62 protein-coding genes and 1 pseudogene (1 of these 63 only partly in view) are annotated in these 57671 nt (G+C 37.8%); 39 read left to right on the top strand and 24 right to left on the bottom strand.

Going from position 1 to position 57671, the window contains the following annotated elements; genetic code table 11:
- Positions 1-317, bottom strand: the 5' end (the start) of a protein-coding gene (gene pabC / locus NGC85_RS05600; RefSeq protein ID WP_254805554.1) for an aminodeoxychorismate lyase. 496 nt of this gene lie to the left of the window's left edge; 317 of the gene's 813 nt are visible here — the first part of the coding sequence; its start codon is at positions 315-317; its stop codon lies beyond the left edge, outside the window.
- 428 nt (positions 318-745) lie between these two features.
- Here pabC and NGC85_RS05595 point away from each other — a divergent pair, with 428 nt between their 5' ends.
- The 6 genes from NGC85_RS05595 (at position 746) to NGC85_RS05570 (ending at position 6233) form a co-directional block, all read left to right on the top strand.
- Complete coding sequence (locus NGC85_RS05595; RefSeq protein ID WP_254805132.1) at positions 746-1753, top strand: sulfate ABC transporter substrate-binding protein; 1008 nt, start codon at positions 746-748, stop codon at positions 1751-1753.
- A 31-nt stretch (positions 1754-1784) separates the two neighbouring features.
- The gene (locus NGC85_RS05590) at positions 1785-2387 is read left to right on the top strand and encodes an alpha/beta hydrolase (RefSeq protein WP_254805131.1); all 603 of its coding nucleotides are present in this window, start codon (positions 1785-1787) and stop codon (positions 2385-2387) included.
- A gap of 72 nt (positions 2388-2459) precedes the next feature.
- A complete protein-coding gene (cysT, locus tag NGC85_RS05585; RefSeq protein ID WP_005062598.1) occupies positions 2460-3293 on the top strand; it encodes a sulfate ABC transporter permease subunit CysT in 834 nt (277 codons plus the stop codon).
- Complete coding sequence (gene cysW, locus NGC85_RS05580; RefSeq protein WP_254805130.1) at positions 3290-4174, top strand: sulfate ABC transporter permease subunit CysW; 885 nt, start codon at positions 3290-3292, stop codon at positions 4172-4174. The genes cysT and cysW overlap by 4 nt, the downstream gene beginning before the upstream one ends.
- An 11-nt stretch (positions 4175-4185) precedes the next feature.
- Complete coding sequence (locus NGC85_RS05575; protein WP_254805129.1) at positions 4186-5256, top strand: sulfate/molybdate ABC transporter ATP-binding protein; 1071 nt, start codon at positions 4186-4188, stop codon at positions 5254-5256.
- Positions 5257-5309: 53 nt separating this feature from the next.
- Positions 5310-6233 (top strand): CysB family HTH-type transcriptional regulator, encoded by a 924-nt coding sequence (locus tag NGC85_RS05570; RefSeq protein WP_005062602.1) that lies wholly within the window; start codon positions 5310-5312, stop codon positions 6231-6233.
- A gap of 83 nt (positions 6234-6316) precedes the next feature.
- Here the strand turns inward: NGC85_RS05570 and carO are convergent, their stop codons facing one another.
- Positions 6317-7072 (bottom strand): ornithine uptake porin CarO type 5, encoded by a 756-nt coding sequence (gene carO / locus NGC85_RS05565; RefSeq protein WP_254805128.1) that lies wholly within the window; start codon positions 7070-7072, stop codon positions 6317-6319.
- 292 nt (positions 7073-7364) lie between these two features.
- Between carO and dapD the strand changes: the two genes are divergently transcribed.
- The 8 genes from dapD to NGC85_RS05525 all read left to right on the top strand — a co-directional run bounded on the left by dapD (position 7365) and on the right by NGC85_RS05525 (position 12534).
- Positions 7365-8186, top strand: a complete 822-nt coding sequence (gene dapD, locus NGC85_RS05560) for a 2,3,4,5-tetrahydropyridine-2,6-dicarboxylate N-succinyltransferase (RefSeq protein ID WP_254805127.1) — start codon at positions 7365-7367, stop codon at positions 8184-8186.
- 117 nt (positions 8187-8303) lie between these two features.
- Entirely contained in the window at positions 8304-9014 is a 711-nt protein-coding gene (queE, locus tag NGC85_RS05555; protein ID WP_254805126.1) for a 7-carboxy-7-deazaguanine synthase QueE, read from the top strand.
- A 73-nt stretch (positions 9015-9087) separates the two neighbouring features.
- Entirely contained in the window at positions 9088-9756 is a 669-nt protein-coding gene (queC, locus tag NGC85_RS05550; RefSeq protein ID WP_212749955.1) for a 7-cyano-7-deazaguanine synthase QueC, read from the top strand.
- Positions 9757-9787: 31 nt separating this feature from the next.
- Positions 9788-10204, top strand: coding sequence for a hypothetical protein (locus NGC85_RS05545; protein ID WP_254805125.1), 417 nt, complete (start codon positions 9788-9790; stop codon positions 10202-10204).
- A gap of 94 nt (positions 10205-10298) precedes the next feature.
- Positions 10299-10982: a diphthine--ammonia ligase gene (locus NGC85_RS05540; protein WP_254805124.1), complete on the top strand. Its 684-nt coding sequence runs from the start codon at positions 10299-10301 to the stop codon at positions 10980-10982.
- Positions 10983-11005: 23 nt separating this feature from the next.
- The gene (locus NGC85_RS05535) at positions 11006-11467 is read left to right on the top strand and encodes a peroxiredoxin (RefSeq protein ID WP_254805123.1); all 462 of its coding nucleotides are present in this window, start codon (positions 11006-11008) and stop codon (positions 11465-11467) included.
- A 116-nt stretch (positions 11468-11583) separates the two neighbouring features.
- A complete protein-coding gene (locus NGC85_RS05530) occupies positions 11584-12159 on the top strand; it encodes a CAP domain-containing protein (protein WP_254805122.1) in 576 nt (191 codons plus the stop codon).
- Between the two features lie 12 nt (positions 12160-12171).
- On the top strand, positions 12172-12534 hold the full coding sequence (locus NGC85_RS05525; protein ID WP_254805121.1) for a glyoxalase superfamily protein: 363 nt from the start codon (positions 12172-12174) through the stop codon (positions 12532-12534).
- On the opposite strand, the gene NGC85_RS05520 is transcribed toward NGC85_RS05525, so the two are convergent.
- From NGC85_RS05520 to gstA, 3 genes are read right to left on the bottom strand one after another with little or no spacing between them, the layout of a single operon-like run.
- Positions 12535-12915, bottom strand: a complete 381-nt coding sequence (locus NGC85_RS05520) for a nuclear transport factor 2 family protein (RefSeq protein ID WP_254805120.1) — start codon at positions 12913-12915, stop codon at positions 12535-12537.
- 1 nt (position 12916) lies between these two features.
- Positions 12917-13129 (bottom strand): 4-oxalocrotonate tautomerase family protein, encoded by a 213-nt coding sequence (locus NGC85_RS05515; protein WP_254805119.1) that lies wholly within the window; start codon positions 13127-13129, stop codon positions 12917-12919.
- Positions 13130-13167: 38 nt separating this feature from the next.
- Positions 13168-13770, bottom strand: coding sequence for a glutathione transferase GstA (gene gstA, locus NGC85_RS05510; RefSeq protein ID WP_254805118.1), 603 nt, complete (start codon positions 13768-13770; stop codon positions 13168-13170).
- A gap of 98 nt (positions 13771-13868) precedes the next feature.
- Here gstA and NGC85_RS05505 point away from each other — a divergent pair, with 98 nt between their 5' ends.
- Positions 13869-14780, top strand: coding sequence for a LysR family transcriptional regulator (locus NGC85_RS05505; RefSeq protein WP_254805117.1), 912 nt, complete (start codon positions 13869-13871; stop codon positions 14778-14780).
- On the opposite strand, the gene NGC85_RS05500 is transcribed toward NGC85_RS05505, so the two are convergent.
- Positions 14777-15352: a nicotinate-nicotinamide nucleotide adenylyltransferase gene (locus NGC85_RS05500; protein WP_254805116.1), complete on the bottom strand. Its 576-nt coding sequence runs from the start codon at positions 15350-15352 to the stop codon at positions 14777-14779. The genes NGC85_RS05505 and NGC85_RS05500 overlap by 4 nt on opposite strands.
- A 110-nt stretch (positions 15353-15462) precedes the next feature.
- Between NGC85_RS05500 and NGC85_RS05495 the strand changes: the two genes are divergently transcribed.
- Together NGC85_RS05495 and NGC85_RS05490 are read left to right on the top strand one after the other, a co-directional pair.
- Entirely contained in the window at positions 15463-16263 is an 801-nt protein-coding gene (locus NGC85_RS05495) for an enoyl-CoA hydratase-related protein (protein ID WP_254805115.1), read from the top strand.
- Between the two features lie 101 nt (positions 16264-16364).
- Positions 16365-17126: a nitroreductase family protein gene (locus NGC85_RS05490; protein WP_243484381.1), complete on the top strand. Its 762-nt coding sequence runs from the start codon at positions 16365-16367 to the stop codon at positions 17124-17126.
- Between the two features lies 1 nt (position 17127).
- On the opposite strand, the gene NGC85_RS05485 is transcribed toward NGC85_RS05490, so the two are convergent.
- A complete protein-coding gene (locus tag NGC85_RS05485) occupies positions 17128-17442 on the bottom strand; it encodes an NGG1p interacting factor NIF3 (RefSeq protein ID WP_254805114.1) in 315 nt (104 codons plus the stop codon).
- 60 nt (positions 17443-17502) lie between these two features.
- The gene (locus NGC85_RS05480; protein ID WP_254805113.1) at positions 17503-17634 is read right to left on the bottom strand and encodes a KGW motif small protein; all 132 of its coding nucleotides are present in this window, start codon (positions 17632-17634) and stop codon (positions 17503-17505) included.
- Between the two features lie 161 nt (positions 17635-17795).
- Between NGC85_RS05480 and NGC85_RS05475 the strand changes: the two genes are divergently transcribed.
- On the top strand, positions 17796-18389 hold the full coding sequence (locus tag NGC85_RS05475; protein ID WP_254805112.1) for a hypothetical protein: 594 nt from the start codon (positions 17796-17798) through the stop codon (positions 18387-18389).
- A gap of 5 nt (positions 18390-18394) precedes the next feature.
- On the opposite strand, the gene NGC85_RS05470 is transcribed toward NGC85_RS05475, so the two are convergent.
- The 4 genes from NGC85_RS05470 to purL form a co-directional block, all read right to left on the bottom strand.
- The gene (locus NGC85_RS05470; protein ID WP_254805111.1) at positions 18395-18802 is read right to left on the bottom strand and encodes an NUDIX domain-containing protein; all 408 of its coding nucleotides are present in this window, start codon (positions 18800-18802) and stop codon (positions 18395-18397) included.
- Positions 18803-18863: 61 nt separating this feature from the next.
- Complete coding sequence (locus NGC85_RS05465) at positions 18864-20078, bottom strand: multidrug effflux MFS transporter (RefSeq protein WP_254805110.1); 1215 nt, start codon at positions 20076-20078, stop codon at positions 18864-18866.
- 199 nt (positions 20079-20277) lie between these two features.
- The gene (locus NGC85_RS05460; protein WP_254805109.1) at positions 20278-20751 is read right to left on the bottom strand and encodes a hypothetical protein; all 474 of its coding nucleotides are present in this window, start codon (positions 20749-20751) and stop codon (positions 20278-20280) included.
- 181 nt (positions 20752-20932) lie between these two features.
- Positions 20933-24763, bottom strand: a complete 3831-nt coding sequence (gene purL / locus NGC85_RS05455; RefSeq protein ID WP_254805108.1) for a phosphoribosylformylglycinamidine synthase — start codon at positions 24761-24763, stop codon at positions 20933-20935.
- Positions 24764-25384: 621 nt separating this feature from the next.
- Between purL and NGC85_RS05450 the strand changes: the two genes are divergently transcribed.
- From NGC85_RS05450 to pal, 11 genes are all read left to right on the top strand, one after another.
- Positions 25385-26725 (top strand): deoxyguanosinetriphosphate triphosphohydrolase, encoded by a 1341-nt coding sequence (locus NGC85_RS05450; RefSeq protein WP_005054968.1) that lies wholly within the window; start codon positions 25385-25387, stop codon positions 26723-26725.
- Positions 26725-27387 (top strand): hypothetical protein, encoded by a 663-nt coding sequence (locus NGC85_RS05445; protein ID WP_254805107.1) that lies wholly within the window; start codon positions 26725-26727, stop codon positions 27385-27387. The genes NGC85_RS05450 and NGC85_RS05445 overlap by 1 nt, the downstream gene beginning before the upstream one ends.
- A gap of 12 nt (positions 27388-27399) precedes the next feature.
- Entirely contained in the window at positions 27400-28002 is a 603-nt protein-coding gene (gene ruvA, locus NGC85_RS05440) for a Holliday junction branch migration protein RuvA (protein WP_254805106.1), read from the top strand.
- 18 nt (positions 28003-28020) lie between these two features.
- Positions 28021-29019, top strand: coding sequence for a Holliday junction branch migration DNA helicase RuvB (gene ruvB, locus NGC85_RS05435; RefSeq protein ID WP_005062635.1), 999 nt, complete (start codon positions 28021-28023; stop codon positions 29017-29019).
- A gap of 13 nt (positions 29020-29032) precedes the next feature.
- Complete coding sequence (locus tag NGC85_RS05430) at positions 29033-29695, top strand: hypothetical protein (RefSeq protein ID WP_254805105.1); 663 nt, start codon at positions 29033-29035, stop codon at positions 29693-29695.
- A gap of 91 nt (positions 29696-29786) precedes the next feature.
- Positions 29787-30194 carry a tol-pal system-associated acyl-CoA thioesterase gene (gene ybgC, locus NGC85_RS05425; RefSeq protein ID WP_004661168.1) on the top strand — a complete coding sequence of 136 codons (408 nt, stop codon included), beginning with the start codon at positions 29787-29789 and terminating at the stop codon, positions 30192-30194.
- A 24-nt stretch (positions 30195-30218) separates the two neighbouring features.
- Entirely contained in the window at positions 30219-30917 is a 699-nt protein-coding gene (gene tolQ, locus NGC85_RS05420) for a protein TolQ (RefSeq protein ID WP_254805104.1), read from the top strand.
- Positions 30917-31369: a protein TolR gene (tolR, locus tag NGC85_RS05415; protein WP_254805103.1), complete on the top strand. Its 453-nt coding sequence runs from the start codon at positions 30917-30919 to the stop codon at positions 31367-31369. Before tolQ ends, tolR begins: the two co-directional genes overlap by 1 nt.
- A gap of 3 nt (positions 31370-31372) precedes the next feature.
- The gene (gene tolA, locus NGC85_RS05410) at positions 31373-32758 is read left to right on the top strand and encodes a cell envelope integrity protein TolA (protein ID WP_254805102.1); all 1386 of its coding nucleotides are present in this window, start codon (positions 31373-31375) and stop codon (positions 32756-32758) included.
- Positions 32759-32857: 99 nt separating this feature from the next.
- Positions 32858-34141 (top strand): Tol-Pal system beta propeller repeat protein TolB, encoded by a 1284-nt coding sequence (gene tolB, locus NGC85_RS05405; RefSeq protein ID WP_254805101.1) that lies wholly within the window; start codon positions 32858-32860, stop codon positions 34139-34141.
- Between the two features lie 21 nt (positions 34142-34162).
- Positions 34163-34729: a peptidoglycan-associated lipoprotein Pal gene (gene pal / locus NGC85_RS05400; protein ID WP_254805100.1), complete on the top strand. Its 567-nt coding sequence runs from the start codon at positions 34163-34165 to the stop codon at positions 34727-34729.
- A 44-nt stretch (positions 34730-34773) separates the two neighbouring features.
- On the opposite strand, the gene NGC85_RS05395 is transcribed toward pal, so the two are convergent.
- Positions 34774-34965 (bottom strand): NF038105 family protein, encoded by a 192-nt coding sequence (locus tag NGC85_RS05395; RefSeq protein WP_254805099.1) that lies wholly within the window; start codon positions 34963-34965, stop codon positions 34774-34776.
- Positions 34966-35142: 177 nt separating this feature from the next.
- On the opposite strand from NGC85_RS05395, the gene NGC85_RS05390 reads away from it, so the two are divergent.
- The 6 genes and pseudogenes from NGC85_RS05390 to NGC85_RS05365 all read left to right on the top strand — a co-directional run bounded on the left by NGC85_RS05390 (position 35143) and on the right by NGC85_RS05365 (position 39775).
- Complete coding sequence (locus tag NGC85_RS05390) at positions 35143-36114, top strand: class 1 fructose-bisphosphatase (RefSeq protein ID WP_254805098.1); 972 nt, start codon at positions 35143-35145, stop codon at positions 36112-36114.
- Positions 36115-36169: 55 nt separating this feature from the next.
- A complete protein-coding gene (locus tag NGC85_RS05385) occupies positions 36170-36946 on the top strand; it encodes an RNA methyltransferase (RefSeq protein WP_005062649.1) in 777 nt (258 codons plus the stop codon).
- Positions 36947-37106: 160 nt separating this feature from the next.
- Positions 37107-37718, top strand: coding sequence for an RNA polymerase sigma factor (locus tag NGC85_RS05380; RefSeq protein WP_005062651.1), 612 nt, complete (start codon positions 37107-37109; stop codon positions 37716-37718).
- Positions 37711-38034: a hypothetical protein gene (locus NGC85_RS05375; RefSeq protein ID WP_005054996.1), complete on the top strand. Its 324-nt coding sequence runs from the start codon at positions 37711-37713 to the stop codon at positions 38032-38034. The genes NGC85_RS05380 and NGC85_RS05375 overlap by 8 nt, the downstream gene beginning before the upstream one ends.
- Positions 38024-38413, top strand: coding sequence for a DUF3106 domain-containing protein (locus tag NGC85_RS05370; protein WP_254805097.1), 390 nt, complete (start codon positions 38024-38026; stop codon positions 38411-38413). The genes NGC85_RS05375 and NGC85_RS05370 overlap by 11 nt, the downstream gene beginning before the upstream one ends.
- A gap of 178 nt (positions 38414-38591) precedes the next feature.
- Positions 38592-39775 (top strand): annotated as a pseudogene (locus tag NGC85_RS05365) (IS3 family transposase).
- 36 nt (positions 39776-39811) lie between these two features.
- Here NGC85_RS05365 and NGC85_RS05360 read toward each other — a convergent pair.
- The 4 genes from NGC85_RS05360 to cxpE all read right to left on the bottom strand — a co-directional run bounded on the left by NGC85_RS05360 (position 39812) and on the right by cxpE (position 46205).
- Positions 39812-42310 (bottom strand): CSLREA domain-containing protein, encoded by a 2499-nt coding sequence (locus NGC85_RS05360; protein WP_254805096.1) that lies wholly within the window; start codon positions 42308-42310, stop codon positions 39812-39814.
- A gap of 15 nt (positions 42311-42325) precedes the next feature.
- On the bottom strand, positions 42326-44179 hold the full coding sequence (gene rbtA / locus NGC85_RS05355) for a rhombotarget A (protein ID WP_254805095.1): 1854 nt from the start codon (positions 44177-44179) through the stop codon (positions 42326-42328).
- 113 nt (positions 44180-44292) lie between these two features.
- Positions 44293-44991, bottom strand: a complete 699-nt coding sequence (locus NGC85_RS05350; RefSeq protein WP_254805094.1) for a DnaA/Hda family protein — start codon at positions 44989-44991, stop codon at positions 44293-44295.
- A 20-nt stretch (positions 44992-45011) separates the two neighbouring features.
- Positions 45012-46205, bottom strand: a complete 1194-nt coding sequence (gene cxpE / locus NGC85_RS05345; RefSeq protein ID WP_254805093.1) for a chloramphenicol efflux transporter CxpE — start codon at positions 46203-46205, stop codon at positions 45012-45014.
- Between the two features lie 133 nt (positions 46206-46338).
- Here cxpE and purM point away from each other — a divergent pair, with 133 nt between their 5' ends.
- Together purM and purN are read left to right on the top strand one after the other, a co-directional pair.
- The gene (gene purM / locus NGC85_RS05340; protein ID WP_254805092.1) at positions 46339-47409 is read left to right on the top strand and encodes a phosphoribosylformylglycinamidine cyclo-ligase; all 1071 of its coding nucleotides are present in this window, start codon (positions 46339-46341) and stop codon (positions 47407-47409) included.
- A complete protein-coding gene (gene purN, locus NGC85_RS05335) occupies positions 47406-48047 on the top strand; it encodes a phosphoribosylglycinamide formyltransferase (protein WP_254805553.1) in 642 nt (213 codons plus the stop codon). Before purM ends, purN begins: the two co-directional genes overlap by 4 nt.
- A gap of 37 nt (positions 48048-48084) precedes the next feature.
- Here the strand turns inward: purN and NGC85_RS05330 are convergent, their stop codons facing one another.
- Complete coding sequence (locus NGC85_RS05330; protein WP_254805091.1) at positions 48085-48876, bottom strand: alpha/beta fold hydrolase; 792 nt, start codon at positions 48874-48876, stop codon at positions 48085-48087.
- A 167-nt stretch (positions 48877-49043) separates the two neighbouring features.
- Positions 49044-50066 (bottom strand): signal peptide peptidase SppA, encoded by a 1023-nt coding sequence (gene sppA / locus NGC85_RS05325; protein WP_169109587.1) that lies wholly within the window; start codon positions 50064-50066, stop codon positions 49044-49046.
- A 135-nt stretch (positions 50067-50201) separates the two neighbouring features.
- Between sppA and NGC85_RS05320 the strand changes: the two genes are divergently transcribed.
- On the top strand, positions 50202-51134 hold the full coding sequence (locus NGC85_RS05320) for a lysophospholipid acyltransferase family protein (protein WP_254805090.1): 933 nt from the start codon (positions 50202-50204) through the stop codon (positions 51132-51134).
- 20 nt (positions 51135-51154) lie between these two features.
- Here NGC85_RS05320 and NGC85_RS05315 read toward each other — a convergent pair whose 3' ends face one another.
- From NGC85_RS05315 to NGC85_RS05305, 3 genes are all read right to left on the bottom strand, one after another.
- The gene (locus tag NGC85_RS05315; protein WP_254805089.1) at positions 51155-53581 is read right to left on the bottom strand and encodes a DNA internalization-related competence protein ComEC/Rec2; all 2427 of its coding nucleotides are present in this window, start codon (positions 53579-53581) and stop codon (positions 51155-51157) included.
- 83 nt (positions 53582-53664) lie between these two features.
- Positions 53665-54351, bottom strand: a complete 687-nt coding sequence (gene lolD / locus NGC85_RS05310; RefSeq protein ID WP_254805088.1) for a lipoprotein-releasing ABC transporter ATP-binding protein LolD — start codon at positions 54349-54351, stop codon at positions 53665-53667.
- Positions 54344-55579 carry a lipoprotein-releasing ABC transporter permease subunit gene (locus NGC85_RS05305; RefSeq protein ID WP_005062758.1) on the bottom strand — a complete coding sequence of 412 codons (1236 nt, stop codon included), beginning with the start codon at positions 55577-55579 and terminating at the stop codon, positions 54344-54346. The genes lolD and NGC85_RS05305 overlap by 8 nt, the downstream gene beginning before the upstream one ends.
- Before the next feature lie 25 nt (positions 55580-55604).
- Between NGC85_RS05305 and NGC85_RS05300 the strand changes: the two genes are divergently transcribed.
- The gene (locus NGC85_RS05300; RefSeq protein ID WP_254805087.1) at positions 55605-56192 is read left to right on the top strand and encodes a PilZ domain-containing protein; all 588 of its coding nucleotides are present in this window, start codon (positions 55605-55607) and stop codon (positions 56190-56192) included.
- A gap of 12 nt (positions 56193-56204) precedes the next feature.
- Here the strand turns inward: NGC85_RS05300 and NGC85_RS05295 are convergent, their stop codons facing one another.
- Together NGC85_RS05295 and NGC85_RS05290 are read right to left on the bottom strand one after the other, a co-directional pair.
- Positions 56205-57098, bottom strand: a complete 894-nt coding sequence (locus NGC85_RS05295; protein ID WP_254805086.1) for a DMT family transporter — start codon at positions 57096-57098, stop codon at positions 56205-56207.
- A 7-nt stretch (positions 57099-57105) separates the two neighbouring features.
- Positions 57106-57576 carry a YaiI/YqxD family protein gene (locus tag NGC85_RS05290; RefSeq protein ID WP_005055028.1) on the bottom strand — a complete coding sequence of 157 codons (471 nt, stop codon included), beginning with the start codon at positions 57574-57576 and terminating at the stop codon, positions 57106-57108.
- Positions 57577-57671: the final 95 nt, after the last annotated feature.

Here is a 57671-nt window from a genome sequence, read left to right as displayed (position 1 = left end):
CACACGTAAATATCAGCCGCATGTAAAGGAAGACTATAACCTCGATCCCCTTCACCACGACTGATAACGACTTTAAATGTACCATTCAAAGTTGGATTTTGCTGTTTAAGTTGTTCGACTGATTCATCAATTAGAGAAAGATCGGCATCGAGACTCAGGCTTTGGCAAGCTACTTTTAAACGTGCGAAGTGCAGCTGTTTTAGTTCAAACACACCTTGAAAAATCCGTGCAGTGGTAAAACAACCATCACCATAGTGAAAGGCACGATCTAATAATGGGATCGAATCAATCAATTGTCCGTTTTTATAACACTGCATGATCAAGAATTCAGTCTGAAATACCCCCATCATCATACCTTGAAAGCTAAGTTTCGGAAATTCGAGGTAACAGATCAGCGACCAGAATATTTACCATAGTCGTGATTGGTTTTTTAATCTTGCCGCTAAACAACTATCCCACGAATAAAACAAATTTAGATTTCATCCAAAATCAAGCGAACTAAAAATAAACTCATTTTTATACTCCACATTTACAACCGTTATGCCACAACATCTTGTTTTCATAGATATAAGCAAAGTTATTATCAAAAAATATGCATAAGTTATCTGTTTTTTATATTTCTTTTTAATTCATATCAAATTCGATTTTAATTATTTTTTTTGCAAAAAAACTATCGTTATGCTGCGTACATATTCCAAACAATGATTGAAGATCTGCTGATAACAGATCAATTAAAGGGGTTTTCATGCGTTTATCTCAAGTTAAAGTCGGCGTTATTGCTGCACTACTTTCCGTTTCATCTTTCGCGGCACAAGAATTTTTAAATGTCTCTTATGACCCGACTCGTGAACTTTATACAGATTTTAATAAGCAGTTCGGTGCATTTTGGAAACAACGCACTGGTCAAGACATTGACTTTAAACAATCACATGGTGGTTCAGGTAAACAAGCTCGTGCAGTTATTGATGGCTTAAATGCTGATGTGGTGACCCTTGCACTTGCAGCTGATATTGATGAAATTGCTGAAAATGCAAAATTACTTCCAGCCGATTGGCAAAAGAAGCTACCAAACAACTCAACGCCTTATACCTCAACAATTGTTTTCCTTGTACGTAAAGGTAATCCTAAACAAATCAAAGACTGGGGCGATCTAGTAAAACCAGGTGTAGAAATTATTACACCAAATCCAAAAACATCTGGTGGCGCACGTTGGAACTACTTAGGTGCTTGGGCTTGGGCAAAACATCAAAAAGGTGGCAACGACGCTAAAGCTCAAGAATTTGTTCGCCAAATTTACAAGCAAACCAAAGTTCTTGATTCAGGTGCCCGTGGTGCAACCACAACTTTTGCTGAACGCGGTATAGGTGACGTATTACTTGCTTGGGAAAATGAAGCATTTCTTGCAATACGTGAACAACCAGGCAAGTTTGAAATTATCACACCTTCTCTTTCCATTTTGGCTGAACCACCTGTTGCAGTCGTAGAAAAAAATGCTGAGAAGAAAGGCAACTTACAAATCGCACGTGGATATTTGAACTATTTATATTCTCCTGCGGGTCAAGAAATTGCTGCTCGTAACTTCTATCGTCCTCGAAATGCGGCTGTTTTAAAAAAATACAGCACAACGTTTAAACCACTCAAACTTGTGACGATTGATAAAGAGTTTGGCGGTTGGACTAAAGTACAAAAAACCCACTTTGATAATTGCGGTGTGTTTGACCAAATCGTCAAGATCAACAGCACTACGAAATAATTTACTTACAAAGTAGATAGGGAGAGCGGACATGATTCATACCGTAATTGTTCCAGGTGTAGGTGGTAGCGAAGAGCAACACTGGCAGTCTTGGTTACAACAGCAACTTGTGTCTAGCTCTCGCGTTCAACAGAAACATTGGGATCGTCCTGTGCTCAGTGAATGGATTGTCCAATTTATTAAAACTGTTGTTTCTGCTCCAGCACCTATTCAAATCGTGGCGCATAGTTTTGGCTGCTTAACCAGTATTGCTGCGCTTGCTGAGCACCCAGAACTCAGGACAAAAGTTAAAAATCTAGTATTGGTTGCACCCGCCAACCCTGCACGTTTTGGTGAAGCAGGCTTCGCACGTCATAGCTTGGCTGACTATAAACAGTATTTTCAGCAGATCAAAATTGAAGTACCAACTACTTTATTAATTAGTGAAAATGACCCTTGGTTAGGTTATGTCGATGCTTTGCAATTGGCTCAAGCATGGAAACTAACACCCATTAATTTAGGTGCTGTCGGTCATATCAATGTCGCATCTGGATTTGGTCCTTTCCCTGAGATTCTGAACTACTTGCTGCCTGAAAAAAAGATGCAACCTATCTCTCGAATGAGTCAGGCAAATTTTAATTTGAAATTTGCCTAATCACCGTCCTTTTTTTAGTTTTCGCGTTATTTATTTGCTTGCTTTAGCAAACTTTCTCTTTGAGGAAATATCATGTCGCAGCGTTCCCGAGTGCTGCCTGGGTTTGGTCTTTCATTAGGTTTTACCCTCGCTTACGTGTCTTTGATTGTGCTTATTCCTTTATCTGCTGTGTTTATCAAATCTTTAGGGATTGGTTGGGATGGCTTGTGGGAAATCTTAACGTCAGAGCGAATTTTAAAGTCTCTACAACTTAGCTTTAGTGCTGCATTAATAGCGGCATTGGTAAATGTTATTTTTGGTTTATTACTCGCTTGGTGCTTAGTTCGCTATAGTTTCCCAGGTAAACGTATTGTCGATGCTTTAGTAGATTTACCTTTTGCTCTTCCTACTGCTGTTGCAGGCATTGCATTAACCTCGTTATATGCACCAACAGGCTGGATTGGACAATATCTTTCTCCACTTGGGATTGAGGTAGCTTACACCCCGATTGGGATTACTTTAGCTCTGATTTTTATTGGTATACCTTTCGTGGTTCGTACCGTACAACCCGTACTAAGTGACATTGAAACTGAATTGGAAGAAGCCGCTTCTGCGCTTGGTGCAAATCGTTACCAGACGATTACCAAAATCATTTTACCAATTTTATTTCCAGCTCTACTGACCGGCTTTGCTTTGGCTTTTGCTCGTGGTGTCGGCGAATACGGTTCAGTGATCTTTATTGCAGGTAACCAGCCTTACAAAACAGAAATCGCTCCGCTTATGATTATTTCTCGTTTAGAAGAATATGACTATGCAGGTGCGACCACGATTGCTGTGGTTATGCTTGTTCTCTCTTTTGCCATTCTATTTTTAATTAACTTAGTACAAGCATGGGCAAGTCGTCGTACAGGGAGAACTGCACAATGAGCTTAAATACCAGTAGCAATAGTTTAGCGCTTAAATTACAAGCTAGAGATGCAACCCGCGAACCGAATTGGGTCCGTTACACTTTTATTAGTGTTGCACTTATCTTCTTTCTGAGTTGTTTAATTTTACCTTTGATTTTGGTTTTTGTTGAAGCTTTTAAACAAGGTCTGAATGTTTATATCAATGCACTGACTGATTCAGATACTTTATCCGCTGTAAAGCTAACCTTACTCACTGCCGCAATAGCCGTACCAATTAACGTTGTATTTGGTGTTGCGGCGGCATGGGCTGTTGCAAAGTTCCAATTCCGTGGCAAAGCCATTTTGACCACGATTATCGACATGCCATTCTCAGTTTCGCCTGTAATTGCAGGTTTGATGATTGTATTAATTTTTGGCTCTCAAGGTTGGATTGGTGGTTGGTTAATGGATCATGATATTAAAATTCTATATGCCGTACCTGCCATTGTTTTAGCTACTATTTTTATTACAGTACCATTTGTTGCACGTGAACTTATACCTTTAATGGAAGCTCAGGGAACCGAAGAGGAAGAAGCAGCGATTGTACTTGGTGCTTCGGGCTGGCAAACCTTCTGGAAAGTGACTCTTCCAAATATTAAATGGGGTTTGATCTATGGTGTGATTCTGTGTAATGCGCGTGCTATGGGAGAGTTTGGTGCAGTCTCTGTCGTTTCAGGACATATCCGCGGTGAAACCAACACATTACCGCTTCATGTCGAGATTCTCTATAACGAATATACCTTTAGTGCTGCATTTGCTGTGTCTTCATTACTGGCATTTTTAGCGATCATTACTTTGATTTTGAAAACTTGGCTTGAAGTCCGCCAAGACCAAGCAAATGAACATAAAACAAATCCCTAAGGAATGAACACATGAGTATTCAAGTTAAAAATATTGAAAAACACTTTGGTGCATTCCATGCACTCAAAAATATCTCTTTAGATTTTCCTGAAGGTGAATTGGTTGCTCTGCTTGGTCCTTCTGGTTGCGGAAAAACAACGTTGTTACGCATTATTGCGGGCTTAGAATCTGCGGATGGTGGTCAGGTTCTACTCGAAGGTGAAGATGCAACTGACATCCATGTACGTGAACGTCAAGTTGGGTTTGTATTTCAACACTACGCTTTGTTTCGTCACATGACTGTTTTTGACAATATCGCCTTTGGTTTACGTGTTCGCCCACGTGCAACACGTCCATCCGAAGCTGAAATCAAAAAACGGGTCACTCGTTTACTAGATTTGGTACAACTTGGTTTCTTAGCAGACCGCTACCCTGCTCAGCTTTCAGGAGGTCAGCGTCAACGTATTGCATTGGCTCGTGCACTCGCAGTTGAACCACGCGTTTTGTTACTTGATGAACCATTTGGTGCACTTGATGCTAAAGTTCGTAAAGAATTACGCCGCTGGCTACGTACCTTACATGATGAGCTGCATATTACTTCAATCTTTGTCACCCATGACCAAGAAGAAGCGCTAGAAGTTGCAGATCAGATCATTGTGATGAACAAAGGTGATGTCGAACAAATCGGCTCACCGCGTGAAGTGTATGAAAAACCTGCTACTCCGTTTGTTTTTGATTTCCTTGGTCAAGCAAATCGTTTTGAAGGTGAGCATACTGGCGGTATTATCCGAATCGGCGATGATCGTATCCAATTACCAACAAGTTTAGATGCACCACAAGGTAAAGTGATTGCATTTGCACGACCAAATGAATTACATATTCATCCCCAACCTCAACCGAATACGATTGAGGCAACCTTCTTACGTGAAGTGTGGATCGCTGGTCGGGTCGTGGCTGAATTACAAGATCGTAGTGGACGTACTATTGAAATTTTATTAAATGTAGAAGAAGCAAATTTACATCAATTCAAACCAAATCAAACAGTTTGGATTAGTGCTGCTCAACTTCATTTATTTGCAGATCAACCGACGCAAGTTGCTTAAAATAATACTGATGGGGTAAGAATATGCCCCATCCTCTTATGAGGAAAAACTTTATGAACTTTCAACAACTCAGAATTATTCGAGAAACTGTTCGTCAAAACTTTAATTTAACTGAAGCTTCTGCGGCACTATATACCTCCCAGTCAGGTGTGAGTAAACACATTAAAGACTTAGAAGATGAATTAGGCGTACAACTGTTTGTGCGTAAAGGCAAGCGCTTATTAGGATTGACTGAACCAGGGCAATCACTACTCAGCATTGTTGAGCGGATGTTGGTCGATGCTGATAATATTAAACGTCTAGCCGATGATTTTAATAAAGTTGATGAAGGTACATTAACGATTGCAACCACACATACGCAAGCTCGTTATGTGTTGCCACCAATCGTAAATCAATTTAAAAAATTATTTCCAAAAGTGCATTTAGTTTTACAACAGGCTAGTCCTGTTGAAATTGCTGAAATGTTACTTCAAGGCGAGGCTGATATCGGTATTGCAACGGAATCTTTAACGACTGAAGAAAACTTGGCTAGCGTGCCTTATTATGAATGGCATCACAGTATTATTACACCGAAAGACCATCCCTTAACCAAATTAGATACCTTAAGCTTAGAGGTTTTAGCTGAATATCCACTGATCACTTATCACGGTGGTTTCACAGGACGTTCAAAAATCGACAAAGCATTCGATGATGCACATTTACATGCAGATATCGTGATGTCAGCGCTTGATGCCGATGTTATTAAAACCTATGTTGAACTGAATATGGGTGTTGGTATTGTCAATGATGTCGCATATGACAATGACAAAGACTATCGCCTAGAACAACTTAAAACAGAGATTTTTGGTGTAAATACAACTTGGATTGCAGTTCGAAAAGGACATTTACTTCGTGGTTATGGCTACGAATTTATCTCTTTATGCTCACCCCAAACAAATATTAAAGAACTTAAAAAAGTTGCCTATCCTGAAGAATAAAAAAATGGCTCAATTAGAGCCATTTTTTATCATTATGCGAACATAAAAAAACGAGCTTTAAAGCTCGTTTTTTTATTCGTGGTTTAGAAGCTAAAGCTTACACCCACTTTAGCAACTGGCATCCACTCATATCGACTTTTGTTCTCAATATTACGTTGCTCTTTATCAACTGCGCTTTCTAATGTATTACCATTGCTACCAATGATTTGATCATCACCAGAAGTTTTCAAGCTCACAGTTGGATTACCTGTGTAATAGGCACCGACTTCACCAAATAAACCGATGTTTTTATATACAGGCGTGTTTAGACCAAAACCTACGTAAGGTGCAAAATTATTATCATAATTCATAGTACCATCAATTTTTGCACTTTGATTAGCCGTAGTTGTGAATCGTTCACCATTTACTTTAACCAAACTGTTGCCACCAACATTTTTAGTTAAGTTATATTCATTGTCTAAGTAACCAACACCAGCTGCTACATACAATGAACGTGCAAATGCATTCTCATTAGCGCCCCATGGATAAATTTCTGCATTCAAATATGCAGTTTTGTTATCCATGTCCATATCATACTTGGTACCATCGATTTTTAGATCATCCGACCAAGAAATATCACCACCATTATAACCAAGGCTTAATGCTACATATGGGTTCACACGATAAGAAATCGCACCACCATAACCTGTTGTACCTACTTCAGCACGAACTGACACTGGGTCTAAGTAAGATGGGAATGCATAAACTGATTCTTTAACAACTTGCTCATCTGCTGCAAAAGCAGTACCTGCAATTGCTGTTAATGCACCAGCTGCCAACATAACGCGCAAAGCTTTCATGGAAGTCTCCTCAAAAAATACTCTTATTAAAAATTTAATATTGTTTCTGTGATTGCATAATAAAAGATTGATCGCCAACTTTTTATACAGAAAATGATTACTTTTTGTTATTTTTTGATACAAATTTAAAGTAATTGTATATTTTGAAATTATAGATAAAAAACAATAATCTCCGATTTTGTTACATTTTTATTGCTTATAAATAAAATAAAATATTGTAACGACTTTTTTCAAAGCTTATTGAAGCAATTTAGTGTAAAATCTTCAAAATTTTTTTGGAAGAAGGAAGATCATGTCTCAGCTTTCTACAATCATTGAGCAAGCATTCGAAGAGCGTGCAAACTATAGCGCAACGGACTGCCCAACAGAAATCCGTCAAGCTGTAGAAGAAGCATTAACCGCTTTAGATAACGGTACACTTCGTGTTGCTGAAAAAATCGATGGTGAATGGGTTGTTCATCAATGGTTAAAAAAAGCAGTTTTACTTTCATTTAAACTGAATGACAACAAGCCAATCGAAGCTTGTGATCTACAGTTCTATGACAAGGTCGCAACGAAATATTCAGGTTGGACTGAGGATCAGTTTAAAGCTGCTGGTGTTCGTGTTGTACCACCTGCTGTTGCTCGCCGTGGTAGTTTCCAAGCGAAAAATGTGATCTTGATGCCTTCTTATGTCAACATTGGTGCTTATGTTGATGAAGGTACAATGGTTGATACATGGGCAACTGTAGGTTCATGTGCACAAATCGGTAAAAACGTTCACTTGTCAGGTGGTGTAGGCATCGGTGGTGTATTAGAGCCATTACAAGCTAATCCGACAATTATTGAAGATAACTGCTTCATTGGCGCACGTTCTGAAATCGTTGAAGGTGTGATCGTAGAAGAAGGTTCTGTGATTTCAATGGGCGTTTTCATTGGTCAATCAACCAAAATCTTTGATCGTGAAACTGGTGAAGTACATTACGGACGTGTTCCAGCAGGTTCTGTGGTTGTTGCTGGTAGCCTTCCATCAAAATGTGGTACTTACAGTCTTTATGCTGCAATCATCGTGAAAAAAGTGGATGCGAAAACTCGCGCTAAAACCAGCTTGAACGATTTATTACGCGCAGACTAATTTGTAATACTTATTGCGGAACTACCCGTTCCTCGTCTCTACGATCAGTCATGGTCGTAGAGATTTTGTTTTTATGTAACATGCTACTTGTATAGCACCTGTTTGTGGTAACTGTTTATGGCTTCCTTACGTTCCTCTGCAATTCCTGTCTCAGATCCTGCGGCGGGTTTACGCATTACAGAGATCTTTTATTCTTTGCAAGGCGAAGCGAATACTTTTGGCTTACCAACGGTTTTTATTCGTTTAACAGGCTGTCCATTACGTTGCAGTTATTGCGATACCACTTATTCGTTTGAAGGTGGCGAACGTCAGTCACTTGAACAGATTATTGAAACTGCTAACCAACATAAAACACCTTATATTTGTGTTACTGGCGGCGAACCGCTTGCTCAACCCAATTGCTTGATCTTGTTACAGCGTTTGTGTGATCTTGGTTTTGAAGTTTCTCTAGAAACAAGCGGCGCATTAGATGTATCTAAAGTTGATCCGCGTGTTTCTAAAGTTCTTGATTTAAAAACGCCAACTTCTAATGAAGATCATCGTAATTTATTTACCAATATCGACTATTTAACTCAACACGATCAGATTAAATTTGTGATTTGTAATCGTGCTGACTATGAATGGTCAAAACTGCAACTTGAACAATTGCAGTTGCAAGACAAAGTAAGTACCGTTTGGTTTTCTCCTGCTTTTGCTGTTGAAAAAGGTGCAGTCACCCTACCAGCATTGGCACGTGACTTAGCCCAGTGGATTTTAGAAGACCATCTCCCTGTTCGATTCCAATTACAGTTACATAAGTTGTTATGGAATGACGAATCTGGTCGTTAAAAAGTTCTCAAAGCAATTTTAACCAATCACTGCTTTCATCAAATTTATTTTAGGTTGAATAATGGAAAATAATATGCGTTCTCGTGCCATCGTATTATTGTCTGGCGGCTTAGACTCAACAACGTGTCTTGCTTGGGCACAGGCAAATTATGAATGTATCGCTTTAAGTTTTATGTATGGTCAACGTTCGACCACAGAACTTGATGCTGCTAGAGCATTAGCACAACGTGCGGGTGTTGAACATCGTGTCATTAACATTGATTTAGGTAATTTAGGCGGTTCTGCGCTTACAGATCATAACATTGATGTTCCAGAACAATTACAAGAAGGCATTCCTGTAACTTATGTTCCAGCACGTAACACTATTTTTTTATCTTATGCCCTTGCCGCAGCAGAAGTTTTTGACGCAAAAGCCATCGTGATTGGTATCAATGCTGTTGATTATTCAGGATATCCAGATTGTCGTCCTGAATTTATTGACGCTTTTGCCAATCTCGCGCGTTTAGCAACGAAAGCTGGCGTTGAAGGAAAACCCCTTAAAATTGAAACACCTTTGTTACATTTATCCAAAGCGAATATTATACGCTTAGGTATCGAACATGGCGTAGACTATAGTCAAACGGTATCCTGCTATCAGGCAGATGCTCAAGGACGTGCATGTGGTAAGTGCGACAGTTGTCGTTTACGTCAACAAGGTTTTATCGAAGCAGGTATTGCGGATCCTACGCGCTACGCTGAATAACCGATATAGGGTAAAAAATTAGGTACATTATATGAAGTTTTCTAAATCAAATCTTATTCTTTCTACAATGATGTCAGCTGCTGCTTTATTCGCAACGGCAACATATGCAGCTGATAACCCATTGCAAGCTGCATATAAAAGTACCAATGTGAAATCTGCATTAGTCAATGTTTGTAAAGACCAAACAGCTAAAGGCGGAAAACTTACAGCGGCTGAAGTAAGCAAGTTCTGTGGTTGTCAAATTGATGCGCAAGGTAAAGTGACTGAAGCTCAGAAATGGGAAATTCAAAGCGCAATCAACGCGAAGAAAAGTCCAAGTTCTTTAGGTTTTGTTCAACAGCAAAATAAAGACTTACAAGCATGTCTAGGTGCTCCATTAGTATCTAAGTTAGAAAAACTAACTGAAGAAGCAATGAAAGCTGCTCAGCAACAAGCTCCTAAAAAGTAAACTTGTATTGCTGAAAACAAAGCCTGCAATTATGCGGGCTTTTTTATTGGGGTTTGCTAAAATCTCTTTTACTTTGAATCAATTGAATAACACCATGCAAGATCAATGGAAAACTAATGCCGAACAACGGAAATCAATCGTATCTTTTAGTGGTGGCAAAGATAGTTCCCTCGCCTTATATCACGCCATGCAAACAGGTACTGTGATTGGACTAATTGTAATGCTAGAAGAACAAGGTCAACGCTCACGCTCACACGCAATGCCACTGGATATTATCCGTGCTCAAGCTGATGCGATTGGTTTACCTGTTTATATGACATCATCGAGTTGGGCTGATTATGAAAGTAAGTTTATTGCACTGCTCAATCAAGCAAAACAACAAGGTGCTGAAGTACTGGTCACTGGTGATTTAGACATGCCTCAACATGGCTGCTGGCATGATCAAGTGACTCAGCAAGTGGGACTAAAATTGGGCATGCCACTGTGGTTGCGCCCACATAAAGAAGTGGTAGAAGAGTTTATTGGTCTTGGTTTTATCAGTATTCTGGTGACCGTCAATCTTAAACTCGGTATGCAAATTGAAGATTTAGGCAAAATCCTCACTCAAGAATACATCCAAGAGTTAGAAAATCGTGGCATTGATCCATGTGGCGAAGGCGGTGAATTTCACACCACGGTCATTGATGGACCAATTTTTAACAAAGCTATTCCTGTAAGTCGGGGCGATATTGTTTATCATGAGGAATATGCTTTTTTACCACTTGAATTAGATCAATGATAATGTTTATTGAAGGATGAAAAATGTCAGAGAATATTCAATTACCGAACCAAATTTTCCCAACGACTCAAGGTAAAATCAACCTAACTGAGCTCCAAAGTGAATGGTTAGTTTTATACTTCTATCCTAAAGACTCAACACCTGGTTGTACGACTCAAGCTGTTGGATTTTCTTGCTTAAAAGATCAGTTTGATGCCTTAAATTGTCAAATTATTGGTGTATCACGAGATTCGGTTAAAGCACATCAAAACTTCACTGAGAAACAGTCGCTTAGCATCGATTTAATAAGTGATCAAGAAGAAGTCTTATGCAAACACTTCGATGTCATTAAAGAGAAAAATATGTATGGCAAACAAGTGATGGGTATTGAACGTTCAACCTTTATTTTTCACAACAAAAAATTAGTGAAAAGCTATCGCAAAGTTAAAGCAGCTGGACATGCTGAACAAGTACTCGAAGATCTAAAAGCCTTACAAACCGTATAAACATGTTGGGTAACAAAAAAGCGAGTTCCATGCTCGCTTTTTTGTTATGGTAAAATTGCTCACTGCTTATACCTTAGCGTATGATGAAAAGATTAAAATAATTAAAGACATTAAAAATGAATTATCGCATCCCACTCTATTGCTCTCCTTTATTTTTTATACTCTCTGCATGTAATACAAATGCGCCACAAACCGCAACGGCAGAAGAAAACTTAGTCTCTGTACCACAGATTCAAATTGCAACAACAGAAATCCGTTGCCAAGATATACAAAATCCTGCTTATCAACAAATGATCATCAATGCAATTAATGAAATTAGGCAACAAGGACGGCAATGCGGCAAACAATATTTTGCTGCTGTTGCGCCATTAAAATGGAATCAGAACTTATATGACAGTGCTGTTGCTCATACTAAAGATATGGCAAGCCATGCTTTTCTTGGGCATATCAGCACAACAGGATTAGATTTAAAAGCACGCTTAAAACAATACGGCTTCAAAGGTAAAGGTGGTGGTGAGAATGTCGCACGAGGACAGAAAAATTTAAATGAAGTGATGGCAACTTGGCTTGCTAGTTCTGTGCATTGTAGTAATTTAATGCATCCCAAATTTACAGATTATGCGGTCGCCTGTTCATTGAATCAAACTGCCAAACAAAAGAGTTACTGGACTCAACAGTTTGGTGTTCGTTAATAAGGAATAAACATGCAAAATGGTTCAATCATCCCTATTTTTCGTATCTTTGATATTGAACTCGCACAATCTTTTTATCTTGACTACTTAGGCTTTCAAATCGACTGGCAACATACATTTGGGGATAACTTCCCAGTTTATCTACAAATTTCCAAAGATGATTGTATTCTTCATTTATCTGAACATTTTGGTGATGCGAGTCCACATAGCGCGATTCGTATTTATTGGCAGAATCTCAGCCTGTTAAAAAATGAACTTGAGGTCAAGGACTATAAGTTTGCTAAACCTCAAGTTGAAAAAACAGATTGGGAAACATTAGAACTAAGTATAACTGATCCCTTTTCCAATCGAATTATTTTTTGGGAAGATGCTTAATTAATCCGCTAAAAGTTGATAATGAAAGACTTTAGAAATAATTTTCCACTCACCCTGCTTTTGTACCAATGTTAGTGCATCGTAAAAATATTTAGGTTCAATCACACATTCAACATGTACCATCGCTAACTGATCATGAATCAAATTGATCGCTATAACCTTATCTTGTCTTAATTGGTTTTGAGATGCGGGTGAAATACGCTTTTCCACAATAGCGAAATAACTATCCATATCTAACTTAAGCATCGGATCATCCGTAGCGTTGATATAAGTTGCATCGGAATGAAATACGTCCTGCAATTTATCCACATCACAAAAGTACAAACCATCAAAGTATTTTTCCAGTTGCTGTTGAATCTTAGTTATCGAATTATTTTGCATCTTATGTACCTATTCTTTGTCTATTGCGTATGGTCGAAACTGATTCGCCTGCCACACCCCAGTTTTCTGTATCAACTTCATCAATGACCACAAATGTAGTAGCTGGATCTTTATGAAGCACCCGAACCACTAAATCTGTAGCCTCTTGAATCAACTGTTGTTTCTGTGCAGTAGAGACATTTTCTTTAGTAATTTGAATTAAAATATAAGGCATGCGTATCTCCTTTTATAATTTTATATATGGTAAGAATACTAAGATGCTTCGGCTGCTATTGTATCTTGAACCGTTTGACGACGAGCAATTCGCTGCATAAAAGCTGTTAAATGAATAAAATGCCCAAGATCAAGACCAATAAAGTCAGCCCAGCGTGTCACCACAAATAGATAAATATCAGCAATGGTAAAGTTACTTCCCATTAAATAGTTTTGCCCATCTAACTGTTGATCAACCCACGCATAGTGTTTATTTAAAATCGTACTAAAGATAGTTTTAGAATCTTCGCCATAGGATTCATGGAAAAATGGTGAATATGCTTTATGAATTTCTGCAGCAATAAAATTCATCCAAGAAAGTGTTTGATAACGCTCTACCGTGTTTATTTCAGCTAACAAATCCCTACGTTCGAATTGATCAACAAGAAACTGACTAATCACAGCACCTTCCGTTAAAAAAGAACCATCTTCAAGCTGTAATACAGGTACTTGTCCCTTCTTATTGAGCAGATAAAAGTCCTCACCCAGTTCAGTTAAATGCTGTTGCAAATCGACTTTGATTAAATCAAATGGAAGTCCAAGCTCTCTTAAAACGATATGTGGGGCTAAAGAACAGGCATTTGGTGAATAGAACAATTTCATAAAAATAACTCCATACAAGGTATGGGAATCATCTTATTGTTTACTTATATGTGCTTAAATAGCTTACAACTCAAATCATTTTTTACATGGTGTAATGAATGAATCACCCTCTAAAACGGATGATGTTTAGTAGCGTCGAATTGTTTTGCTTAGTAGCAGAATATGAAAGCTTTTCTAAGGCAGCCTTACATGCAGGTGTGAGTCCAGCAGCGGTCAGTCGCTCCATTGCTCGATTAGAGAAGCATTTAGCGACCCCACTGTTTGTAAGAACGACTCGACAAGTCCGTTTAACCGCGCAAGGGAAAATCTATTTTGATGAATGTAAGCAAGCGCTGAATCAAATTTTAGAAGCAGAACAGCAACTCAAAAATCAAACACAGCAACCCTCTGGTTTAATTCGTATCAGTGTTCCAACACCGTATGGACACTATCGTATCCTGCCTTTATTGGCAAAGTTTTCACAGCAATATCCAAGCATCAAAGTAGATGTTCAATTAACCAATAAAAATGTGGACTTTATAGCAGAAGGATATGATCTGGCGATTCGTGGACGACAATTTTCTGATTCAAATTTGATTGCACGGCAACTAGAACAGGCTGAACTGATTGTAGTGGCGTCGCCTGAGTATTTAAAACAATTCGGAACACCGCAAAGCCTTGAAGATTTACAGCATCATCAATGCATTCAATTTGTTCTCCCTAGCACGGGGAAAAACGTTCCATGGCTATTTAACTCAAATCAACAAATAATTGAATATCAAAGTGCGGGAAATATTCGTTGCCTAGACGATATTTTAGGCACGGTTACACTGGCAAAACATAGCGCTGGTTTATTACAAACCTATCGTTTTATTGTAGAAAATGAGCTTAAGAATGGAGATTTGATTGAAGTGCTTAGCAAATTTTCAGGCACTTCACGCCCATTTTCTTTAGTTTATCCATCAAAAAAACACGAATCTTTCCATATTCGTGTTTTCATCGATTTTCTACTTAAAGAACTAAAATCTTAAAAACATTCATCCAAATTACTTTTATCACCCTCAAGATATTTACGCTGCAATTCCGCATAGACTTTTGTATTTTTAAATTCGGTCAAAAATTTAATCGTGCCTTTAGGGAAAAATTCAGTTTGAATCTCACCTCGATAATAAGCTTCTCGCATAGGCGTGGCCGAAATTGAATCCTTTAAACTATCCAACTCAACCATTTCCCATTCAGGAAATAAAGCTAAATAATACGAAGATTCATCTTTAAAGTGACCAATCAAACCTACTTTTGCATTTGGCTGAACCACTTGATTAACCAAGGTTTTGACTTGTTTGACCCATTTTTCATCGTTATATACATCAACTACATGCACGAAATGAATCCGTTTCTGATCATCTTCTGAAAAATTAGACAGAATCATTTGCTCACGCTCATGGGCTAGAAAAGGATTTTTGATATTCCGTTCTGATTGCGCTGAACCCAATGCCAAGATCACGTTCTGACTTTGCTGTAACGCAATTTCAATGGTTTGTAGATGTGCCAAATGAAAAGGCTGAAAGCGTCCAATAAAAACAAGATAGTCAAATGTGTACATAGGCGTAATTTCACTTTTTGTGAACTCATCAGTTGCACTATGTAACGCAAATATGCGACATAATGAGAGCACTTTAAAAAATCAATCTGGATTAATGCAAGGATAGTACGATGACACTTAGCTGTATTCAACAACCTCATCAACATTTGCAAGCAAATTTAGAAGATGGCGTACTCACCTTAGCCATTAACCGTTCAGAAGCCAAAAATGCACTCTACGGTGAACTTTATCTTTGGATTGCAAAAGCATTAGATGAAGCTGATACAAATAAATATGTACGTGTTGTGATTTTCCGTGGTGCAGAACAAGATTTTACTGCGGGTAATGATATGAAAGACTTCATGGGCTTTATGCAAAAGCCATATGAAGGCAAAGCGGGTGATCAACCTCCATTTGTATTATTAAAAGCTGCGGCTCGTTTTTCTAAGCCACTCATTATTGCAGTGAAAGGTGTTGCGATTGGTATTGGTGTAACAATCTTATTACATGCTGACATCGTATTTGCAGACAATACTGCCCTATTCCAAATTCCATTCGTAAGTTTAGGTCTTTCTCCTGAAGGTGCGGCGAGCCGTTTATTGGTCAAACAAGCAGGCTATCAAAAAGCGGCTGAATTATTATTCACAGCGAAGAAATTTGATGCAGCAACAGCAGTAAAAGCAAATCTTGTAAATGACGTTGTTGAAGATGCCTATGCAACCGCCCAACAAACCGCTCAACATTTAGCAGCATTACCTTTAGCATCTCTAAAACAAAGTAAAGCGCTAATGAAAAAAGACTTAGCTGAAATTATTGCTTGTGTCGATGAAGAAGCTGAAATCTTTATGCAGCGTGTACGCTCACCTGAAATGATGGAAGCTGTACAAGCATTTATGCAAAAACGTAAGCCTGACTTCTCACAGTTCAATTAATACATTTCACTGTTTTTATACAAACCACTTAGTCAACACTGGGTGGTTTTTTTATTTAACGTCCCAATATTAACAACAAATTTATAGGAACATTTATTCTCATGTCTGAACAAAATCAAACCGAAAAAAAACGCTACTACGAACCTGCCCCTCAAGATATTGATGTTGCCAATTTCCGTAAAGTCATTGAAAGCCGTCGTTCAGTACGTAAGTTCACGGATAAACCGATTCCAAGTGAGATTTTAGATGAATGTTTAGATTTGGCACTGCTTGCACCCAACTCATCAAACTTACAGCCTTGGACATTCTATGTAGTGCAAAATCCGAGTAAGAAAAAGCAATTGGTTAAAGCGTGTTTAGGACAACTTGCTGCTAAAACTGCATCCGAATTAATCGTATGTGTCGCTAGAACAGATCGTGTTGATGAGATGGCAAAACTAAATATCACCGAGTTTCCATTTCCCGAAGCACCACCAGCAGTTCAAAAGTATTACCGCTTTATTCCTTACAACTATAAAACAGGTTATTTCAATGCATTAGGTAACTTCAAAAAAGTTGCATTTAAAGTAGCCCGTACACTTGATAAACAACTTCCTGTGACTGCATTTAACCCAGCCGATGCCAAATTATGGGCAACTAAAACCACAGCTTTAGCCTGTGAAAACCTTGTATTGGCTTTACGCGCTTATGGTTTTGATAGTTGTATGATGGAAGGTTTTGATGAACCTTTGGTTCGTAAAATTTTAAAGTTAAATGATCAACAATATCCTGTGATGGTGATCGGCGCAGGTGAACGTGCCAAAGATGGCGTGTTCTTTCCGCAATATCGTTTTGATCGTGATTTATTCATTCAAAAAATCTAAATTATTTAATATCTAATATTTGAATAAACTCAAAGGCAGGCTCTTCATAAGGATGGCCTGCCTTTAATACCTTTGCCACGACACTGGCTTTTTCTTCAGGCACAATGGTTTCTACACGCCATTCTTCAAGCTGTTCTAGTTCGTCTAATTGTCCTAAAAATGGATTTGCACCTTTAACAGGCTTAAACTGCCCTATTCCTTTCACTTGCCAAGCACAACTCTCATAATTGCCAATACCGCCTGCACCAGCGTCAAAAATAGCCTGTTTGGTGGATTCTAGATGTGATTCAGGCACGTAATAAATAAGTTTTAGCATATTCTTAATGATGTTGATCTTTGTCTGATCATCAATCATAAGCTCAAAAACAATGAAATATCAAAGCGGAATATTCATAAAAAGGTAACTAACAGCAATGAATACAACTTGGATAGCAACCGTTAAGCCAAACCAAAACCAACCTTTATCTTTGCTATGGATTGTTCTCATGTGATTTGCATTTTTCATCATGTTGTTCTCCGATTCTTATGATCATTATTGAGAAAGCAAAAATTGAACCATTTTTTCAAAGTAAAAATTAATATGAATCTATTTTCCTAAATTTTTACTTCTTAAATTAATTATTCCAAATTATATTAATAATATATTACTAAATTCTTCGATTTCAAAATATGAGCAACTCTTTCCAATCTCAATGGGATCAGTTCTATCCCAACAACCTCCCAATTTCTCACCTACTTAAGCACTACTTTCCACAATCTTGGTTAAGAATCCATAGCTTGCCCGAATCAAAAAGGTATGCGGATACGCCTGCCGAATATGAATTGTTATTAAATCGACATAATGAAATTATTACAGACTGCTTGGGAGATGATGCTTCTATATTCATTGTTTCGGGTCATTACTTTACATTTAGCAGAAACATTAAAGCTTATGACCCTGCCTTTAGGCTTGGATACACATTTCATTTAGAGCAGGAAATCAACTTAACCCAAGCTAATCCTGAATATTATGATGGAGAAGATGAAGATCATTACTTTAGACCATGCTCTGTAAAAGCAACTTGGCAATCGAATCAACACAATGACTTGTTGAAAAAGATCGCTGATGATGAGGTTCGAGCTTTTATGGTTTCTTTTGAGCAGAACATCATAATTGCACCCTATGATGGTGGTATTGATTTTATTATTTTTAACGATGTAAAAAGGCATGCTTTAAGAGATAAATATAAAAATTGGCTTTCACCAAGAGAAGATGGGCTTTAGTACAATTAGATAATTAAAATCTTTTTCAGGAATGATAACGCCTCTTGAAAAGTTTCATGCCAATCTTCTCTAGGTTTCTGATCTAACGGAAACCAAAAGAAATTAAAATTTAAACCACCGTCATCATGACAATGATGTACCCAAGTTTCAGTCAATTCACTCTTTACCTCACACAAATAGAAATACCAATCTTGCTGATTAGATTTGAGCATAAAACTTCCCATAAACTTCGGGTTTAGTTCAGCAGTCAGTCCTGTTTCTTCAAATAACTCACGAATTGCAGCTTCATCATATTTTTCTCCTTGCTCTATTGTCCCTTTAACTAATTGGCTCCCTGCAAGTGGATGCCGAAAAGCTAATATTTCCAAACCTTGCGTTGGATGTCTTAGAATTACAGGGACAACTTTCTTCATTTTTTTCTCTAAGAAGCCTAAAAAATCAGCTTAAATAGTAATTTATCTTAGGTCTATAAGTTTAACCACCTACACACTCTAAAGCTTTTAAATATCGCTTCTCATATATTGTCATCGTAAAAGCCAAACCACATAAAATCACAAAACCGCAGGTCATTGGAATCAATGTACCATCATAAAGTTGCCCAATGATCGAAGCCAGAATCAAAGAAAGTATTGATGATGATGCACCAATAATCGCTGAAGCCATCCCTGCGACATGCCCCATCGGTTCCATAGCGATTGCATTTAAATTACCAAATAAAGTTCCAAACAATAAAAATAGAATGCATGCATACAACATAAACATCCAAAAAGAAATCTGAACGCCAACAAGCTGAATAATCAGGAATATTAAAGAAATTAAACATAAACCTAAGAAACCATAAATACAAATTGGACGCATGCCAAACCTCATTACGATTCTAGAGTTAGTAAATGAAGCAATCCCCATCACACCTGCTAACACAGCAAAATAAACACTAAACTCTGCACCTGTTTTACCAAATTGCTGCATAAAAATTTGTTGTGAAGTTCCTAAATAACCAATAAACCCACCAAAACAAAAGCCAGCACACAATAGATAGCTCATCGTGGTTTTATTACTCACCACTTCCTTAAAACCATCTTTGAATGCTTGTACACGCATAGGTAAACGATTTTCTGGAACTAACGTTTCTTCTAAACTTAAAGCAATCCATAATCCAACGATGGTTGCGTAAACCATATATAAGACAAAAATATCTCTCCATCCAAAGAAATGAATAATCAATTGCCCTAAACTCGGCGCTACAGCAGGTGCAACCATAAATACCATCATTATCAAAGACATGATACGTGCCATTTGAGCACCACTATATTTATCTCGCACAATCGAAATTGAAGCTACATAAGGGCCAGACACCCCTATTCCTTGAATAAATCGCCCAACTAAAAACCATTCAAAACTTTGTGTGGAATAACACAACAAGCTTCCTAGAAAGTAAATGACAATCCCTGTAAATAAAATCCGTTTACGTCCAATCGCATCCGATAATGGCCCTGCAATCAACTGACCTAAGGTCATACCAGAGAAAATTGTAATGATGACCCATTGTGCTTGATTATCATTCTGTAAAATAAAAACTTTTCCAATCTCACCTAAAGCTGGTAATACGGCATCAATTGAGAACGAAACGATCGACATTAATAATGCCATCAACAAAGCAAATTCTTGAAAATTGATTTTTGATTTCATTGTTTTTCTCTATCAAGATTACGAATTGAATTTTAACTACCCTAAACGCACTAACCACCTTGCGGTGGTTGGTACAGCTTAATGATAGTGAATGATCAATACAATCTTCTTTCTAAATCGAGCATTAACGCTGATAGTTAAAAATAGAGATCACTTATAAGATTTAAAAACTTGACTAGAGCAATATTTTTTAAATCTCTTATTTTTCTAAAAGTTGGTATTTGAGCTGAATTGACTCTTTAATCGAAGCTGAAGCATAGATTTTATTTTCATCACTTACATTTTCTGTAGCACATCCAACTTCAATTGTTGACTGTGGTGCATATAGTTTAGAAAAACTATCAGCTTTGCTATAAATCCGATTTTCTATAGAGCTCGAAAATGCATTTACTTTGTGTGTTTGTGGAAAGATCAAACTACTTTTCATCTCACTTGCAGTATTGAACACTTTAAAATTTGTACAACCCTTTGCAAGCATGAGTTCAGATGCTCTCAACAATGCAAAGTCAGTTGCGCGTTGTTCGGATGTCTTTTCATTACCTTTAAAGCTGACTCTAAAGTGATTTTGAGATAATTCTTTTTCTGCAAATCCTTGCTGTCCTAACAAGCTATTAGGTTGATATGCAGTTGAACATCCTGTTAATAGCATAGATAAAATCAATATTTTTTTCATCGTAGTTACTCCCCCTCAAGCGAAGAAGAATAGCACAAAAAAATCAATAAAATTTAAAATAATATTTATTATCAATAACTTATTTTTAATACACTTGTAAAACTTATTCTTCTGCAAAATCGACGACTTGCCAAAAAAAATGCCACTAAAAAAGTGGCATTTTCACTCATCAGTTGTTTAATTAACCAATAAATTTACGTGCGTTACGGAACATACGCAACCAAGCACCATCTTCAGCCCAGTCTTCTGGCTTCCAAGAATGCTGTAAAGCACGGAAGTTACGCTCTGGATGCGGCATCATTACGGTTGCACGACCATCTTTAGAAGTTTGACCTGTAATCGCCTCAGGTGAACCATTCGGGTTCAATGGATAGTGCTGAGTTGGATTACCCAAGCTATCCACATAACGCAAGATCACTTGGTTCTCGGCATTTAAAGCAGCAATTTGCTGTTCAGTTGCAACCAGACGACCTTCACCATGCGCAACAGCAATTGGTAAAATCGAACCTTGCATATCTTCAAGCAAGACAGAAACTGATTTTTCTACGCGTACGTTAACAGCACGTGCTTCAAATACTTCTGAGGTATTACGGTGGAAACGGCCCCAATGCTCTGCACCTGGAATCAGTGGTGCAAGTTGCGACATCATTTGACAGCCATTACATACGCCTAAGCTGAAAGTGCTCTCACGATGGAAGAACTGTTCAAACTGATCACGTAATTTCGGGTTGAACAATACTGATTTCGCCCAGCCACCACCAGCACCCATTACGTCACCGTATGAGAAACCGCCACAAGCGACTAAACCTTCAAAATCGCTCAAGCTGACACGACCTGCAAGTAAATCACTCATGTGTACATCGATGGTATTGAAGCCGACTTTGTCAAAAGCAGCTGCCATTTCAACATGACCGTTCACACCTTGCTCACGCAAGATTGCCATGTTTGGACGACGTGTATTGATAAACGGCGCTTCAACTGGCTCATTAAGGTCATAAGTCGGTTGTGCAATTAAACCTTTATGGTTTTTATCTGCAATTAAAGCAAACTCTTGATCAGCCGTTTCAACATTGTCACGCAAGCGTTGGATCTGATGCGATACCTCTGCCCATGCTTGTTGTAATTCAGCACGTTCTAAAGTTAAACCATTTACACCCAATTGATCAGTTGTATTCACACGACCAACAACTGCAATGGCATCTTTCAAGCTAGATGCCGCAACTTCAACTTCTAACTGCGCCCAATCAGCTGCTGTAATTTGTAATACAGCACCAATTTCTTCAGCAAATAAGCTTTCAGTGGTTTGATTTTCTAAAGCTACACCTAAGCGTGAAGCAAACATCATCTCAGCAACAGTTGCCAATAAACCACCATCACCGATGTCATGGTAAGCCTTAATCACACCACGATTGTTCCAGTCTTGAATCAAGGCAAAGAATGCTTTGAAGTCATCAAAACTATCAACATCTGGAGTAACCGAACCGATTGCTTTATATACTTGTGCAAGGATCGAACCACCTAGACGGAATTGACCTTTAGACAGATCAATACGAATTAATACTGAATCTGCTAAGTTCTTCAATTCAGGTGTCAATGTTTTACGTACATCTAAAACAGGTGCAAATGCCGTGATCACACCGGTCATTGGAGAAGTAACAGCTTTATCTTCACCATCATTCCAAGTGGTGCGCATTGAAAGTGAATCTTTACCAACTGGAATTGCGATGCCTAATGCAGGACACATTTCCATACCAATCGCTTTCACACCTTCAAACAAGGCTTGGTCTTCACCTTTTTGACCTGCCGCTGCCATCCAGTTTGCTGAAAGTTTGATATCGCTAATTTGTTCGATGTTAGCACAAGCAATATTGGTAATTGCCTCAGCAACTGCTAAACGCGCAGATGCAGCAGGATTCAATAATGCCACTGGTGGACGTTCACCCATTGCCATTGCTTCACCTGTGAAGCCTTGCAAGCTTGTCGTCGTTACCGCTGCATCTGCAACAGGAACCTGCCAACGGCCAACCATTTGATCACGTGCAACCATACCAGTAATCGAGCGGTCACCAATGGTGATCAAGAACGATTTAGATGCCACTGTAGGATTCTTCAATACGCGGAAAATCGCATCTTTCAAATCAACTTTTGCAGCATCAAAGTCATTACCTGTACGCTCAATCGTTTCATACGAACGTTGCATACGCGGTGTACCGCCTAAGATCACCTGCATTGGGATATCAACAGGCTTGTTCTCAAACAACGGATCTTCAACAGTTAAGTGACGCGCTTCAGTCGCTTCACCAAGCACCGCAAACGGACAACGCTCACGTGCACAAATTTCTTCAAACTGTTCTAAAGACTCTGGACGAATGGCAAGCACATAACGTTCTTGTGCTTCATTTGACCAGATTTCCATCGGGCTCATGCCTGGCTCTAATGATGGAATTTTACGGAGGTTAAGCACTGCGCCTAACTCATGATCATTTACAAGTTCTGGCATCGCATTAGATACACCACCCGCACCCACATCATGTACAGACACAATTGGGTTAAAGTCTTCTAAGCGCCAGCAGGTATCGATGACTTCTTGGCAACGGCGTTCCATTTCTGGGTTTTCACGTTGTACAGAAGCAAAATCTAAGCTCTCGCCCATGGTACCGCTGTCTACAGAAGACGCTGCACCACCGCCAAGACCGATCAACATTGCAGGACCGCCCAATACAATGAGCAAGTCACCCGGTTGAATCGCATCTTTTTCAACATGGTCAGGACGAATGTTACCGTAACCACCAGCGATCATAATCGGCTTATGGAAGCCTTTCACTTCACCATTGACATTCTGTTCGAAAGTACGGAAGTAACCATTCAATGCAGGACGGCCAAATTCGTTATTAAACGCCGCACCACCGAGTGGACCTTCAATCATGATTTGTAATGGCGATGCCATACGTGAAGGTTTACCGTAGTTTTCTTCCCAAGGTTGTTCAAAACCAGGGATATTTAAGTTTGAAACGGTGAAGCCTGTTAAACCTGCTTTTGGTTTACCACCACGACCCGTTGCACCTTCATCACGGATTTCACCGCCCGAACCTGTTGCAGCACCTGCAAATGGAGCAATTGCAGTTGGATGGTTGTGTGTTTCAACCTTCATTAGAATATGAGCAGCTTGACTCTTATATTTATAAACGAAGTGACCATTTTCATCCGCTTTCGGATAAAAACGCATAGTGTCATAACCTACAATCACAGAAGCGTTATCTTTATATGCTGATAACACATCGGTTGGAGATTCTTTATAGGTATTTTTAATCATTTGGAACAATGACAATGGCTGTTTTTCACCATCAATTGTCCATTCAGAACCAAAGATTTTATGACGACAGTGTTCAGAGTTTGCTTGTGCAAACATCATCAATTCGATGTCATTTGGATTACGACCGAGTTTGGTAAATGCTGCAACTAAATAATCAATTTCTTCGTCAGAGAGCGCAAAACCAAATTCATTATTGGCTTTCACTAACGCTTCTTTACCTTGACTCAAAATATCAATTGAGTTCAATGGTTTCGGCGCTGTTTCTAAGAATAACGCTTTTGCATCATCAATCTGAGCAAAAACACTCTCTGTCATACGGTCATGTAAAGCCAATTTCACTTCATTTGAAATCTCTTTCACACCTTTCAAGGTGAATAACAGACCACGCTCTAAACGATGAATTGGAGTATTACAGTTTTGGAAAATATCGGTTGCTTTAGATGACCACGGAGAAATTGTGCCAACACGCGGTGTCACTAAAATTTGGATTTCATCACTTGCAGCTTGGCGAAGTTCGAAAGATTGACCATCGTTTAAAAGTTGTAATGCCGATTGATGTTGCTGCTCGTTGAGCGCTTGATCAAACAAATAAACCCACTGGCTGTCAAAAGATTGAACAGAACTCATTGACGCTAAACGGTTTAAGAGTTGAGCTTTCTTAAAAGAAGAATGTGCTGATGCACCGGCCACGATAAACATGTTGACTTTGGCTCCACGGGCGGGTCTAACGAACCTACCACAATGTGACTTATGAGAGAGCGCATATTCTACTGTGAAAGCCTCTTTTCAGCTAGCCATATCCAACTTAAAAATCAGAGTTTTCGACGATGAATGCTTTAATTCTGTCTCACTTGATTGGTTTTACTTTATTCGTAACAATTCATTTAACGTGATACATATATCAATTTTCCAACCTATGACTTTCCTTTTCTAGAAATAACAAGCATTTTTTAAGAATTGATCATTCAAAGCACTAGTCTTGTGTATTCCATCTTCACGAATTAATGAGAGTTGTGTGTGTGCATAAATAACGTTTTATATTGAATGATGTCTAAGAAAATTTGCATACTTTGACTGCTTAAACACATAGTGTTCAGTTTCTCCATTCCTAATTTAAAGTAATTGAAACTATTTCTTCTGTGTTTTGAATAAACTGATCTGAAAATTTAATATTCAGATGATTTAGCTTAGTCAAATGATTATTAAATACAAAATTATAAACGATGACCCACCTATCTAAGACAACTTATGTCGCCCTACTCTAGTGCTTTAATCTTTTTTTTGGCATGATGAACCTGAACTCATAGTGAATAATGATGAATGGAACAAATGCGTTGGGTAGAGTTGCTTTCTGCAATTCGTTTAGGTAGCAAAAAAAGTAGTACTGAATTGGCTCGAAGCCCATTCCACAAGGATTATGACAGAATTATATTTTCTCAAAGCTTTCGCCAACTGAATAGAAAAACACAGGTTCATCCACTCACTCAACATGATGGAATTCATACACGATTAACTCATTCGCTTGAAGTCTCTTGTATTGGTCGTTCACTTGGCATGTTAGCCGCAGAAAAAATCAAAGATGAATTACCGATGTGGATTTCTCCCGCAGATGTCGGTGCGATCATTCAAGCGGCATGTTTAGCTCACGATATTGGCAATCCGCCATTTGGTCATGCAGGTGAATATGCCATTCGTGAATGGTTTGATGATGCATCACATAGAGACTTTCTAACTAAACTGACTCCAGAAGAAGCAGCCGATGTGCGTCAATTTGAAGGCAATGCGCAAGGACTTCGTCTACTCAGCCGTATTGACTACCATCCTGATGATGGTGGTATGCGCCTCACCTGCGCGACACTAGGTGCTTACTTAAAATATCCATGGCTTTCAAAGACTATTGAAGAACAAGGTGACACGCCATCGCATCAACGTGCCAAGTTTGGTTGTTATCAATCTGAAAAAGAAATTTTAAAACAACTTGCAGAACAACTCGGTCTCATTCAACTCGGCGATTATCATTATTGTCGTCACCCACTCACTTATCTATTAGAAGCAGCAGATGATATTTGTTACGCACTGATCGATTTAGAAGATGGCATTATTCTAAACATGCTGAGTTATGAAGAAGTTGAGCCTATTTTCCTGAACCTAATTGCTGACTTTGGTCGTCCAGAAGAATTACATTTACCTCACACGACTTGGCAGCAAAAAATTGCGGCTTTGCGTGGGCGTGTCATGAAGCGTTTGGTTGATGAAGTGACCACTGCTTTTGCAAAAAAACATTATGAAATTATTACAGGGCAACTCAAAGGAAGCCTTTTGCAGTATTGCTCATCAGATATTGAAACAGGTATTCAAACGGCGAAAAATCTTGCACGTGATCGAATTTTTGAACATCCACAAAAGTCGGGTTTAGAGATTATTGCGCATCAAAGCCTACAAACAATTTTGGATGCTTTTATTCCTTTGACTATGCCGCACAAAACATTAAGCTTTAAAGAACAACGTTTAATGTCAATTTTGCAGCATTCAGGGGTAAATCTGCAAAACAACCACTATAATAATATTATGCAAGTCCTAGATATCATTAGTAAGTTTTCTGACCATCAAGCTTATAACTTGGCACAAGAGTTACAAGGTAATAAAGTTGGGTTCTTTTAATGCTTGGGCGGCATATAGATAATGGCGTTTATCTATCAAGTTTTATTTATCTTGATCAATGGGTTAAATGCCCTAAATGTAATCAGCCAAGTCTCTTAAAATATCATAAATCTCGAGCGCCTGAAAAAAACAGGTATCAAGGTACATTTTTTTTGAGCTGTTTAAATTACGCTTATCAAATTAACCAAAATCATGATACTCCTCAGCTTCATAATGGACATTATGAAGCAACGACATACCAACGCTGCCAAAAATGTGGTGGAGTCTGGTTGAGAGCAAAGCAAAAATTGCTGAATGTAGGCTCATTACCCCCATTTATTCGGGCAAGGTGTCGCCTTTGCCAATATATATCAAAATTTGAGCAATATGGACTAAATTTCATTTTAGATCAAAACATCGGCTACACCTTTTACGTCTTAGAACTCTATTTAAAAACCCAAACTCAGCATGGCGTGATTTCTGTTTATAATATTGAACACTTAAAAGAACTCAAAACATTTATTCAAGCTGGGTTACGAGAGCGAACCTCTCAAACTGGAAATGGTAGTTATTTTTCTCGCTTACCTGCTTGGATAAAATCCACACGAAATCGTAAAGAAATTCTAAAAGCTATTTTGCGTTTAGAAGAAATGGCATCTACTATTCAACCATTAACAAAATAAGTGAAAGACTCGATGATCGGATGTTTAATTGGCGAAGTGTTTGCCTTAGAAGCCCCAACTGTATTACTAAATGTAAATGGTGTCGGCTATGAAATTGATACGCCACTTTCAACATTTTGCCAATTACAAAAAGGACAGAAAGTCACTTTATGGACACATTTGGTCGTTCGTGAAGATGCTCAACAACTTTATGGCTTCATTGACGCACAAGAAAAAATCATTTTCCGTACTTTGCTTAAAGTAAATGGTGTCGGACCTAAAATGGCGCTTGGTATCCTTTCAACCCTGAGCATTGATATGTTAATCCATACTGTTGAAAACGGTGATGTAAAAACATTGGTTAAAGTTCCAGGTGTGGGTACTAAAACCGCTGAACGCTTAATGATTGAATTACGTGATCGCTTCAAAGCATTTTCAACCAATGCAACTCCAAATAATTCAACATCAACTCAAATTCAATTTACAGGAAACTCAGCTGTTGCTGAAGCAGAAGCTGCTTTACAATCTTTAGGCTATAAACCGCTTGAAGCACAAAAACTGATTCAATCAGTGAAAGCAGATTTTACTGAAGCCAGTGATATCATTCGTGCAGCACTAAAATCATTGAATAAATAAAGACAGACTGAAGTTATTATGCAAGACCGTTTAATCAGTGGTTCTGAAAAACCAGAAGATCATTTTGATCGTGCGATTCGCCCAACATCCCTAGCTGATTATATTGGTCAGCCTGTGGTTCGTGAGCAGATGGAAATCTTTATTGGCGCTGCTCGTGGACGTGGTGAAGCTTTAGATCACACGCTGATTTTTGGTCCACCGGGTTTAGGTAAAACGACCTTAGCCAATATTATCGCCCGTGAAATGGGCGGTAATTTAAAATCAACTTCTGGTCCTGTATTAGAACGTGCTGGTGATTTGGCAGCGATGTTGACCAACTTAGAAGAGGGCGACGTTCTATTTATTGATGAGATCCATCGTCTTTCACCTGTTATTGAGGAAATTCTCTATCCAGCAATGGAAGATTATCAACTCGATATTATGATCGGTGAAGGGCCTGCCGCACGTTCGATCAAGCTCGATTTGCCTGCATTTACTTTGGTCGCTGCAACCACACGTGCAGGATTACTCACCTCTCCTTTACGCGATCGCTTTGGTATTGTGCAGCGCTTAGAATTCTATTCTGTTGAAGATTTAACACATATTGTCACTCGCTCAGCCAATTTAATGGACGTGCCAATTACTAAAGAGGGTTCAACAGAAATTGCTCGCCGTGCACGTGGTACACCACGTATAGCCAATCGCTTGTTGCGTCGTGTAAGAGACTATGCTCAAGTTAAAGGAACTGGTGAAGTCACACAAGATATGGCTCAACGTGCTTTGGATATGCTCAATGTCGATAAAGATGGTTTAGATACTTTAGATCGCCGTTATTTATCTATGCTCTTAGAACGTTTTGAAGGACGACCGACTGGTGTTGAGGCCTTAGCCGCAGCAATGGCTGAAGATAGTGGAACACTTGAAGATGTGATTGAACCCTATTTAATTCAACAAGGTTATGTCATGCGTACTGCTCGAGGTCGTATTGCAACCAATATGGCTTATTTACAATTTGGTATGACTCCACCCGAATCATAAATATAGATAAATCATGACTCAACCCCTAGATGAACAACAGCTTATAGAAAGAATTAAAGTATCGTATCAAGAGGTTATTTCTGATTTACCACCTATCAAAGCATTGCCGCGAAATGTTAAGTTCTCAGAATATAGCAACGAACAAATACGTTTATTAGATGCGCTTCTCAAAGAGAATTCTGCTCTATCACTCTCTTGCCAATTTTTAAATTCAAACCAACAAACTGTTTCTTTTCCTAGAGAACAGCTTGAACAATTCAATGTCACATCACATTTAGATTGGTCTCTCACAACACTTAATTTCGACCTTCCACACGCTGCATTTTTTATTTCATTGTATTTTCAAGATGATTTAAAGCAAATAATTGAGGAGCATCGCCTACCTCGTCAACCAATACTAAGTTTTAAAAACTTGGTAATTCTATTGACCAGTTTGTGTCTGCTGAGTATTTCATTTTACTTTTTTAATCAAGCTCAAAAATGGCTAGTCTTTATCATTTTTGCAGTTGGTTTTTTAGGTTTATGCATGCTATACGACACTATAAAAAATTACATCCAATACAATAAAGTACAATATGACCCTTTAAAAACATTGGATGTCGCAGGTTATTTTGCTGGGCACCTAGAAGATTACGCATCACAGATTTTAATTTTAGATAAAAATTCAAACGAATAGCTTGCTTGATCGCTTGTGCCATTTGCCCAAAAAATCAATATGCTAAACTGCGACACTAATCAATACCTCGTATCAAGAATGGATTTTTATCATGGCAAATCATTTTGAGTTCAACATTCGCGTATACATCGAAGATACAGATGCTGGTGGTATTGTTTACCACGCTAATCACATTCGCTTCATGGAGCGCACAAGAACCGAATGGTTACGCGCTGCAGGCGTAGATCACTATTGGCATCAACAAGATTACAACTTTGTTGTGCATCAAATTCAGGTCAAATATGTACGTCCAATATTAATGGATGATTTAATTACCGTTACAGCACGTGTTATTTCGTGTAAAGCCGCATCTTTTGTGTTGCAACAAAATATTTATCGTGGTGAAATCTTGCTGGCTTCTGGTGAGGTTACGTTGGCATGTTTAAACAAAGAGTTAATGCCACGTAGACTTCCTGAAGAAATTCGTGATCTAATTCAAAAAGAATTAGCACAGGACTAAAATAAACTTTCGGCACAGTAACCTATGGCAACTAATTTAGAATCTTCATTGCATATTTCTGATCTAATTTTACAAGCAAGTCCTGTGGTACAACTGGTCATGCTGATCTTGTTACTTGCTTCAGTCTATAGTTGGTATTTGATCGCCAAACTACATATGGGCTTTAAAAAAGCAGGACAAGAAGATGAGCATTTTCAAAAAATGTTCTGGTCAGGTGCCGAATTAAATACACTCTATAACAACGCTCAACTTAACTCTAAACGCCGTGGTCTAGAAGATATTTTCTATCAAGGTTTGGGTGAGTTTTTTAAATTGCAAAAACGCAAGGCTGATATCAACCAAACAATTGAAGGCACTGAACGTATCCTACGTGTAGGTTTAAGCCGTGATCAAGGTGGTTTAGAAGTTGGACTCGGCTCACTCGCAAGTATTGGTTCCGTCGCACCTTATATCGGTTTATTCGGTACGGTTTGGGGCATCATGAATGCTTTTATCGGTCTTGCAGCAGTTGATCAAGTGACTTTAGCAACGGTTGCTCCTGGTATTGCTGAAGCATTGATTGCAACTGCAATTGGTTTATTTGCTGCAATTCCAGCTGTATTGGCATTTAACCACTACACAGCTAAAGGTGAGTCAATCTATTCAGATCGTGCATTATTTGCAGAAGAAATGGTGGCTCTTTTACAACGCCAATCGATTGGATCGACACAGGTAGATGAATAATGGCGATTCAACGATCTGGACGTTTTGAGCGCGTCAAAAAACCATTAAAAAGCGATATGAATGTCGTTCCCTATATCGACGTGATGTTGGTACTGTTAGTCATTTTCATGGTGACTGCACCCATGATTACTAGCGGTATTAAAGTTGATTTACCACAAGCTAATAATCACCCGATTGAATCAAAAGATATGCCAGCCATGGTGACCATTGGTAAAGATGGAAATATCTATCTTCAATATGAAGACCATAAAGACAGTGAACCACTCTCTCTTGCACAACTTGAAGTTGTTTTGAGTGATGCCCAAAAACAAGCAGAACAGGAAAATAAACAACTCACTGTCCTTGTTAGCGGTGAAAAATCTCGTCCGTACGGCGAAATTGTTTCATTAATGGCAAGCCTACAAGAAGCAGGTTTAACACAAGTTGGTTTACTCACAGAGCCGCTCAAATAAGCTATGAAAAATTTTAAAGAGCCACATTTTAAGCAGAATGCAATTGCGCTCGGATTTACTATCGGAGTCCATGCTATTGCGATTGTTGGCTTATTATTCTTAGGCTTAAGTAAACCACCTGAAGAGCCTAAAAAACTAAAGACTGTTTTAGTCAGACCAGAAGATTTGCCACAACCCTTAACACAACAGGTTGAACAAGAAACAACAGCTGAGAATGAAGCTGCTGAGGTACAAAGTCCTGTCGTAGACAAAAGCTTAGCTGAAAATATCCCCGTTATCCCTCCTAGTCCCTCTGCACAACAACTTGCTGCTGAAAAACAAAAAGCTGAACAAGCTCAACAGGCAAAATTAGCTGAACAACGACATAAAGCAGAAGAAGCTGCTCGTGCTCAGCAAGTTGAACAACAGCGTAAACTTGAAGAAGTTCAAGCACAAAAACAACGTGCAGATGCTGAAGCCAAACGACAAGCGGAGTCAAAAGCGAAGACTGAGGCTGCTGATGCGAAGCGTAAAGCTGAACGAAACGCCAAAGCTGAGGCTGAAGCACGCCAAAAAGCAGAACAAGACGCGAAATTAAGACAGCAAAAAGCTGCCGAGAATGCAAAACTTCAAGCACAACAGGATGCTAAGCGTAAAGCTGAAGCAGATGCGAAGGCAAAAGCCGACGCTGATGCTAAACGCAAAGCTGAGGCAAATGCGAAAGCAAAAGCCGACGCTGATGCTAAACGCAAGGCTGATGCAGACGCGAAGGCAAAAGCGGATGCAGACGCTAAACGTAAGGCTGATGCAGATGCGAAGGCAAAAGCCGACGCTGATGCTAAACGTAAAGCTGATGCAAATGCGAAGGAGAAAGCCGACGCTGATGCGAAGGCAAAAGCTAACGCTGATGCGAAACGCAAGGCTGATGCAGACGCGAAGGCAAAAGCGGATGCAGACGCTAAACGTAAAGCTGAGGCAGATGCGAAGGCAAAAGCCGACGCTGATGCGAAACGTAAAGCTGACGCCGATGCGAAAGCAAAAGCCGACGCTGATGCGAAACGCAAAGCAGAAGCAGATGCAAAAGCTGCTGCTGCAAAAAAAGCAGAGCAAGAAGCAGCTCAAAAAAAGGCCGAATCGAAAAAAATTGCTTCAACTGCTAAGCGTGATTTCACCAATAAAATTGAACGTGCTTGGAATGTACCTTCAGGTTCAACAGGACAAAAAGCCACAGCTCGTGTAACACTGAGTGAAAGCGGTGCGGTTTTATCGGTAATTGTGAATTCAAGTGACCCAGATGTAAAAGCAAGTGTTGAGGCCGCAGTTCGAGCAGCAGCTCCTTATCCTATGCCAGATGATCCTGATGCTCGTCGTGAAGCAAGAAGTTTTACTTCAAGCTTTACTGCAAAATAGTAATGAATAGTTAACATTACATGCTTTTAATAGCAGAAAGCATGTAACTATGTTAAATAATGATCAGCCACAAAAATATGAACGCAAGTAATTGTAACTATGGACAAGACTCGTAAGCATCTCATCACTTTAGCTGTTTTTGCTGCATTTAGCACAGTTGTACCCACAGCAACTTTTGCTCAATTACATCTTGAAATTGCCAAAGCACCTGAACAAGCACCGAAAATTGCAATCATTCCTTTTACAAATGATAATGCGATTTATCCAATTGTAGAAAATGACTTAAATCGCTCAGGTCGTTTTACTAGTGCATCTAAAAATTTACCTGCAACTGCTTCACTCAATCAAATTCAAGCAGGCGATTGGCAAAATGCAGGTGTACCTTATGTTGTCGTTGGACAAATTAAAGCAATTGATGCAAATTCTTTTGAAGTGCACTATCAACTCTATGACGTACAAAAACAGCAATATTTATTAAATGAAGTTTTAACTGTACCTAGCTCTCGTGTTCGTCAAGCTGGGCATATGATTAGTGACACAATCTATCAAGCCTTAACAGGTATTGCAGGAGATTTCAGTGGACGTATCGCCTATGTCCTCCGCAATCCTGCGACGCCAACGCAACGCTATACATTACAAATCGCTGATACTGACGGCGAGCAACCAAAAACCGTACTTTCATCACGCGACCCAATACTTTCTCCAACATGGACGCCTGATGCAAAGAAAATTGCATATGTTTCTTTTGAAACCAAACGTCCTGCGATTTACGTTCAAGATTTAGCAACAGGTCAACGTGAAGTTTTAGCGAGCTTTAGAGGATTAAATGGAGCACCTAGCTTCTCCCCTGATGGCCAATCAATGTTATTTACCGCTTCGATGCATGGTAATCCTGAAATTTATCAGATGAATCTCAGTACTCGCCAAGTTCAACGTATGACCAATGACTCTGCGATTGACACAGAAGCACGTTATGCCCCAGACGGTAAATCATTTATCTTTACCTCTGACCGCGGTGGTTCTCCTCAAATTTATCGTTTTAACTTTGATGATAGCTCTGTAAAACGCCTAACCTTTAAAGGTGCTTTCAATGCACGTGGTACTTTAAGTGCTGATGGTAAAAAAATTGCTTTAGTACATCGTCCAAGCGGCAGCAATTATAAAGTTGCATTACAAGACATTAATACTGGAATTACCAATATCTTGACACCGACAAGCTTAGATGAATCACCGAGCTTCTCACCTAATGGTCAGATGGTTGTTTATGCTACTCGTGAAGGCAATCGAGGCTTATTAGCAATCATGTCTACAGATGGACGTTTCCGAATGAATTTACCAAGTGAACAAGGTGAAGTTCGTGAACCTGCTTGGGCACCAAAATAATTTAATTTATTGGAGAATCATATGAATATTAAATATTTAACGCTTCCACTTATTGCAGCGACACTTGTATTCACAGGCTGTGCAAGTCGTAAGCCTGCGGCTGAAATTACCGCAGGTAATACGCCGAATGGTTCTACAACTGTTAGTACAGAAGGATTAAGCGAAGATGCAGCGTTAAATGCGCAAAACCTTGCAGGCGCATCATCAAAAGGCGTTACAGCAGCGAACAAAGCATTTTTAGCTAAACGTGTAGTGCATTTTGATTACGATAGTAGTGATTTATCGAATTATGATTATCAAACACTTCAAGCGCATGCACAGTTTTTAGTAGCCAATGCCAATTCAAAAGTGGCGCTTACTGGCCATACTGATGAACGTGGTACTCGTGAATACAACATGGCTTTAGGTGAGCGTCGTGCAAAAGCTGTTGAAAGCTTCTTAATTACTAACGGTGTTAATCCACAGCAACTCGAAGCTGTAAGCTATGGTAAAGAAGCACCAGTGAATGCAGGACACGATGAAGCAGCTTGGAAAGAAAATCGTCGCGTAGAAATTAATTATGAAGCCGTTCCGCCATTGTTAAAATAACATGAAGGTAGAATCAAAAAATGCTCACATCTGGTGAGCATTTTTTATGTTTGCGGTTTAGCATCGTCTTTTTCAGAGGGTTGCATCGATTCGATCATATCGTGTTTATTAAACTCTTTATATTCTGGCTTCGCCTCATATTCTTTCCAAGCATCTTTCACGTTCTCTTTTGAAATTTCATCCAAATTAATTGCTTCACTTGGGGTTGGTGTGGCTTCAAAATTTTTGGTTGACATTGCTATGCTCCAAACGTCCTGTCTAGTATCTATTCAACATAGCATGTAAAGCTGTTCTTGTAATCATAAAAGCAACATAAATAAAGTAAGATAATTTTTATTTTCGGATGATCTCATCTAGAATAGCGACATTATTTTTTAACAATTCCTGACGCTGTTAAATCGGAGCTATTCAATATGTCAAACCTTACATTGTCCCAATATTTACAACAACAAAATGGGAATTTGACACCAGAGTTGGCAGAGGTCATCGAAACAATTGCAAATACATGTCAGATAATTGATCAAGCTCTTCAAAAAGGCGCCTTAGCAGGTATTTTAGGCAGCGCTGGCAATGAAAATGTGCAAGGTGAAACACAAAAGAAATTAGATGTGATTTCTAATGATTATCTAATTGAAGCACTAAAAGTACATCCTCAAGTTGGTGGTCTTGCATCAGAAGAATTAGATGACTTCACTCCTGCTCAAGAAAATGGCAAGTATTTGGTATTGTTTGATCCCCTAGATGGTTCAAGCAACATTGATATTAATATGTGTGTTGGTACAATTTTCTCCATTCTCCCAGCAAAGAATGCCGTGACTCAATCAGCAGACTTTATGCAAGCAGGTACTGAGCAAGTTGCTGCGGGCTATGTACTTTATGGTCCTTCAACCATGCTAGCACTTACGGTGGGTGCAGGTGTTGTATTCTTTACGTTTGATCCAACCGCTCAAACTTTCGTGCTTACAACTGAGCAGGTCCAAGTTTCAGCAGATACACAAGAATTTGCGATTAACTCTTCAAACCAACGTCATTGGGAAAATCCTGTAAAACGTTATATTGATGAACTACTGGCTGGAAAGACTTCAGTACGTGAAAAAGATTTCAACATGCGTTGGGTTGCTTGTATGGTTGGTGACATTCACCGCATCTTATGTCGTGGCGGTATTTTCCTTTACCCTTACGACCTAAAAGATCCTAAAAAAGCAGGCCGTTTACGATTAATGTACGAAGCAAACCCAATGAGTATGTTAATCGAACAAGCTGGTGGTGCATCTACTACAGGTCGCTTACGTATTATGGAAATTCAACCTACTGAATTGCATCAACGTGTCCCAGTGATTATTGGTTCTAAAACCGAAGTAGAACGTGTAACAAGCTATCACTAATAACTTAATTATTTCGGGCATCGATTCATATTGATGCCCTCTTGGATGTTTTCTTATGGCGGTTATTTTTTTAGAATCAAAAGACAATGCAAAAATCAAACATTTGCGTGGCTTAATCGAACTCAATAGCGCTCGAAAAAAGCATCAACAAACAGTTATTGAAGGAAGTCATCTGTGTGTAGCTTGGTTACAACAACAGAAAAAACTTTTTTCATTATTCACGACTGAACAAGCTTTAGAACATCCTGACTTACAAGAAGTAATCGAACTACATCAAGGTCATGTCTTTGTAATAAGTGAAGTCTTATACAAAGATTTAAGTACTTTAGGGACAAGCTTACCTTGTCTAGCGATTATTGATTTGCCTAAAACGTCAATGACAATTGATTTTAATGTAGACACATTAATCCTAGAAAATATTCAAGATCCGGGTAATGTCGGCACTTTACTTCGTTCAGCTGCCGCAGCAAATATCAAACAAGTCATATGCACTCAAGGTTCTGCTTCACTTTGGTCACCAAGAGTTTTAAGAGCAGGCATGGGAGCTCATTTCAGCTTACATTGCTTTGAAAATTTTCAATTAGCCGATATTCTTCCGAAATTTCAAATTCCTGTTTTTGTGACAAGCTCACATCGTTCAACAAGTTTGTATACCCAAGATTTAACCCAGCCCTGTGTTTGGATTTTAGGTAATGAAGGACAAGGCGCATCTGAATATGCATTAGAACAAGCGCAAGCCGTAACAATCCCACAACCTGGTGGGCAAGAATCCCTCAATGTTGCAATTGCAGGATCTATTTGCATCTTTGAAATGGTACGCCAACGTCAGTAAAACGTTAAATTATTTTAATTCCGATTTTTTTAATCAGAAAATCTATTACACTGTTAAAAATATTTGCTTGAGTTGTCAACGTACTCGCCATTTTCAACGTTATATGATTAATGAATTGAAATAATAATGGTGGGTTTCCATGACAGGATTTTCCATCTCTATGGATTTAGCACCTAAACAGGCTCGAACCGAAAACGGTACTGATTGTGGTACTGTTGAACAACGTCTGCGTTTTTTTATGCAAGACGTTACTGGTCGTGCACTTGTGATGATGGAAAGTGCTACACAAGGACAACAAGGTATTGCTATGGACTTAGTCCAAGAAGCCTTTATTTCACTACATAAGTCTTATGCAGATAAAAATACCGAAGAATGGTATCCCCTGTTCTATACAATTTTAAATAACAAGCTTCAAGATTGGAGACGAAAAGAAGCGCGACGAGCAAATCCGTTTTCTTTATTTAAAAAAATTAATTTAGATAATGATGAAGAAATTATAGATGTTGTTGATGAGTCAACTCCTAATCCACTAGAGTTTCTTGATCAAGAAGTCACAATGGCAGAAATTCAGGAAGCTGTAAATAAACTTCCAGTCCGCCAACAACAGGCATTCATGTTAAGAGCTTGGGAAGGTTTTGATACCATGACTACAGCGCAAATTATGGATTGTAGTGAAGGGAGTGTTAAAACACATTACCATCGCGCAATTCAAGGACTTAGAACTGCTTTACAGCATTTAAATCCAAATACGGGAGGATCATCAAATGAATAAAGATCAATTCACTAAACAAGTGACTTCCAAACTCGATCAACTTGCAAAAGATCAACATCACAACAAAATGCTTGTGATGAATCATGTTTTAGATACTGTACAAAAGAAACCGACTTCTTACTATAGTATTTGGAAAATGGGTGGATTTGCACTAGCGGCAGCTTTAACAGGCATTGTCGTGCTTCCTAGCTCTTTGCAATTGGCTGATAAACCTCAAAATCAGGTTATAGTGAACCCTAAACTTTCCCCTCAAATGGTCGAGGATATGGAAATGTTAATGGTATTAGGTGAGGATAAAGTTCCACATGGCAGCTAAACGATTAGTGCTTGTTGTGTGCACATTGGGTTTACTACAAACAAGTTTTGCTGGTTCTGAACGTTTTTGGGTTTTCTCTAAGCCCAATAAGGCAACAACTGAAGAAGCTTGGGATGACTTATCACCTGAAGAACAGCGCGTACTTATTAAACGTTATCAAACTTTAAAAGAGATTCCAACCGATCAAAGCTCGCAGCTTCAACAAAGAATGGAATGGTTTACGCAACTATCTGAAGATGAAAAACAGAAGATGCGTGATGTGTGGCAAAAAATGAATACTCAAGAGCGGAATATCTTGCGAAAACGCATGCAAAATGCGAGCGCAGATGAAAGATTAAATATAAGAGAAGAATATTTAACTAAATACGCTGAGCATTAATATAAAAAAACCATACTGATTTCCAAATAGGAAATAAAGATAAAGTGCCGAAAGGTGCTTTATTTTTATTAAGTGTTCCATCCTAAATAAAGTTGACACTTCCCATTCTTAAATTATGGAGAGTGTTATGACTACACCACTTAAACGAACACAGTAAGATTATAGTCTTGCCTTTAAATTGTCAGTTGTTGACCAAGTTGAAAAAGGCGAATTGACCTATAAGCAAGCACAGGATAAATATAGTATTCTAGGTTGCTCTACCGTTTTGGTTTGGCTTCGTAAGCATGGTAATTTAGATTGGAGTAAAGGAACACCTTCTTATCATTTAGGTCAAACCACCATGTCTAATACGCCACTTACGCCAGAGCAACGGATTAAGAAGCTTGAACAACAATTACGTGATACTCAGCAGAAAGCTGAACTCTTTGAAGCGATTGTTGATGTTTTAAAAAGAGATTACGGAGTTAGTATTGTAAAAAAGCCACGAAGTAAGTCATCAAGGAAAAGAAAGAGTTAGGCATAAGTATTCTGTAATGTTGCCGTTATCTTGGCATAACCAGACAAGCCTATTACCAACAATGCCAACGAGATGTCTTAAGGTCTAAACAAGATCAAATCGTCTTAGAGCAAGTCAAAGCGCAAAGGTTGCGTCATCCAGGTATAGGTACAAGAAAGCTGCAATATCTATTGAATCAGACCAGTCTTGCTCACATTGGTCGTGATTATTTATTTGGTTTACTTAGGTTCAATCACATGTTGGTAAAACCTAAACGAGCTTATCACAAGACAACTCATAGCCATCATCGTTTTCATTGTCATTCTAACCGTTTAAAGGCAGGGAATGATCAAGTGATCGTAAAGAAACCTGAACAATTGTGAGTTGCAGACATCACTTATTTACCAACCAAGACAGGTGAAGCATATTTAAGTTTAGTCACAGATGCCTGTTCAAGAAAAATAGTTGGCTATCATGTTCATAATGATCTAAAAACTGATTCAGTGATACAGGCATATAAGCAAGTCTTGAAGCAGCGTAAATCACAAGATGTTGTACTGACTCACCATTCGGATAGGGGGATTCAATATTGTACTGAGAGATATCAATCCATGCATAAAAAGCATGGAGTGCAGTGTTCAATGACAGATGGATACCTTGCGAAACGATATTTCTCATATCAGAATGCTTTAGCTGAACGAATCAATGGTATTTTAAAGAGTGAATATTTATTACACAAACCTATCGATATTGAAGAGGTAATCAAAATGGTTGCTGAGTCTGTGGAAATTTATAATACAAAGCGACCTCACTTTGCCTTAAAATATAAAACGCCCAATGAGGTTCATCAGGCGTTTTATAATTGAAATAAGTGTCAACTTATTTCAGGACTAGACAAAGAATTATTTTTTAAAACGACGGATTACCAACAAACTGATTAACCCTAATAATGAAAATATAGTTGTACTACCACCACCATTACTTGCCTTACGAGTATCATCGCTAGTAGTTGCAGTACTTATAACATTCACTGTAGCTAAATTTGATAATTTAGGAGTTCCATCATTGTCATAAACTTGATAGTTAAATGAAAAATTAAATGGATTGAAATTATTTACTTCTTGAATATATATATTTCCACCATAACATGTTTCTTTCTGATCTGGTACAGGACAACTTCCTTGTCTATCTGCTGTTACAAGAAGATTTTTTATAGGAACGTTAGACAATCGTATTGGTAATTCAATACCTTCAGCGTTTCTCCAAAAAGCTGCTTTATTAGGGCTATTTTCAGGACCAGAACCACCACCAGTATCACCATCATCATTAGCAAAATCTAAAAGATTAATCTTAACCTTTTCAGCTTGTTGATATTTAAGCGTTACTGAAGTATCTTTTGCAACAGGAGGATTATTAATAAATGCTGCACTTAATAAGCCAGTAGACTGTATTTTATTATCAGCTTTATATGTAATCGTATATTTACAATAAGCTTTCTCACTAGATGAAGTAATAGCATCATCTTTACGATAAATCATAATCTGCTGTAAGTTAGCATTCCACTTACACACTAGATTTGGATCTTTATTAACTTGACTAATTACATCATTAATAGTACCCATACCTATATCTTCAACTTGTATATCATACAATTCAGGCGTGAAAAAATCTAACTTATGAGCACCCTGAATATCTCCATCATTAATTTCTACTTCTTGTGGTAACGGTAACTTGTTCGATTTCAAATCGACATAAATAGCTCTATATTTTAAGTTTTGCTTCTTTAACTCTTCATTAGTAAAATTTTCGACTAAATCAGTATATTGTTTCAAGCGAGATTTATAATAGATTAGGTAATCTGAATTATTTGGAGACTGGACAAGATCAGCAAAGAACTCTTTTTCACTTTTATAATCAGAAATTAATTTACTGATTGATGAATTAGATAAATCCTTAATATCACCAGCAGTTAACCTCATTAACTCAATAGAACCTATATCACAAGTGTTTATAGAGTCTGGAGTAAAATACAATACACCATCAGTCAAGCGCGGCAAACCACGCTGATCAATGGTACTACATAATGTTACTCCATTAGGACTAACATTAACCAAACTTAATTCATCCTTTGCATTCCTTTTAGGATAATAAATTGGTAAAAAAGCAGTGTAAGCAGATGGCGGTATAAGCGTACTAATTAATTTTTCTTTTGAAACTGAACTAATATCAATATTAGTCTTATTATCTTTAAAAGTATCTTCCGGTAAATCACACTTATTATTACCACTTAGAGAAAATGCATTATAAAAAATACTTATACCAGCTTTTTCAATTCCATTTGTATCACCTAACAAATATCTACAAGCATAACTATTAACATCACCATTATATGCAATAATATTAAATGTTAGTAATTTAATGCCCAATTTGTCGTATAAAAAAGTTGTATATCCCTTATTCTCAACTATTGTATTACTGTTCAGTTGAATTGAACTATTTTTACTCAAGATACTTGTATTATTATTTGGTTCAGAACTAGCCTTAGTATCTCCTGAAAATTTTATTAAATTCCCAGCAGTAAAACTGACATTATTTTTAGCAATTGTGTTTGCTTCAAGAACAACTGTAGGCTGACCAGAAAACTCCATCATACTTAAAGAGTCATTAGCACCGTTATAGACAAAACTACTTGACTTAATATCAATTTTTCTTTTTATATATTCCAAATCATCTCTATCTGTCATTGCCAACACACTTCCATGAAGTGAATTGTTAGCTTGAATCAGACTCTTTGAAATTGATAAATCACCAGTTAAACCTGCTAGAAAAATAGCACCACCGGAACCAGTTAATGCTTTAGAGTTAACAATATTAGTACTTAATAAATTAATATTAGCACCAGCATATATTGCACCACCATTTTCACCACTTGGAGCTGAGCCATTAGATAAAATCAAATTTGTGAGCGTTAAAGATTGTTTACCCTTAGTTGTATTAAAAATACGTGAGTTAGTTGCTTGAATTGTTGTCTTTAATTCAACAGGGGCTGGATACTGATTTACAGCATCATTAATTAGTACATTTTTATTTTGCCAATCTACAGGACTTGCACCTAAAATAGTTACTGATACTTCAGGTTCAAGCTCTTTATTTAATTTATATACACCTGCTTCAAGCTGAATAGTCTTAGGCTGATTAGAAGTATCAGTGACCTGACAACCACCATATGAAACACGTTTTCTAGCTGTTTCAAGAGCCTCTCTCAAGGAGCAACTATTTGGATTTTCATTATCCTCATCTTCAAACGTTGTAACTTTAATAGGTTCATTGTTAGTTGCAGCTATTAATGGCATAGAGGCAATGACTAATGTAGCTAATAAAGCTTTTTTGTATTTATTCATTTTCATCATCCATGATTAAGACTTAAATCGGCGTAATCCAAGTAATCCAAATAAAACCAAAACCCAAGTTAAATTAAAGCTACCAACGTTTACAGTTTTACTCTCAAATCTATTAGGTGGATTCTGTAAAACAGAAACTGGGATATCTATATAATAGTTTGATGCGTTATTTAATCGAGTAATTGTAGTGATGACTCGAATATTAAATTTATCAGCCCCATGCCAATTTCCATTTGGGGTATACTGAACATTACCATTATTATCTAGACTTAGCTTTCCTTTCGAGACAGTTTCTGTCTGTTCTATTTCTAGACATCCTGATTGCCATGGCTGCCCTTTAGAATCAAATTCCCGTTTTAGTAAAACCTTACAACTTTCTGCATCCAATAACTCACCATCTAATAAACTATTAGAAATATTAAATTTGGCTAGCTCACCATATAAAATTACTCCGCCAGCTATTTGAATATCACTTCGATTCACTACTAATTCAATTGCACCTAAATCACATAACTCTGCATTCAAACTACGACTCTTTCCTCGTTGATCGACACTTTCACATCCAACCAGACCTAAAGTATTTCCATCACTATAAATTCTTCCTTTATTAACAATTAAGGATTGGGACAAGTTTTGATATGAAGTAAGTAATCTAGGCTGAAAGAAACCTAACATTTGATCTTTTGGCGTAGAATAAGGACATAGTAAACCTTGATCTTGTGGGAAATCACAATTATCAGACTCAACCACTCCACCAGCAACTAATTGATTATTACCAATTAAATAATTAGGATTTCCTACAGAAGCGTTTCGATTACACTCATTTTCTGTTAAATTGGTTTGAATAACTGTTTCATCATTACTTGCAGCAACACAATTTATATTATTCTTTGTTATTATACTGTTTGTGATAAAAGCACTCGGTTCTTTGGTTGTGCTTGTATCATTACCATTAGTTACCTTGGAATTCCATTTTGGTGCCTCTAAATAAAAACCCATATCATTATAAATTGCTGTAATATTGTTTATTGTCATTCCTTCTCTAATATTAGCCAAGTACCCTCCCTTATTATTAAGTATTGTACTATTACGAATTCCAGAAAAACCCGTAGCTAAAACAGCTGCTATTGCCTCATCATTAAAGGATTTATCGACATAAAGAATCGCACCATTCTTATTTACTTTGTTATTCTTTAAAACTGATTGAGCGAAAAAATATCGAGGCATATCACTATATATAACAGCACCTTGGTCGGCTTCATTATTTTCCAAAATACTATTATTTACATATATTTTACCGGCAGTATTTTTATCACTTAAAATCCCCTTATTATTAATCGCCCCACCAAAAGTAGCATTCCCTCCCGACAATCTTGAATATTGTATTAATAAATTTTCACGATTTAAAATCAAACCACCTTCTAACACCTTAGTATTAGAGCCTTGAAGATTTAACTCATTTAATGAAACATTGATTAATTCTTTTTCTACTGTTCCATCATCGATATTAAAAATACGATCTGTACCTTTCATCTTTATTGTGGCATTATGTAAACCTTTTTTTATATCACTAAAATCGCCAGCTGAAATCGTAGAAATAGTCAAAGATGCTTTAATATCAACCTGCTTATTGAGAAGGTATTCTTTATCACGCTGTAAAATTATAATCGAGGAAGAATCTTTATTTCCGCACCCCATATAACCATTTTCATATTCCTTTTGATCTCGCTTATTCAAAAACTCAATGGCATTTCGTAATGAACAGCCAGTATAGTTCTCGTCATCAACTAATGTTGTAACTTGAATATCCGCAGAATATGCATGTCCAGTAATCGCAAATAAAGCGCAGGCAAGCGTCCGTTTGAGCATACCAATCTCCTTCTATTTTTCATTTTTTTTAGTTGTGCAAAGTATCAATTTGCAACTACATTCCTTTGTGCGTACTTTGTCATAGCTCTCTCAATTACTCAAGAAATTTTATACTATTGCCGATATTCATCTATCAAGGCATAAATTTGCTTGAGTGTTGTATTCGAAAGCTTAGTTTTTTCACCCTTTAGCATCTTTTCTAGTTGGGCAAGTGTCTGCAAGAGAATAGAAGCCTGATGAGGACCATTCATCAGCAAATAATCAACGATTTGTTGATCGAAGTGGATTCCTCGTCTTGTCATGACCGATTGTAGCAAAGCGTGTCGATCTATGTAAGAACTGCCATTTGGAACTTTGACACTAACTGTTTGAGTTAAGCGAGATTGTAAGTCTGGGAGTTCAAGCTTTAATTCAATTGGTGCTACTCTCGAAGAAAACACCAATTGCCCCTCATGATTATTCATTAAATGAAAAATCGCTTTTTGCCAATGTGGTACGCCACTAATAGCATCTATATCATCTAAAGCGACTAAATCATAAAACTCTAATGACGTAATTGCTTCGATTGGCGCATCTAGCAACTCTAATAATGAAACCTTAATTGCGAGACGCCCTAGTTCTAAATAAGAATCACAAATCGCAGATAATAAGTGACTTTTTCCAGTTCCAGCACCGCCATAGACATAGAATCGTTTTACTAATCCTGTATGTAACTGTCGAATAGCATCAACTACATGTCCCCAACCTGGCCCACAAAAATCACTAATTCTTGCATCCAGTTGAGGTTCGATATCCAATTGTAGTTGACGCATATAAGTAGTTAATCCCTCAATTACTTTAAGTCATTCGGGTTTGAAGTCTCTGTATCTTGAGAGTTTTTTATTTCAATATCAAGCTCTACTTGCTGTGTTTCGACATTGATATGCTGAGAACCTTTTGGGGTCACAGTCACTTCAGCAGGGAATACATAAAACTGGCTTTTCTCATAATTATCCCGTGCATGTTTTAACAGAACAACTATCACTGCTGCTACAGGTAACGCAATCAACATACCAAGGAAACCTCCAAGTTGCGCACCTGCTAAAACAGCAAATACCACAGCAACTGGCGATAAACCAATTTTATCTCCTAATAAAAATGGTTGGAGAATATATCCTTCAACCATTTGACCAATCATGAATACCACACCAACAAGAAGTAGCTGTGTCCAATCAAGACCAAATTGAAAGAGCGTCGCAATGACAGCTGCAATAATTCCTACTCCAAAACCTAAGTAAGGAATAATACTCGCCAACCCAGCGACCATACCAATAATCAATCCAACTTCTAGACCAATCACCTGTAATCCGACTGCATAGACAATGCCTAGAAGTAGCATAACTAGGAACTGACCTTTAACGAATGCCCCTAATACACTGTGGCATTCACGCACGATTGTTAAGGTCGATGCTTCATATTTACGAGGAATCAAACGACGTAAACTTTGTAGCATTCTTTCCCAGTCAAGTAAAAAATAGAAAGAAATAATAGGTATAAGAATAAATATGCCACCTATCTGAATAAAATTCAAACCAGACTGTGCCAAACGCAAAGCCATTGTTTGAATACTATCCGCACTGTAATTGGTTTGAATATATTCCATCACAGCTTTTGAAATTTGTTCTGTGTCTAGCTCCATCGGAACGACATTAAATGTATTTGATACCCACGGTAAAAAAGTTGCATTAATCCAATGTATACCCGCTGGAATACTATCCCGAGCATAAATCAATTGTTTCCAAACCAAAGGTACTAAAAACCATAATACAATCGTTAAAGTAACGCCAATTCCAACGAAAACTAAACTGATCGCCAACCATCTCGGTAATTTTATTTTTACAAGAACATCTACAAGTGGACTAAAAAGGTAAGCTATAAAAAAAGCACCTACAAAAGGCAACACAACTGGTTTTAGCAGATATAAAATCCAGAGTAATAATGCGAGCCCTGCGAGGATGAAGATACGACGTAGTACCTGATCTTGCATAAAATCTAGCCTTTTTTTGTGTAGTCGTTATAAATAGAAAAAAATTTAAATAAAGATAGCATTTTCGAGCATAAATAACATAAGAGTTTCGTATATTCGGGTTATAATCTGCCGCCAATGCGGAGACTTCACTATGAGCAACTCAACTTCTACCCCAAATACTGGTTTAAGCTATAAAGATGCGGGCGTCGACATTGAAGCGGGCGACGCGCTAGTCGATCGTATCAAATCAGTCGCTAAACGCACCACTCGTCCTGAAGTCATGGGCGGATTAGGTGGTTTTGGTGCCTTATGTAAAATCCCAAAAGGTTATGAAGAACCTGTATTGGTGTCTGGCACAGATGGCGTAGGTACAAAATTGCGTTTAGCACTTAACTTAAATCGTCACGATACGATTGGTCAAGATTTAGTTGCAATGTGTGTAAACGACTTGCTTGTGTGTGGTGCTGAGCCACTCTTCTTCTTGGATTACTATGCAACAGGTCATTTGAATGTTGATGTTGCGGCAGATGTTGTAACAGGTATTGGCAAAGGATGTGAACTTGCAGGTTGTGCATTAGTTGGTGGTGAAACTGCTGAAATGCCTGGTATGTATGAAGGTGAAGATTACGATCTTGCTGGTTTTGCTGTAGGTGTTGTTGAGCACAGTAAAATTATTGATGGTTCGAAAGTAAAATCAGGTGACGTATTAATTGGTGTCGCATCAAGCGGTGCTCACTCAAATGGTTATTCATTACTTCGCAAAATTTTAGATGTTAAAAACGTTGATTTAACTCAAATCATTGATGGTCGTCTACTTGCAGATGTTGCAATGGAACCAACTCGTATTTATGTAAAACCAGTGTTAGAGCTTTGCAAACAAGTAGATGTTCATGCTATGGCACATATTACTGGTGGTGGTTTACCAGGCAATTTACCTCGTGTACTTCCAAATGGCGCTCAAGCAGTTATCAATGAATCTAGCTGGGAATGGTCAGAGTTATTCCAACTGTTACAACGTGAAGGTAATGTAGAACGCTTTGAAATGTACCGTACATTTAACTGTGGCGTAGGTATGGTGATTGCTGTCGATCCAAGCGAAGCTGATAAAACAATTGAAGTATTAACAGCTCAAGGCGAAAAAGCTTGGAAAATTGGTCATATCCAAGAAAATACTGAATCAGTTGAAGGTGCAGACGAAAAAATCCGCGTGATCTTTGCATAATGAGAATTGCTGTACTTGTCTCTGGCAATGGTAGCAACTTACAAGCCCTGATAGATGCCCAAATTGGTAAACAGCTATCGGGGCAAATCATTGGTGTACTCTCAAATAAAGCTAATGCCTATGCATTACAACGTGCTGAGAAAGCCGATATTGCAACCGCTGTTATTTCACATAAAGATTATCCAAATCGAGAAAGCTTTGACGATGCTATGCATCAGCAATTGCTCGCGTGGGAAGTTGACTTAGTCATTCTTGCAGGTTTTATGCGAATTTTAACACCTAACTTTGTCAGTCAATGGCAAGGTAAAATGTTAAATATTCACCCTTCTCTCCTTCCTTTTTATAAAGGAATTAATACACATCAACGCGTATTAAATACTGGAGATCGCCTGCATGGTTGTACCGTTCATTTTGTCACAGCTGAACTTGATGCAGGACAAAGTATTGCACAAACTGTCATTCAAGTCAGTTTACATGACAATGTAGAAAGCTTAGCACAACGCATACATGAGCTTGAGCATTTCATTTATCCTCAAGTTGCAGAATGGCTATGTAATGGTCAACTGACTTGGCAAAATGGTCAAGCCTATTTCAACAAAAAACCTTTAGAGCGACCAATTCAGTTTGCTCGATTCTAAAAACAAAACGCATCTTCGGATGCGTTTTTTATGACACTTAAATAATCAAACTTTTAATTTTTCCAACAGTTTCCACAGGATGTTCAAGTGGGAACATATGACCACCCTCGACAACTGAAAAAGGAATACCTAATTTCTTTTGAGCAACTTGCGGGAGTTTCTGTTTTAAGAAAACGCTGTCTGTCCCTACTACCATATTTACAGCAACTTTAGGCTTCGGCATTGGTAACCACCACATCGAAGGTGTGGTTCTAAACAATCTCACTTCATCATTTTTCGGAATAGTAAGCATCACGCCACCACGCGTTGGGTCATTTGTTAAAGCATAATTAATATAAGCCTGAAAACAATCTGTATCAAAGTGCTGATAAAATCCTCTAGAACCTAGAAGCTCAGCTGCTTGTTCACGTGAATCCCAATGATCACGACGACGTGCTGACAATCCAGCAGGTGTAATCTTATCGACTAATTTAGGATTAAAAATTTTAGCAAGATGAAAAGCAAAAGAAGCTTTACCAATAATAAATGGAGGATCAAGCATAATCACTTGCGAAAATAATTCAGGACGGCGATAAGCAGCCATTAGGGTCAAAACTGAGCCTAAAGAGTGTCCTAAACCAATGACTTTTCGACCTTGTGATTGTTGCACAATACTATCAATAATTTGATCAACCAAATGCGTCCAACCATGCGTGATCGGATAACGTTTATCTGTACCAATCTCAGCTACATAGATAATATCGTATTGATCTTTTAATTGATCAAAAAGCTTTTGATAAACTTTAGATGGAACACCATTGGCATGGGCAAAATGAATCAAAGGTTTCATAAGCTTGTCTTTAATTTTTTCAATGATTGGTCAATTATCTCGTTCTACATATACATTGCAAATTAAAATGATAACTCCGCAGTAATTTTTTCAAATAAAAAGGCTGTGATGTACACAGCCTAATTAAAATCAAAGCAACGCTCGGATTGGGATATGAGAGTTATATCCTACTGTATTTTTGCGTTTTGCTGAGTTTCTAGCTGAGCGGCTAGAGAACTACTTATTCCCTCACCGATCTTTGCACCCATACGACCCAAGATGGACTCTAATGGATTACGCTGAACGGTATAATCTACTTTTTGATCAACTTTAAGATCACGCATTAATGTGGTTAAACTTCCACTACGATCAGCAACACCTAAAGCAATTGCTTGTTCACCAGTCCAGAATAAACCAGAGAAAACCGCAGGATCATTAGATTTTAAACGTTTACCGCGTCCCTCTTTCACTGCATTGATAAAATGCGTGTGTACATTATCTAAAACAGATTGTACATGAGCTTGCTGTGCTGGATTAATGGGTTTGGTCATACTCAAAATATCTTTGTTATTACCAGAAGTCAGTGTACGGTCTTCCACACCTAACTTTTGAGCCAATCCACTTAATCCATAATTTGGCATAATTACGCCAATTGAACCCACTAAGCTAGATGGGTTTACAATAATTTCATCAGCAGCAGATGCAATATAATACGCACCAGATGCGCCCATATCACCAATAACAGCGTAAACTTTCTTCTCAGGATACTGTTTTTTCAAATAACGAATTTCTTGCCAAATTTCATCAGATTGAACAGGAGAACCACCAGGAGAATTTATATTTAAAGCAACAGCTTTACTTCCACTCGCCTCAAATGCACGCTTCAATGCTTTGCTGGTATCTTCGCTATTTACCGTAGATTGACTACTTGAAGAATCAATCGTTCCGATAATATCAACCACAGCCAAGTGATTACTGCTTATACTCGTTGTTGATTTCTCGTTAGACGTAGAGCAACCCTTACTCATTGCTAACAATACTATTAGCAAATAAGCAAAACCTAAGCATTTAAAAAAGATACCCCAACGGCGGCTTCGACGTTGTTCTTCGACAGAGGCTAAAACAGCTTTTTCTAATATCTGCCATTCTTTACCTGTTACATTATTACTATTTGTAGATTCATTTTGTGGTTTTGGTGGCCAATCGGACATAAGATTCCAATCCAATATTTTAAAGTGAGTTTATTATATACGTTGATTTACACAAAACTGTTTAAATAACATGTTTTAACTTATAATTATTTTATGCATTATACTTTATTCTTGTAATTCTCTTATTTTTGATCAATGACACAATCAAAAGCGAACAGCCGTAATTATGCTCTGATCAAGTTGATCAGCCGTCAATCCATTAAGTTAGGTCGCTTAGTTGCTGGCTTAGTTGCTGGTTTAGTGACTCGACTTCCACTGTCAAAGATATCAAAAATTATTCGATTGAATATAAAGATCGCATTACCAAACCTCACTGAAACTGAATACCAACAGCTTAGTGCCCGTGCTATTCGTAATGAACTCACTGCATATTTTGAGTTTTTGAGTATTTGGGGATCTGCTAATGAAAAAAATATTAAGCGCGTTCAGACTGTTGTTGGGGAGCATTATTTACATTATGCATTAGCGGAGCAGAAAGGTTTGGTTTTGATAGTTCCTCATTTTGGAACATGGGAAGTCATGAATGCATGGTTATCGCAATATACTCAAATGACGATATTATATAAACCTGTTAAAAATCCTGATGCTGATCAATTTGTACGTGATGCACGTAGTCGTGAACAAGCCCATTTAGTACCAACTGATGAAAGTGGTGTTCGACAAATTTTTAAAGCATTAAAACAAGGTGGAACGACCGCAATACTACCTGATCATACACCTGATCATGGCGGTGAAATGATTGAATACTTTGGTATACCTTTAGCCTCAAGTAGTTTGAGTGCGAAACTGATTCAAAAAACCAAAGCAAAAGCTTTACTTATATATGCAAAAAGAAATGAGCAAGATGGTTTTGATATGTTTATTGAACCTATTGATCCTCGTATTTATGAAGGGAGTGCCGAAGATGGCACCTTGGTGATTCATCAAACTTTAGAAAAATTGATTCAGCGCTATCCCGAACATTATCATTGGAGCTATAAACGCTTTAGTGCCAATCCTGCTTTAAAGAAAATCTATGATATTGATGAAAACAATGCACTCATCAAAATTGCAGAAATACGTAAGTAAAACCAATAAGTTTGCTTAGGCTATTCTTTATTTAGCCATTTGAGTGCATGGCGCTGTTGTTGAATTTCTACCTTTCCATTATCAAAGCTAAAACTTATTGTTCCTGTTTGTACTGTATTGAATAACGGAATATTTAAAGCATGCAATCGATTTTTTACTTCCTCACTTGGATGACCATAGCGATTATTATAACCTGCTGATGCAATTGCTATTTTAGGTTTTAATACTGCTAAGAAATCATATGCAGAACTGTGTTTACTACCATGATGTCCAAGCACTAAAACATCAACCTTTAAGTCAGGATATTGCTGCAATAACTTATATTCAGTTTCCCATCCAGCATCACCCATAATGAGGAAAGTTTGATAAGGCTGTGCATTGAGAAACTGGATGTAAACCACACATGAATATTCATTCTGCTGATCTTTCGCATAAACCAGTTCTTGTCGATGTGGAAATAATATTTCAATCTTTAGATTCGTATATGACCAGTTTTGACCTTGCTGGCAAAATGAAAATTTATCCTTAACCTTAATTTTGTCATTTCGTTCATTCGACTGTACATTACTAATTTCAAATTTATTTTGTATCGAATTAAAAGCCCCACTATGATCTTGATCCAGATGAGATAAAATTACATGATCTAAAGATCGAACTCCTTTTTGCCTAAGAAAAGGGATCACCACTCGCTCACCTAAGCTAAATTTGCTCTCATCATAAGAACCACCTGTATCAATCATCCATACCTGTTCAGGATGTTGTAACAAAACCGCTTGTCCTTGACCTACATCTAAAATACTTAAAACGGTAGGTTGAGCTTTTAAGCCAAACAATATCGGTAAAAAACAAATGATCGCCCAAGCTTTCGGAATGGTTCCTCTTGGCATGAAAATAATCAATATGCCGATAATCAAACAAAGCATCATTAACGGTGTACAACTTACACCATACAAATCAGGTGAAATGGCCTGTAAAACGTTCAGCATGACCATTAATAAAGAAAGTAATGAATCACTGATCTGAAAGAAAAACTGTCCTAATGGAGCACTAATGAGCCATACACATGCTGCAAAAATGTTCACAGGAACAACTAAACCACTTAGTAAAGGAATAGAGATTAAATTACTAAGTGGCGCGACCCAAGAAATTTGTTGGAAAAAAATTAAGACCAACGGCATCAAGGCAACAAATATCTTCCACTGTGATTCGACCAATATTTTAATTGCGAAAAAAAATCGTTGTGAGACAGTTGAAATCTGATCATTAGGCAATTGTTCTATGGTCTGATAAATTCTCAATAAAATAAAACAAGCGCCATAAGACAACCAAAATGCAGCGGATAGAATACTAAACGGATCATAAATAAGTAATAAACTCGCGCTATACACAAGTAGCGCAAATGGTTGGAGGGATTGTCGAAAAATTAGAAAAAGACTGGCGATGATAACTGTTAATAAAGTCCTTATTGCAGGAATTTCAAAACCGACAAAGGCAACGTATAGCAAAACGCTAAAGACAAATGGTAAGAGCAATAAAATTTGTTTAGGTTTCCATAAATATAGCTTTGGATAAAAACGTTGAACCGTTATTTTCAGCAACCAAGTAAACATAAATGCAAAGATCAAAACATGTGGACCTGAAATCGCCAACAAATGAGAAATACCCAACTGTTGAAACTGATCTTTCTGAGTGCTCGATAAAAGACTTTCATCCCCCGTGAGTAAGGCCAAAAGTAAACCTTTATTATTCAAGGAAGATCGTTCCAACATTTGCCGAAATGTTAAACGGATTTTTTCAATCTTTAATAAAAATTTCGCTGGAATGGCTTGTTGTTGTTTTAAATGAGGTTGATAACCTAAGCCATATATCTCATCTAATGTTAGAGCTTGGATATTTTGTACAGAGAATGCAGACATTATATTTTGCTGTAAAAACCATTTTTCCTGATCAAATGCTCCAGCAATAGCATAGCTATGCGCTGGTTTGATCTTGCCATAAATTCGATAATAATGTCCAAGTTGCAAAGTTTGCGTGTTAATCGATACATGACGATTATTTTTTAAATAAAGCATCCAATTAACAGGTTGAGCATGTCGATTGAGTATTTCAGCAATTTGCTTATGCCCTTCTAGGGTTGGCTCATCTATCTTCTTTATATAAACAATTGCTTCAAATGGCTGTGTTTCTAACTCTCTCAGTTCAAGTCTTTGTTCTAATCTTGAATCAGCAAAATGATATCCAGTACAAAATAGCGCCCAACTGGCACTGATTAAAATTAGACATTTATAAAGAGGGTGATCAAAATACAGATTGCGTTTAATACAACCCATACCAAAGATAATCATCGCGATACTTAGCCATATCCACCATGATGTAGATATAAAACTGAGGTGGTGCCCAATCATTGCAATTCCTGCAATCCAGCCCAACAAAATAATTTTTAACATGTACTTATAATGAAGTTTTTGATTTTTCTAAGGGCAAAATTAAAGCCCTTTTTCAGGGCTTTAACAAGGGATTAAACAAAAAATTATTTATGATCAATCCATAAACCATCTTGCATATGTAAAATTGAATCAGCTGATTGTGCTAATTGCTCATCATGCGTCACGATCAGCATCGCCATATTCAGCTCTTTTTTCAAATCTGTGAGTAATTCAAAAATACTTAATGCTGTTTTACGATCAAGATTACCCGTTGGCTCATCGGCAAGTACAACTGCTGGCTTTGTGACCAATGCACGAGCTAAAGCAACACGTTGCCGTTCACCACCCGATAATTCACCAGGTTTATGATCCATTCGGTGAGACAATCCAACGCGATCAAGTAAATATTCGGCTTGCTTTTTTGCATCTTTAAAATTGCTGTCACTGCGTAGCATTAATGGCATAGCAACATTTTCAAAAGCAGAAAACTCAGGTAAAAGATGATGAAACTGATAAACAAAACCTAAATATTGATTACGTTTATAGCCCCGCTCAGCCTCGCCTAAATTATCAAAACGCTGCCCTTGTAAAAAAACCTGCCCTTGTGAAGGTTGTTCTAAGCCACCTAAAGCATGTAAAAGCGTACTTTTACCTGAGCCACTTGAACCAACAATCGAGACAAATTCACCAGCATTCACTTGCAGAGAGAGTCCTTTAATGACTTCAACTTTACTTTTGCCATCATCAAAATGCTTATAAATATCTTTTGCTTCTAAAACAACCTTACTCATAACGTAATGCCTCAGCAGGTTGAACTTTCGCTGCACGTAAAGCAGGATAAATCGTTGCAAAAAAGCTCATTAACAGTGATACAGTCACAATAATCGCCACATCTTGCCATCTGAGATAAGAAGGAAGATAGTGAACGAAATAAGCATCAAAGAGGTTTAAACCCAAAGCGGTATTAAACCAAGAAATAATATCACTAATAGTTAAAGCTAAAGTCACACCTAAAATCGTACCAGCAATTGTTCCAATCACACCGATCACTGTACCTTGGACCATGAATATCTTAGTGATCATGGATGGAGAAGCGCCAAGCGTACGTAAAATAGCAATATCAGATTTTTTGTCTGTTACAACCATAACCAATGACGAAACAATATTAAATGCTGCAACGACAATAATCAGAACCAACAATAAAGCGACTAAAGTCTTTTCCATTTGAATCGCATTGAACAAATTCCCATGAGTATAAGTCCAATTTGATGCATAGAAATTACTTGGTAATTGACTCACAATATCATCAGCAACTTTAGGCGCAGCAAAAATATCATCTAGTTTTAAACGAACACCCTGAGCACCATCAGGTAAACGCAATAAGGTTGAAGCATCATTCAAAGCGATATAACCCACCATTGAATCCACTTCTGCACCCACACTAAAAATACCAACAATTTTAAAGCGTTTAAAACGCGGAACCACACCTGCAGGTGAAGGTGTTGCTTCAGGTAAAACTAAAGTGACATTATCATTTAGACCCAAACCAAGTGCGTCGGTCATATCCTTACCAAGGACAATACCAAACTCACCCTTCTTTAAGGCATTTAAATCACCTGTAACCATATGATTTTGAATGATTGAAACCTTTTTTTCATATTCTGGTTCAATCCCTGTCACCATAATCCCAGCAACCTGACCATGTGCAGTGAGCATACCCTGTAATTGGGTAAAAGGAGCAACACCAGTTACATGAGGATGACTCTCAACTTTTTTTACAAGCTCAGGCCAATCTGTTAGAATTTGGGTAGAAGAAACAGTGGCTTGTGGAACCATGCCCAGAACGCGATTTTTTAATTCGCGGTCAAAACCATTCATGACAGATAACACTGTAATGAGCACAGCAACGCCAAGGGTTAAACCAATCATGGAAACCAAGGCAATAAAAGAAATAAAATGATTACTTCGCCGAGCACGAGTGTATCTCAACCCTATATACAGCGAAACTGGCTTAAACATACCATCTAGTCCGAGGTGATTTATTATGGAAAATTCACAACATCATCTTGTTGACGACAATACGGAACGTCGAGTGATGTCTCGTATCGATGCTGTGTTAAGAATCAACTATCAAGTCATTCCAGACGATGTTGCACTGAATGATCCCTATGATTCTCATTTTGTATTGCCACGCTATTTTCTACTACTTGATGAATTAGATCAATTTGATCATGCGTTTCGCTACGAATTAGAACAATTAAATGAAAAAGATCAACAAATTGCTCGAATCTTATCCCTATTTAATCAAAAACTGAATCTAATTACGGGTTCTTTCTATGACAATATTGTTCAATCGATGTTGCCTGTACCTGAGCAAGTTAACTTTTCGGAAAATGGTTTAAGTTTTTTTAGTACGCAAGATCTCAATGAAGGTACTTATATACACATTACTTTAAGCCATCCAGAAAACTCGTTTCATATCGCTGCAACTGCACAAGTGGCTTACAGTACGGCTGAAGAACAAGGTAAATTCCGAATTGGTGCTTATTTCATTACTTTGAATCCACAAGATCGCGCAAAATTAGCTGAAAGTATCCAAGAAACTCAACAAACGGATCATCATCAATTCTAAAGCTTCAATTACTTATATTTTTAAACGACGATAGGTTTGTAAATCTTTATAAAAATAAAGAAATAATCCAAACAAAATAATGCTCGCACCAACAAATACCTGAGCAGATAGCTGCTCATGGTTGAGATAAGCTCCAATCAATATCGCCAACATAGGTGTCATGACGGTAGTGAGGGATAGCGTTGTCGCTTTTAAATTTTGTACCAATTTAAAATAACAAAACATCGCAATCAAAGAAGCCATTACCACGGTATAGATCAATGCCAATAATGACTTAAGCGATGGAAATTGAGTTGGAGCATATTGCCAAATAAAAGGTAACAGCATTAAAGCCAGTAATGTGGAAACTAAAATTGAACCTGTCGCTTGTGCGATAGGTTGTACAACCGCATTAATTTTCTTTACTAAAAAAATTGACAATGAATAAGCAAAAACACTAATAAGCATCATAATAATGCCCATTGGTTGGACATGTTTTTGATTGCCACTTAAGCAAATCATTGCTAATCCAATAATTGAAGTGCCCATTCCAAGCCACTGTAAAGCCGCTAATTTTTGCTGAAAGCCAAATCTGCCAATCAGCCCTGCCATAATTGGCGCTAAACCAAACATTAAAGCGATCAAACCTGAACTTAAATATGCAGTGGCAGCATAAGTAAAAATTTGTGATCCGATTAAACTCAGAGAGCCAGCGATATAACTAAGTACTGCTATTTTATTGATTGGAAATTGAATTTTTAAAATTAGTAAAACTGCTATCGCCAAAGGTAAAGCGATAAAAAAACGCAAAACTAATGCCCACATTGAATAGATATCAGAAACGCTCCATACAATTGCTAATGGTGTCGTTGCCCAAATAAATATCAATAGTCCATAAGTGAACATTAAATTAAGACGTGATGGCATTAACAGCTCAAGAACTTGTTTTTCGTTTTTGTTTGAAAATCGTTTGATCTAAAGAACTAGAAAACTCTCGCTTATCTCGCTCTGAGATCGGCGGTGGCCCACCTGTTTGTACACCGGCTCCACGCAAAGTATCCATAAAGTCACGTAAATGAAGACGTGCTTTTACATTTGCAGTGGTATAAACCTCACCACGAGGATGAATTGCAATTCCACCCTTTTCAATGACTTGGGCAGCAAGAGGAATATCCTGCGTAATGACAATGTCATTTTCTTGCATACGATCAACAATTTCTTTATCGGCTTGATCAGCGCCACTCATGACCTGAATAGAATTAATACGCAAAGATGGCGTAATACCAACATTTTGATTCGCGACAAAAGTAACTTCTAATTGATAACGATCAGAGGCACGTAAAATCACTTCTCGTAAAATTTTAGGTAAAGCATCAGCATCTACCCATAATTTAAATGGCAGCACGTTGGCGAAAGCTCTTGAGGAAAAAAATACAGTGTAGCAGATTAAGATAAAAGTAGAGTTAAAATGATGTTTTTGATCATCTCGTTGAGCTATCG

The organism is Acinetobacter sp. Z1, assembly GCF_024296945.1.
Lineage (GTDB): Bacteria > Pseudomonadota > Gammaproteobacteria > Pseudomonadales > Moraxellaceae > Acinetobacter > Acinetobacter beijerinckii.
The sequence above is the reverse complement of the archived record's forward strand: the minus strand, read 5'-3'. Positions and strand labels throughout refer to the sequence as shown.

Bases quoted from the DNA above. Each gene is read 5' to 3' on its own strand.
- NGC85_RS05595 (WP_254805132.1), top strand. From the start codon at position 746: ATGCGTTTATCTCAAGTTAAAGTCGGCGTTATTGCTGCACTACTTTCC.
- NGC85_RS05590 (WP_254805131.1), top strand. From the start codon at position 1,785: ATGATTCATACCGTAATTGTTCCAGGTGTAGGTGGTAGCGAAGAGCAA.
- cysT (WP_005062598.1), top strand. From the start codon at position 2,460: ATGTCGCAGCGTTCCCGAGTGCTGCCTGGGTTTGGTCTTTCATTAGGT.
- cysW (WP_254805130.1), top strand. From the start codon at position 3,290: ATGAGCTTAAATACCAGTAGCAATAGTTTAGCGCTTAAATTACAAGCT.
- NGC85_RS05575 (WP_254805129.1), top strand. From the start codon at position 4,186: ATGAGTATTCAAGTTAAAAATATTGAAAAACACTTTGGTGCATTCCAT.
- NGC85_RS05570 (WP_005062602.1), top strand. From the start codon at position 5,310: ATGAACTTTCAACAACTCAGAATTATTCGAGAAACTGTTCGTCAAAAC.
- carO (WP_254805128.1), bottom strand. From the start codon at position 7,072: ATGAAAGCTTTGCGCGTTATGTTGGCAGCTGGTGCATTAACAGCAATT.
- dapD (WP_254805127.1), top strand. From the start codon at position 7,365: ATGTCTCAGCTTTCTACAATCATTGAGCAAGCATTCGAAGAGCGTGCA.
- queE (WP_254805126.1), top strand. From the start codon at position 8,304: ATGGCTTCCTTACGTTCCTCTGCAATTCCTGTCTCAGATCCTGCGGCG.
- queC (WP_212749955.1), top strand. From the start codon at position 9,088: ATGCGTTCTCGTGCCATCGTATTATTGTCTGGCGGCTTAGACTCAACA.
- NGC85_RS05545 (WP_254805125.1), top strand. From the start codon at position 9,788: ATGAAGTTTTCTAAATCAAATCTTATTCTTTCTACAATGATGTCAGCT.
- NGC85_RS05540 (WP_254805124.1), top strand. From the start codon at position 10,299: ATGCAAGATCAATGGAAAACTAATGCCGAACAACGGAAATCAATCGTA.
- NGC85_RS05535 (WP_254805123.1), top strand. From the start codon at position 11,006: ATGTCAGAGAATATTCAATTACCGAACCAAATTTTCCCAACGACTCAA.
- NGC85_RS05530 (WP_254805122.1), top strand. From the start codon at position 11,584: ATGAATTATCGCATCCCACTCTATTGCTCTCCTTTATTTTTTATACTC.
- NGC85_RS05525 (WP_254805121.1), top strand. From the start codon at position 12,172: ATGCAAAATGGTTCAATCATCCCTATTTTTCGTATCTTTGATATTGAA.
- NGC85_RS05520 (WP_254805120.1), bottom strand. From the start codon at position 12,915: ATGCAAAATAATTCGATAACTAAGATTCAACAGCAACTGGAAAAATAC.
- NGC85_RS05515 (WP_254805119.1), bottom strand. From the start codon at position 13,129: ATGCCTTATATTTTAATTCAAATTACTAAAGAAAATGTCTCTACTGCA.
- gstA (WP_254805118.1), bottom strand. From the start codon at position 13,770: ATGAAATTGTTCTATTCACCAAATGCCTGTTCTTTAGCCCCACATATC.
- NGC85_RS05505 (WP_254805117.1), top strand. From the start codon at position 13,869: ATGAATCACCCTCTAAAACGGATGATGTTTAGTAGCGTCGAATTGTTT.
- NGC85_RS05500 (WP_254805116.1), bottom strand. From the start codon at position 15,352: ATGTACACATTTGACTATCTTGTTTTTATTGGACGCTTTCAGCCTTTT.
- NGC85_RS05495 (WP_254805115.1), top strand. From the start codon at position 15,463: ATGACACTTAGCTGTATTCAACAACCTCATCAACATTTGCAAGCAAAT.
- NGC85_RS05490 (WP_243484381.1), top strand. From the start codon at position 16,365: ATGTCTGAACAAAATCAAACCGAAAAAAAACGCTACTACGAACCTGCC.
- NGC85_RS05485 (WP_254805114.1), bottom strand. From the start codon at position 17,442: ATGCTAAAACTTATTTATTACGTGCCTGAATCACATCTAGAATCCACC.
- NGC85_RS05480 (WP_254805113.1), bottom strand. From the start codon at position 17,634: ATGATGAAAAATGCAAATCACATGAGAACAATCCATAGCAAAGATAAA.
- NGC85_RS05475 (WP_254805112.1), top strand. From the start codon at position 17,796: ATGAGCAACTCTTTCCAATCTCAATGGGATCAGTTCTATCCCAACAAC.
- NGC85_RS05470 (WP_254805111.1), bottom strand. From the start codon at position 18,802: ATGAAGAAAGTTGTCCCTGTAATTCTAAGACATCCAACGCAAGGTTTG.
- NGC85_RS05465 (WP_254805110.1), bottom strand. From the start codon at position 20,078: ATGAAATCAAAAATCAATTTTCAAGAATTTGCTTTGTTGATGGCATTA.
- NGC85_RS05460 (WP_254805109.1), bottom strand. From the start codon at position 20,751: ATGAAAAAAATATTGATTTTATCTATGCTATTAACAGGATGTTCAACT.
- purL (WP_254805108.1), bottom strand. From the start codon at position 24,763: ATGTTTATCGTGGCCGGTGCATCAGCACATTCTTCTTTTAAGAAAGCT.
- NGC85_RS05450 (WP_005054968.1), top strand. From the start codon at position 25,385: ATGGAACAAATGCGTTGGGTAGAGTTGCTTTCTGCAATTCGTTTAGGT.
- NGC85_RS05445 (WP_254805107.1), top strand. From the start codon at position 26,725: ATGCTTGGGCGGCATATAGATAATGGCGTTTATCTATCAAGTTTTATT.
- ruvA (WP_254805106.1), top strand. From the start codon at position 27,400: ATGATCGGATGTTTAATTGGCGAAGTGTTTGCCTTAGAAGCCCCAACT.
- ruvB (WP_005062635.1), top strand. From the start codon at position 28,021: ATGCAAGACCGTTTAATCAGTGGTTCTGAAAAACCAGAAGATCATTTT.
- NGC85_RS05430 (WP_254805105.1), top strand. From the start codon at position 29,033: ATGACTCAACCCCTAGATGAACAACAGCTTATAGAAAGAATTAAAGTA.
- ybgC (WP_004661168.1), top strand. From the start codon at position 29,787: ATGGCAAATCATTTTGAGTTCAACATTCGCGTATACATCGAAGATACA.
- tolQ (WP_254805104.1), top strand. From the start codon at position 30,219: ATGGCAACTAATTTAGAATCTTCATTGCATATTTCTGATCTAATTTTA.
- tolR (WP_254805103.1), top strand. From the start codon at position 30,917: ATGGCGATTCAACGATCTGGACGTTTTGAGCGCGTCAAAAAACCATTA.
- tolA (WP_254805102.1), top strand. From the start codon at position 31,373: ATGAAAAATTTTAAAGAGCCACATTTTAAGCAGAATGCAATTGCGCTC.
- tolB (WP_254805101.1), top strand. From the start codon at position 32,858: ATGGACAAGACTCGTAAGCATCTCATCACTTTAGCTGTTTTTGCTGCA.
- pal (WP_254805100.1), top strand. From the start codon at position 34,163: ATGAATATTAAATATTTAACGCTTCCACTTATTGCAGCGACACTTGTA.
- NGC85_RS05395 (WP_254805099.1), bottom strand. From the start codon at position 34,965: ATGTCAACCAAAAATTTTGAAGCCACACCAACCCCAAGTGAAGCAATT.
- NGC85_RS05390 (WP_254805098.1), top strand. From the start codon at position 35,143: ATGTCAAACCTTACATTGTCCCAATATTTACAACAACAAAATGGGAAT.
- NGC85_RS05385 (WP_005062649.1), top strand. From the start codon at position 36,170: ATGGCGGTTATTTTTTTAGAATCAAAAGACAATGCAAAAATCAAACAT.
- NGC85_RS05380 (WP_005062651.1), top strand. From the start codon at position 37,107: ATGGATTTAGCACCTAAACAGGCTCGAACCGAAAACGGTACTGATTGT.
- NGC85_RS05375 (WP_005054996.1), top strand. From the start codon at position 37,711: ATGAATAAAGATCAATTCACTAAACAAGTGACTTCCAAACTCGATCAA.
- NGC85_RS05370 (WP_254805097.1), top strand. From the start codon at position 38,024: ATGGCAGCTAAACGATTAGTGCTTGTTGTGTGCACATTGGGTTTACTA.
- NGC85_RS05360 (WP_254805096.1), bottom strand. From the start codon at position 42,310: ATGAATAAATACAAAAAAGCTTTATTAGCTACATTAGTCATTGCCTCT.
- rbtA (WP_254805095.1), bottom strand. From the start codon at position 44,179: ATGCTCAAACGGACGCTTGCCTGCGCTTTATTTGCGATTACTGGACAT.
- NGC85_RS05350 (WP_254805094.1), bottom strand. From the start codon at position 44,991: ATGCGTCAACTACAATTGGATATCGAACCTCAACTGGATGCAAGAATT.
- cxpE (WP_254805093.1), bottom strand. From the start codon at position 46,205: ATGCAAGATCAGGTACTACGTCGTATCTTCATCCTCGCAGGGCTCGCA.
- purM (WP_254805092.1), top strand. From the start codon at position 46,339: ATGAGCAACTCAACTTCTACCCCAAATACTGGTTTAAGCTATAAAGAT.
- NGC85_RS05330 (WP_254805091.1), bottom strand. From the start codon at position 48,876: ATGAAACCTTTGATTCATTTTGCCCATGCCAATGGTGTTCCATCTAAA.
- sppA (WP_169109587.1), bottom strand. From the start codon at position 50,066: ATGTCCGATTGGCCACCAAAACCACAAAATGAATCTACAAATAGTAAT.
- NGC85_RS05320 (WP_254805090.1), top strand. From the start codon at position 50,202: ATGACACAATCAAAAGCGAACAGCCGTAATTATGCTCTGATCAAGTTG.
- NGC85_RS05315 (WP_254805089.1), bottom strand. From the start codon at position 53,581: ATGTTAAAAATTATTTTGTTGGGCTGGATTGCAGGAATTGCAATGATT.
- lolD (WP_254805088.1), bottom strand. From the start codon at position 54,351: ATGAGTAAGGTTGTTTTAGAAGCAAAAGATATTTATAAGCATTTTGAT.
- NGC85_RS05305 (WP_005062758.1), bottom strand. From the start codon at position 55,579: ATGTTTAAGCCAGTTTCGCTGTATATAGGGTTGAGATACACTCGTGCT.
- NGC85_RS05300 (WP_254805087.1), top strand. From the start codon at position 55,605: ATGGAAAATTCACAACATCATCTTGTTGACGACAATACGGAACGTCGA.
- NGC85_RS05295 (WP_254805086.1), bottom strand. From the start codon at position 57,098: ATGCCATCACGTCTTAATTTAATGTTCACTTATGGACTATTGATATTT.